We start from the raw sequence: 57,671 nt of genomic DNA on the forward strand, positions 1-57,671 counted from the left end.
AGGCCCTGCCCGCGCTGATTGCCGACCACGACGATATCAAGGAACTTGCCACGCGGCCACGCGACCGCAGGCTGCGCGAATCCGTCAATGCCTATCTCAAGGATATCAACGGGCTGCTGCACTCCTCCGATATCTATGTGATCACACCGGACGGCGATACGATCGCCGCCAGCAACTATGACGGCCCGACGAGCTTCGTCGGGCAGAACTTCAGCTATCGCCCTTACTTCCAGGAGGCGTTGCAGGGCCGGGCCTCGCGGTTCTATGCGCTCGGTACCACCTCGCTGAAACGCGGCTATTTCTTCGGCGCTCCCATCCGCGTCGGTGAGGACATCCGCGGCGTCATAGTCTTCAAGGTCGATGTCGAAAGCATCGAAGCTTCCTGGCAGGGCGGAGAGTACAAGATCTTCGTCTCCGATCCCGAAGGCATCATCTTCATGACCGGGACGCCGGAGTGGCTCTACACCGCGATCCTGCCGATGACGGCGGAGCGGCGCGCCCAGACCATCGCCTCGCGGCGTTATGCCGATGCAACCGTGCGCCCCTTGCCGCTGACGGTACACGACAGCGCCGGCCACCACCTCATGCGCATTTCCTCGGGCCCGTCCGGCCGCGAGTATCTTGTCGTCTCGCAACATATGGCCGATGCCGACTGGACCGTGAACGTTCTCGCAGACACGGCATCGGTCAGAACCCAAGCCCTCACGACGACGATTGCCGTTCTGCTGCTCATCTGCCTTGCCGGTCTTGCCGTGGCAATTCTCTGGCAGCGCCGCGCGCGGCTCAACGAGCGCATCTCGATGCAGGCGGAGGCGCAGGCCGAGCTCGAGCGCCGCGTCGACGAACGTACCGCCGACCTTGCACGCGTCAACGTGCAGATTGAGGAGGAGGTCGCTGAACGCCGCCAGACAGAGCAGCAACTGCGCCGCACCCAGGCCGATCTCATCCAGGCCGGAAAACTCGCCGGCCTCGGCCAGATGTCGGCAGCGCTATCGCACGAGTTCAACCAGCCGCTGGCGGCCGCCAAGACCTACGCCGACAGCGCCTCCCTTCTGATTGAACGCGGTCGGACCGATGAGGCAAGCGACAACATCAGACGGATTTCGGGCCTGGTCGACCGCATGGCGGCAATCAGCCGGCATCTGCGCAATTTTGCCCGCAAGCCCAACGAAAAGCTCGGGCCGGTGCCGATCGAGGACGTCGTGCGCGACACGATGGAAATCGTTGCTGTCCGGCTGAAGTCGGCGGCAGCCGACATCGACATCGATCTCGGGCCGGAGCCGCTGGTCGTCCGCGCCGGTTTCGTCCGCCTGCAGCAGGTGCTGGTCAACGTGATCTCCAACGCTGCCGACGCGGTCGAGGGGCTGGATGACCGTCACATTCGGCTTCGCGCCTGGCGCGACGGGCAGAAGGTCGTGATTGCCGTCATCGATCGTGGCCCGGGCGTGCCGGCAGCAATCGCCGAGCGCATCTACGACCCGTTCTTTTCGACCAAGGGCGTTGGCAAGGGACTGGGCCTTGGCCTGTCGATTTCCTATAACATCGTCAAGGACTTCGGCGGCAGCCTCGTCGCCACGAACCTTGCGGGAGGTGGCGCGGAGTTTCGCATCGAACTTCCCATAGCCGATGAAGAGGGCCAGGAGGCCGCCGAATGATCGAAAGCCGCGTTCTGCTCGTCGATGACGAAGAGGAGTTGCGCCATTCGAGCGCGCAGGCGCTCGAACTCGCAGGCTTCCGCGTCGAGACGTTCGCCAGCGCCGAGCACGCATTGGAGTTCATCGGTTTCAGCTTCCCAGGCGTCGTCATCAGCGACATCCGGATGCCGGGCATGGACGGTATGACCTTCCTGCAGCGCATTCGGGAGATCGACGTCGAGGTGCCGGTCATCCTCGTCACCGGCCATGGCGATGTTCAGCTGGCCGTGCGCGCCATGAGAGAAGGTGCCTATGATTTCGTGGAGAAGCCTTTCACTGCCCAGATGCTCGCCGGCACCATCCGCCGAGCGCTCGACTGGCGTGCGCTGGTGCTCGAAAACCGGCGGCTCAAGGCTGTCGCCGGCAAGCGCGACGATATCGAGCAGCGGCTGCCGGGACGCAGCCAGGTCATGGTCGACCTGCGCTACCGGGTCCGCGCGATCGGCGCTTCCGACGCCGACACGCTGATCATCGGCGACACCGGCGTAGGCAAGGAGGTCGTCGCCCGCACGCTTCATGATCTGAGCGGCCGGGCAAACAATCCCTTCATCGCCATCAACTGTGCCGCCCTGCCGGAAAACCTGATCGAGAGTGAGCTCTTCGGCCACGAGCCGGGCGCGTTTCCCGGCGCCATCCGTCCACGCTACGGCAAATTCGAACATGGCCGCGGCGGCACGATCCTGCTCGACGAAATCGGCTCGATGCCGATCGATTTGCAGGCAAAATTTCTGCGCGTGCTGCAGGAGCGCGTGATCACGCGGCTTGGCTCCAACGAAGTGGTGCCGCTCGACGTGCGTTTCATCGCCACTAACAAGGTGGATCTGGAGCAGGAGGTGGCCGCTGGCCGCTTCCGACCCGACCTTCTCTACCGTCTCAATGTCGCGACGCTGCGTGTGCCGCCACTTGCCCAGCGCCGCGCCGACATCCCGCTGCTGTTCCTGCAGCTCGTGCGCGAATCGGCGGCACGCTACGGCCGTGACGAGGTCGATGTCTCGCAGAACCTGCTGGCGGAGATGGCGGAGCGCAACTGGCCAGGCAACGTGCGCGAACTGCGCAATGCCGCCGAACGGCTGGTGCTCGGGCTCGACACGGCTTCGAACGAGGCTGCCTCGCCCGGGGCAAGCGGCAACCGTCTGGCCGACAAGGTTGCGGCGTTCGAGAAGGGCCTGATCGCCAGCGCCATCGCCACCCATGGCGGCGCGCTGAAACCGGTCTACGAATCCCTCGGCATCTCGCGCAAGACGCTCTATGAAAAGATGCAGAAATTCGGCCTGGACAAGAAACTCGTCGCGGCGGATCAGTCGACGGAAAGCGAGCTATGACCGGAGCCGCGCCGGCGGGCCGCCTTCGGCTCTGGTGGTGTCGATTGCCGATCCGGCCGCAAAGGGTACGTTAAGGGCGACGACGGGATCGGATAGCCGGCGCGAAGCCGCCGCGTCAGTCGGCAGCGGATGTGGCGACGAACTCGACCTTGATCCGATCCGGGTCTTCGATGAACAGTGCGTAGTAGTCGCTACCACCATTTGCGAACGGATACCGGTCTTCATACAGGCAGGAGATCGCGTTTTCCCGGCAGAACTGTCGCAACCGGTCGACCGTTTCCCGGTCCTTCACGCGGAAAGCCAGGTGGTTCAGACCAACCCCGGATCGGTGATAGGGGCGATGGGCATGTTTCTCCGCGACCTGGACGAATGTCAGATAGGCGTCGGTCCCATGGGCGAGAGTGAAACCGTCATTCCAGCGGTCGTTCTCTTCATAGCCGATCTGTGCAAGCAGGCTCGCCCAGAACCTGTAGGAAGTATCGAGCTTCGAAACATAGATCTCGACATGATGGAGCATGGGCCGGTCTCTCCGTAGATTGTCGGATGTCGCTGAACGGCGATGTATGGCACGACACCAGGCAAGATAGACAAGCTGGCGCGGTCGATCTACCCGAGATCGGCATGGCAGCGACCGCAACCGAAAACGGGGACGCGATCGCTCGCATCCCCGCCGACGATGATGGCAATCGGGTCAGACGTTGAATGCCGCTCCGATCAACGTTCTGGTGTAAGGTTCCTTCGACGCATCGAAGATGCCGTCGGTATCGCCTTCCTCGACGATCTTGCCGTTCTTCATGACGATCACGTAGTCCGACATCGCCTTCACCACCGACAGATCGTGGCTGATGAAGATGTAGGACAGGCCGTGCGAGCGCTGCAGGTCGCGCAGAAGCTCGATCACCTGGCCCTGAACAGAGCGGTCCAGTGCCGATGTCGGCTCATCGAGGATGACGACCTTCGGCTTCAGGATCATGGCGCGGGCAATGGCAATGCGCTGCCGCTGGCCACCCGAAAACTCGTGCGGATAGCGATTGCGCGACGCAGGGTCGAGCCCCACTTCCTTCAGGGCCTCGATAGCGCGGCGGTCGCGATCGGCACGGCTGAGCGCCGGCTCGTGCACGTGCAGGCCCTCGGTGATGATTTCACCGACGGTGCGGCGTGGCGACAGCGAACCATAGGGGTCCTGGAACACCAGCTGCAGCGCCTTGCGGAGCGGACGCATCTGGCCGCGGTCGTAGCCCGAGATATCGGTCGTGCCGAATCGGTAGTAACCGCTGCTCGGCAGGAGCCGCAGCAATGCCCGCCCGAGCGTCGACTTGCCCGAACCGGATTCGCCGACGACGCCGATCGTCTGGCCTTCGCGGAGCTTCAAGGTCACCTTGTCGACGGCGCGGAAGACGGCGTTGCCGCGGGTGAAGAAGCCGCCGCCGATCGCGTAGTCGACCGAGACGTCCCGACCTTCCAGGATGATCGGCGCATTGTCGGCCGGCGGCGCCTTGCGACCGCTCGGCTCAGCGGCAAGCAGCATCTTCGTGTAGTCTGCCTTCGGCCGCTCGAAGATGTCAGCCGTCGTTCCCTGCTCCACAACTTCGCCACGGCGCATCACCGCGACCCGTTCGGCGAAGTGCTTGACGATGCCGAGGTCGTGCGTGATCAGCACGATCGCCATGCCGAACCGCTTCTGCAGCGACTTCAGCAGATCGAGGATCTGGGCCTGGATCGTCACGTCGAGTGCCGTCGTCGGCTCGTCGGCGATCAGCAGATCCGGTTCGTTGGCGAGCGCCATCGCGATCATCACGCGCTGCCGCTGGCCACCCGAAAGCTCGTGCGGATAGCTGTCGATGCGCCGTGCCGGTTCCGGAATGCCCACCAGTTCGAGCAGTTCCAGCACGCGCTTGCGCGCCTGCTTGAACGTGCCGCCTCGGTGATGCACGATTGGTTCGGCGATCTGCCGCCCGATCGTGTAGAGCGGATCGAGCGACGTCATCGGTTCCTGGAAGATCATGGTGATCTTGGAACCGCGCACGCCGTTGAGCGCCTTGGGCGAAAGCCCGACCAGTTCCTGACCGCGGTAGCGGGCAGAGCCGGTGACGGTGCCGTTCTTGGCAAGCAGACCCATGATGCCCATCATGGTCTGGCTCTTGCCGGAGCCGGATTCACCGACCACGGCAAGCGTCTCGCCGGTGCGCACATCGAGGTCGATACCCTTGACCGCTTCGACAGTGCCGTCAGGCGTCGAAAAGTTCACCTTGAGGCCGCGAACGGCCAGGATCGTTTCGTTGGTATCAGCCATATCAGCGGTCCTTCGGGTCGAGCGCGTCGCGCAGGCCGTCACCGACGAAGTTCAGCGAGAACAGCGTCAGAACAAAGAAGATGGCCGGGAAGATCAGGAGCCAGGGCGCCGACTGGATGTTGTTGGCACCTTCCGAGATCAACGCGCCCCAGCTCGTCAGCGGCGCCTGAACGCCGAGGCCGAGGAAGGAGAGGAAGCTCTCGAGCAGGATCACCTTCGGCACCACGACGGTTACGAAGACGATGACGGGTCCGATGGTGTTCGGAATGATGTGCCGGCGGATGATCTGCCAGTCGGTCAGGCCGAGCGCCTGCGCGGCGCCGACGAACTCCCGCCGTTTGAGCGCCAGTGTCTGTCCGCGCACGATACGGGCCATATCCAGCCATTCCACCGCGCCGATCACCAGGAAGATCAGGATGAACGAGCGCCCGAAGAAGACGACGAGAACGACAACGAGGAAGACGAAGGGCAGAGAATACATGATCTCCACCAGTCGCATCATGACGTTGTCGACGCGGCCGCCGATGTAACCCGACGTCGCGCCATAGACGACGCCGATGCCGAGCGACACGAGACTGGCCAGGAGACCGACGGCGATCGAGATCTGACCACCGAGCATGACGCGCACCAGAAGGTCGCGACCGTTCGAATCGGTGCCGAACGGGAAGTACTCGCGGTTGACCTGGCCGGTCACCTTGAGGGTTCGGCCTTCTTCCTCGGTTCCGACGACCTGGGTATCGCGGAACTCGTTGGCACGGTCGAAGTAGCGCGTCGCGCGGGCATCGATCGGCTGTTCCGACGTGATCGTCGCGGTGAAGGTTTCACCGTCGATCTTGAACTCCTTGAGCGTGACGCGAGCACGCGTCGCAATCCCTTCCATGACCCCTTGCAGCGTGGACGTATCCGGGCGCGGCTCGAGGCTTGGACCGATGTTCACGTAGGACGGAAACACCTGGTCGTAGGTGTGCGGCACGAACAGCGGGCCCAGGAACGAGAAGATCGCAATCAGGGCCAGCATGATGCAGCCCGCCATGGCCGCACGGTTGCGCTTGAAGCGCATGGCGGCCAGCTGGAAGAGGCTGCGCCCCTTGGTTTCCGGCGTCACCACCAGTGTCTGGACGATATCAGTCATGGCGAACCCTCGGATCGAGCAGGCCGTAGAGAATGTCGACCAAAAGATTGAAGACGATAACGAAGATGGCGACCAGAATAACCGTGCCCATCACCAGCGTGTAGTCGCGGTTGATCGCTCCGAGGACGAAGTAGCGACCGACGCCCGGAATGGTGAAGATCGTCTCGACCACGGCCGAGCCGGTCAGCAACGCCGCCGCGCACGGTGCGAGGTAGGAGACGACGGGCAGCATCGCCCCGCGCATGGCGTGGGTGATGACGACGGTCCTTGCCGGAAGGCCGTAGGCCTTGGCGGTGCGGATATGGTCGGTGTGCAGCGCCTCGATCATCGAGCCGCGGGTGAGACGCGCGAAGACGGCCAACTGCGGCAAGGCCAGCGCGATCATCGGCAGGATCAGGAAGCGCATCGAGCCGTCACCCCAGCCGCCGGCTGGCAACCAGGCCAGAAGGATGGCAAAGATCAGAGTCAGGACGGGACCGACGACGAAGTTCGGCACGGTGACGCCAAGCGTCGAGACCGACATGATCGTGAAGTCGAGGATACTGTTTTGCCTCAGCGCCGCGATCGTCCCGGCGATGACGCCGCCGATCACGGCGAACAACAGCGCGTACAGGCCGAGTTCCATCGAATAGGGCAGACCCTTGCCGATCAGTTGCGCGACGTTGTTGTCCTTGTAGATATAGCTCGGGCCAAAGTCGCCGGTCACCGCATTGCTGAGATAGTGAACGTATTGGCGCCACAGGGGCTGGTCGAGCTGATACGTCGCCATCAGGTTCGCCATGGTTTGCGGCGGAAGGGGACGCTCGAGGTTGAAGGGGCCGCCAGGGGCAAACCGCATCAGGAAAAAGGAAATGGTGACGACGATAAACAAGGTCGGCACCGCACTCGCCAATCGGCGAAGGATGAAGGAAATCATGGACGTACTCCGGAGGCGACGCGCGGGTCTTTCACCGCGCGTCGTCTCAGTTCGTTATTCGGCGACGCTCAGGAACCGGCTCAGGTGCTGGTTCGGCGAGTTGTCCTGCCAGCCCTTGACGCGGTCGGAGACCAGCCACAGGTCGGCCTGGGTCAGGAGCGGAGCGATCGGCTGTTCCTTCATCAGCAGCGCTTCGGCTTCATGCAGCAGCTTGGAGCGTGCTGCCGGATCCTGTTCCTCGTAGGACTTCTTCATCAGACCGTCGAACTCGGCGTTTTCGAAGTGGCCGTAGTTGAAGGTCTTGTTGGAGCTGAGGCTGAGAGCCAGGAAGTTCTCGGCATCGGCGTAGTCGGCAACCCAGCCGGCACGTGCGACGTTGAACTTGCCGCCTTCCTGCAGGTAGGCGTAGTGCGACGACACGTCGAGGTTCACCAGCGACACCTTGGCGCCGAAGGTGTTCTTCCACATGTCGGCAACAGCCGTTGCCACGCGCTCGTGGTTCGGGTTGGTGTTGTAGCGCAGCTCGATTTCGAGCGGCTTGCCACCTTCGCCGTAACCGGCTTCCTTCATCAGGGCGAGCGCCTTGTCTTCGCGGTCGAGCTGCGACAGCGTGCCGAACTCGGCCTTGGACGGCTCTCCGTAGCTCTCGATGCCCGGGGGCACCATCGAGTAGGCCGGCAGCTGCGAACCTGCGTAGATTTCCTTGGCAAGGAAGTCGCGGTCGACGGCCATCGAAAGCGCCTGGCGCACGCGCACGTCGCTATAGGGCTCCTGGCGGGTGTCGAAGGCGTAGTAGTAGGTCGCAAGCGTCGGCGAAACGTGGACCTGATCACCGTGCGACTTGCGCAGACGATCGAGCTGATCGGCCGAGAAGTTGTAGGCGAGGTCCATTTCCTTGGCTTCGAAGCGGCGAACCGAGGCAGCCTGGTCGTCGATCGGGTAGAAGATCACCTTGTCGAGCTTGACGTTGGCGGCGTCCCAGTAGTTGGGGTTCTTGACGGCGGTCAGGCTGTCGTTCGGAACGTGAGCGGCAAGCGTGAACGCGCCATTCGAAACCATGACGCCCGGCTTGACGAAGTCCGCGCCGTTCTTTTCGACGCTCGCCTTGCTGACCGGAAGAGCGGTCTGGTGCGCAAGCAGTTCGAGGAAGAACGGGGTCGGGCGCTCAAGGGTGATTTCGAGCGTCTTTTCGTCGACGGCCTTCATGCCGAGCTGGTCGGTCGGCAGTTCGCCCTTGTTGACCTTTTCGGCGTTCTTGATCGGGAAGAGAATGTTGGCGTAGCCAGCCGCAACCTTCGGATCTTCGACGCGGCGGAACGAGAAGACGAAATCTTCTGCCGTCACCGGCGAACCGTCGGACCACTTCGCGTCAGCGCGCAGCTTGAAGGTGTAGACCGTGCCGTCGTCCGAAAGCTCCCACGTTTCGGCTGCACCCGGGACGATCTTGCCCGAGGCGTCATAGATCGTCAGGCCTTCGTAGAGATCCTTGAGGATGAACTCTTCGATGTTGATCGACGTATGGGCCTGGTCCAGCGTCTGCGGCTCACCGGCGTTGCCACGATGCAGGACAGCTTCGGCAAGAGCCGGGCTTGCTCCGACGAGCAACGAGCCGATCAGCGCGGCGGCGCTAAGGTTGAGTTTCAGTGAGGCCATTTCGTTTCTCTCCTTCCCCTTTTTTGGGTTTGTGATCGCAGGAGAGAAGTGCAAATCTTTCTCAAACGCAAGGCGGATTCTGCAGCCCACTGCATCTTTATCTATAGAGCCACAATTTTACGAAACCACAGATTGTATTTCGTTTGCGATCCATTTCGTCGTTTTTGCGACGGCGATGTGACGCGCAGGCGACAATCCACGCCAATCTACTGCAACGTTTTAGATACGGGTCCCACGCTCCCGGCTCGCCGGCGGGAATCGGCGACAATGCAAACTTCGTGAATTCAAGACGCAGTTTACGTAATGTGCGGAAAGAAACAGGGGCTTTGCCGCAATCTTCTTGCAGGACAGCCAAAATGTGACAAAGCCGGCGTTCCCTATAGGCGTTTTCCGGCTCGGTGCAACGAGCCAATGCCGCGCGGGAAAGTGGTATTTGGCATGATTGGCTCGTCGATCCGGGGCACACCACCAGAAAGCGAAACGGTTAGATTGAAGCTGTTGCATCCAGTCCACAGTAAAATCGATTGAAGCGTCTCCCGCCCCCTCGCAGCCCGTCTGTCGCCCGTTGCCAAACCACTTTGATGAACTATTGTGCGCCTGACTTCGGTGGGCGCGACCATTTCGCACGCGTTGTCACGCCGCACGACACATCCAGCCATCGACAGGCGTCGGTGCAACCACGTGCGGTGCCTCGCCGGACCATTTTTCGTGGCGCATCAGTGTGCGTCCAAACACTATAGGGAGATTATCGAATGGCATTGATCACATTGCGGCAACTGCTCGACCATGCGGCGGAGAACGACTACGCGCTGCCGGCGTTCAATGTGAACAATCTCGAATACATTCAGGCCGTCATGCGTGCTGCCGACGCCACTGATTCTCCCGTCATCCTCCAGGCAAGCCGCGGCGCCCGCTCCTATGCCGGCGACGCCTTCCTTCGCCATCTGATCCTCGGCGCCGCCGAAGAATATCCGCATATCCCGGTGTGTCTGCATCTCGACCATGGCGACCAGCCGTCGACCTGCATCTCGGCCATCACCAACGGCTTCACCTCGGTCATGATGGACGGTTCGCTGGAAAAGGACGGCAAGACCGTCGCCAGCTATGAATACAATGTCGCCGTCACGGCGGAAGTCGTGAAGATCGCGCACGCGGCCGGCGTTTCGGTCGAAGGCGAACTCGGCTGCCTCGGCAACCTTGAGACCGGCGCCGGCGACAAGGAAGACGGCCACGGCTTCGAGGGCAAGCTGTCGCGCGAGGAACTGCTGACCGATCCGGAGCAGGCTTTCGACTTCGTCACCAAGACCGGTGTCGACGCGCTCGCAGTTGCCATCGGCACCAGCCATGGCGCCTACAAGTTTACGCGCGAGCCGGATGGCGACATTCTCTCGATCGAAACCATCGCCAAGATCAACAAGCGCCTGCCGAACACCCACCTCGTCATGCATGGTTCGTCGTCGGTTCCGAAGGATCTGCAGGATCTGTTCAACGCCTATGGCGGCAAAATGAAGCCCACGTGGGGCGTTCCGGTATCGGAAATCCAGAAGGCGATCCCGCTCGGCGTGCGCAAGGTCAATATCGACACCGACCTGCGTCTGGCCATGACCGGCACGATCCGCAAGAACTTCGTCGAAAACCCGGAGAATTTCGATCCGCGCACCTACCTGAAGCCGGCAACGGCGCTGATGACGGAAGTCTGCCGCGAACGCTTCGAAGCTTTCCGCACCGCCGGCAAGGCCTCCAAGATCCGTACGCTGCGCCTGCCGGAGATGGCAAAGCGCTACGCCGCCGCCTGATCGAAACGAAGCACGCCGTCGTCAGAATGTCGGCGGCGTGTTGATCCATAAGAGTACAGTTTCGCCGTCATGCCGGTTGGACCAGGCGTGGCGGCGTTTGCTTTCGAAGTAGAGCGAATCGCCGACATCGAGGTCGTAGAATTGGTCGTTGTCGAGAATGAACTCGACCCGTCCCGAAAGCACATAGACGAATTCCTCGCCCTCATGCCGATAGGCGCCCTCGCTCGACGCGCCGGGCTCGAGCACGAAGCGGTGGCAATCCATCTGGTTGCGGCCATCGGCAAGCAGTTGCACGGTGACGCCAGGCGTGGTCTTCGGCCAGGCGCGCCACTCTCCAGCGCGAACGACGGCGCGGGTATCGGCCTCGGCCTCACCCGACAGGCTCGAGACCGTCGTTCCGAAATACTCAGCGATATTGTGCAGAACCGCGACCGATACGCCCTGAGACGTGCGCTCCAGTGTCGAGAGCGCGGAGGCGGCAATGCCGATTTCGCCGGCGACCAGTTCCAGGGTCTGGCCGGCGGCGTGCCGTAGACTGCGCAGCTTCCGGCCGACCTGATTGTCGATGCCGTTGTCACCTGGCGCCGGCGCGTCGTCGTCCCCGCCACCTTCGGCTTCGAGCGCCTCCCGGATGGCTGCGGGATTAAGTCCCCGTTCGACCCGGAACCAGGAGATCCGCTTCAGTCGCGCGAGATCACCCTCCGTATACTGCCGGTGGCCCGTGAGCGAACGCTCCGGCACAACCAGTCCTTGCGTCTCCCACAATCGGAGCGTCGAGGCGGAGACGCCCGCCAATCGTGCCGCCTCTGCAACTTTGTAGCGCACGCCGCCCATTTTCCGCTTCCCTATCTGTCTGCGCACGGCGGCACGAATCTGCGCCGCGCTCGCGCGCCGTCGAACTTACCCGCCCGCCATCGCCTTTTACAAGAATGCCCCATCAGCCGCGGTGTTCTCTCGATCACCAAATTTGATTTGCATTCCATTTTGAAAGATGTACCACTTCCCGAATAATCTTGCAGAAAAAATGCAATATATTGCCTCCGCCAGCAACAGGACACGCGCCATGACTAGCCTCACCGATCGTAAGAACGCTGCCATATCCCGCGGCGTGGGCATGACCACGCAGATCTACGCAGACCGTGCGGAGAACGCCGAGATCTGGGACAAGGAAGGCAACCGCTACATCGACTTCGCCTCCGGTATCGCCGTCGTCAACACCGGCCATCGCCATCCGAAGGTGATCGAGGCCGTTAAGGCGCAGCTCGATCGTTTCACCCATACCTGCCACCAGGTCGTGCCCTACGAGACCTATGTGCATCTCGCAGAGCGCCTCAACGCGTTGGCGCCCGGCGACTTTGCAAAGAAGACGATCTTCGTCACGACCGGCGCTGAGGCCGTCGAAAACGCGGTGAAGATCGCCCGCGCAGCGACCGGCCGCCAGGCGGTGATCGCATTCGGCGGCGGCTTCCACGGCCGCACCTTCATGGGCATGGCACTCACCGGCAAGGTGGTCCCATACAAGGTTGGGTTCGGCGCCATGCCCGGCGACGTCTTCCACGCCCCCTTCCCGATCGAGCTTCACGGCATCACCGTCGAGCAGTCGCTTGCGGCGCTGAAGAAGCTTTTTGCCGCCGATGTCGATCCGGGCCGCGTTGCCGCAATCATCATCGAGCCGGTGCAGGGTGAAGGCGGCTTCTATCCGGTTCCGGCCGCCTTCATGAAGGCGTTGCGCGAGATCTGCGACCAGCACGGCATCCTCCTGATTGCCGATGAGGTCCAGACGGGCTTTGCCCGCACCGGCAAGATGTTCGCGATGGATCACCATGAGGTCGCGGCCGACCTGATGACGATGGCAAAGAGCCTGGCCGGCGGCTTTCCGCTTGCGGCCGTTACCGGCCGCGCCGAAATCATGGACGCGCCGGCGCCAGGCGGCCTCGGCGGCACCTATGGCGGTAACCCGCTCGGCGTTGCGGCAGCCCATGCCGTGCTCGACGTCATCGCCGAGGAGAAGCTTTGTGAACGCGCCGAACAGCTCGGCGGCCGCCTGAAGCAACGCCTCGCCGCCATCCGCGAGCAGGCACCCGAGATCGTCGACATCCGCGGCCCCGGCTTCATGAACGCCGTCGAATTCAACGATGTGAAGACCAATCTGCCGAGCGCCGACTTTGCCAACAAGGTCCGTCTGATCGCACTCGACAAGGGACTGATCCTTTTGACGTGCGGCGTGCACGGCAATGTCATCCGCTTCCTGGCTCCGATCACCATCCAGGACGAGGTGTTCGCTGAGGCACTCGACATCCTCGAAGCATCGATCCTCCAAGCGCGCGGTTGACGCTTCGCCGGGCGACCGCTAACGCGGTTGTCCGGGCCGTTGAAATGGCTCCGGGCGTCGGGAGGAACGACGCCCGCAAGAACAAACAGGAAGCGGGCCGGTCGGCATGCGACGGGCATCGCTGGAGGATGCCCATCATGACCCTGACACCCGCTTTGACCAAACACCTGCGCGATGCCGGCCTCTTTGCCGCGCTGGACGGCGTTGCGCATGCGCAGGGGACCTGGGCAGGCGAGACCTTCGACGTCTTCAATCCGTCGACAGGCGAACTTTTGGCGACCCTGCCGGATATGGGCATCGAACAGGCAAGTGCTGCAATCGACGCCGCCGCTGCCGCGCAAAGCCTTTGGGCGGCGAAGCCGGCCAAGGACAGAAGCGCCGTGCTGCGCCGCTGGCACGACTTGATCGTCGCCCATGCGGACGATCTGGCAGCCATCCTGACTGCCGAAATGGGCAAGCCGGTCGCAGAATCGAAGGGCGAAGTGCTGCATGCCGCCGCCTATGTCGAATGGTACGCCGAAGAGGCAAAGCGCATCTACGGCGAAACATTTCCAGCGCCGGCCAATGACCGGCGCATGCTTGTCATCAAACAGCCCGTCGGTGTCGTCGGCACGATCACACCATGGAATTTCCCGGCCTCGATGGTCGCCCGCAAGATCGCCCCGGCGCTCGCCGCCGGCTGCGCCATCGTGTTGAAGCCGGCCGAACAGACGCCGCTCGTCGCCGGCGCCATGTTCGTGCTCGCCGAGAAAGCCGGTTTCCCGGCTGGCGTCGTCAACCTGCTGTACGCGTCCGAGGGCGCCGCAATCGGCCGCGAGCTTTGCAGCAATCCCAAGGTACGCAAGATCAGCTTTACCGGATCGACCGAGGTCGGCCGCTTGCTGATGCGCCAGTGCTCCGATCAAATCAAGAAGGTGAGCCTGGAGCTCGGCGGCAACGCGCCCTTCATCGTCTTCGACGACGCCGATATCGACGAGGCCGTCGATGGCGCGGTGCAGGCGAAGTTCCGCAATGCCGGCCAGACCTGCGTTTCGGCAAACCGCATATACGTACAGGCGGCCGTCCACGATGCCTTTGCCGAGAAGTTCGTCGCCCGCGTGGCCGAACTCTCGGTCGGCGACGGCTTTTCCGCCGGCGTCACCATCGGCCCCATGATCGACCGGCACGCCATCGAGAAGATCGAAGCCCATGTCGCCGACGCCACGTCGAAGGGCGCAAGGGTGCGCGCCGGTGGTCGTCGTATCGGCACATCAGGCACCTTCTTCGAGCCGACGGTGCTGACCGGCATCACGACCGACATGCGCGTCGCGCAGGAAGAGACCTTCGGCCCGATCGCCCCGATCATCCGCTTCGAGACCGCCGAGCAGGTGATCGCCGAGGCAAACGACACGATCTACGGCCTTGCCGCCTATTTCTACGCCGAGAACCTCAAGCGCGTGTGGCACGTGGCCGAGGCCCTCGAATACGGCATGGTCGGCATCAACACCGGCCGCATGTCTTCCGAGGCTGCCCCCTTCGGCGGTATCAAGCAATCCGGCATCGGTCGCGAGGGCTCCCGCCACGGGCTCGAGGATTATCTCGAGATGAAATATCTCTGCATGGGCAACATCTGACGTTTGGCGCGCGGGCCTCGCGCTCAATCGATGATGTGATAGCCCCCGTCGACATAAAGCACCTGCCCCGTGATCAGACGGGCGGCGTCATGCGCAAGGAAGGCGGTGGCCGCGCCAACGTCGTCGATGTCGATGAGCTCTCGGGCCGGCGCCTTGACCTTGGTCTTTTCAAGCAGTGCGTCAAACTCCGGGATGCCGGAGGCAGCGCGCGTTGCAAGCGCGCCGGGCGAAATGGCGTGAACGCGAATGCCCTTCGGGCCGAGTTCCGCCGCGAGATAGCGCACGGCACTTTCGAGTGCCGCCTTGGCGACGCCCATGATGTTGTAGTTCTCCACCACCACCTGCGAGCCGTGATAGGTCATGGTGAAGAGCGTGCCACCGTTCTTCATCAGCGGTTCGGCCAGATGCGCCATGCGGATGAACGACCAGCAGGATATGTCCATGGTCTTCAGGAAACCCTCGCGCGGGGCGTCGACCACGCGTCCGCCAAGGGTATCCTTCGGCGAGAAGGCGATCGAGTGCACGACGAAGTCAAGTTCGCCCCAGATCCTCTCGATCTCCTCGAAAACCGCCTCCATCTGGCCGGGAATGGCCACGTCGAGCGGCAGGAAGATAGACGCCTCCAGTTCGCGCGCCAGCGGCTCCACATGGGGTCTCGCCTTGTCGTTCAGATAGGTGACGGCCACTTCGGCTCCGAAGGCACGAAAGGCGCGCGCGCAGCCCCATGCGATCGAACGGTCGTTGGCGATACCGACGACGAGCCCCTTGCGGCCATCGAGAAGCTTGGCCTTCGCTGCGGGAATGGACATGGATCGGCTCCGTTGGGTCAGGCTGCAGGTTCTTTGAGAAGTGAGAGCGTGTGGCGTGCGATCATCAGTTCCTCGTCGGTCGGAAGAACGTAGAGCGCGATTCGGCTTGAAGCTGTTGATATCGTCATCGCGCCAGCGTCGTTCGCGACCGGATCGAGTTCGGCGCCCAGCCATGCCAGCCTCTCGGCGATCCGGGCGCGGATCGGGGCGGAATTCTCGCCGACGCCCGCGGTGAAGACGAAGGCGTCGACACCGCCGAGCGCGGCGGCTAGCATTCCGGCGTTGAGCCCGCAGCGATAGACGAAGTGATCGATCGCGAGTTTCGCATGTTGATCGTCGCTTGCCAGCAGATCGCGCATGTCGTTCGACACGCCGGAGAGACCCTTGAGCCCGGCTTCGTGGTAGAGCAGATCCGACACGGCCTTCGCACTCATGCCGCGCTGGAGGATGAGGTAGAGCACGACGCCCGGGTCTAGCTGGCCCGGCCTTGTTCCCATCGGCAGGCCATCGAGTGCAGTGAAGCCCATGGTCGTCTCGACGCTGTGGCCGTCGCTCAATGCGCACATCGAAGCGCCGCTGCCGAGATGAGCAACGATGACCCGACCGCGCGCAGCCTTCGGCGCGACTTCACGCAGACGCCCCGCAATGTATTCGTAGGAGAGGCCATGGAAACCATAGCGCCTCACGCCCTCGTCATAGAAGCTGCGCGGCATCGCGTAGCAATTCACCGCTTCGGGGTGGCCGTGGTGGAAAGCGGTGTCGAAGCAGGCGACCTGCGGCACATCCGGGTTAATCGCCATCGCCTGGCGAATGGGGGCGAGGTTGTTGGGCTGGTGCAGCGGCGCGAGGTCCTGATAGCTCGCCAGCCTCTCGAGGACCTCGGCATCGATCAGCACGGGCGCCGCGTAGTCTGGGCCACCATGCACCACACGGTGGCCAACGGCGTGCAAGCGAAAGCCCTGCAGCGTCAACAGCCAATCCCTTGCCGCCGCAATGGCCGCGGGGAGATCGCGAACGGCATCTGCATCGTAGCTCCGGTCGACGAGCACTGCGCCCTGCGCGTCTTTCGCCTGGAGGCGCGGACGCGTGCCGATGCCGCCGATCTGGCCCTTAACCTGCCGTTCGAGGCCGGCACCGGTAATCCCGAAGACCTGGAATTTGAGACTGGACGACCCGGCATTGACGACGAGAAGCGCATCCATGGTCAAACCGCCGCGACTTCTAGTGGGCGCCGTTTCGCCGCGTAGAGGGCAGCCACAGCACATGACGCGAGACGCGTGCGCACCGAATCTGCCCGTGACGTGAGCACGATCGGCACTCGTGCGCCAAGCACGATACCCGCGGCATCGGCATGGGAAAGGAATGTAAGGTTCTTCGCCAGCATGTTGCCGGCCTCGAGATCCGGCACCACCAGGATCTGGCCGCGGCCGGCGACGGGAGAGACGATGCCCTTGATGCGCGCCGCCTCCGGATCGATCGCATTGTCGAAGGCAAGCGGGCCGTCGAGCAGGCCGCCGGTGATCTGCCCACGCTCGGCCATCTTGCAGAGCGCAGCCGCTTCGATCGTCGAGGGGATCTTCGTCGTCACGGTCTCCACCGCCGAAAGGATGGCGACGCGCGGCTCGCCAAGACCGATCGTCACCCAGAGATCGATGGCATTTTGCACGATGTCGCGCTTGGCCTCGAGGTCGGGGAAGATGTTGATCGCGGCATCGGTGATGAACAACGTCTCGGCGTGGCCCGGCACGTCCATGATGAAGACGTGGCTGATCCGTCGATCGGTCCGAAGCCCTGTCGCCGAGGCGGCGACTTCCTTCATCAGCTCGTCCGTGTGCAGGCTACCCTTCATCAGGAGCTCGCCGCGGCCCTCGCGGATCAACGCCACGGCTTTTGCGGCCGCGGCATGGCTGTGCGGAGCGTCGACAATCTCGCGCCCTTCGAGGTCGAGGCCATATTGCGCGGCGACAGAGCGGATCTTCGCTTGCGGCCCGACGAGAACGGGCGCAATCAGGCCCATATGCGCCGCCTCCAGGGCGCCACGCAACGATGTTTCGTCGCAAGGATGCGCCACGATCGTGACAGCAGGTGTTTCGTCTCGCGCGGCTGCGACAAGGCGGTCGTATTTGGTCAGTTCAGGCGTCGGTGCGCTTGCTTCGGCCACGTAGAAACTCCCTTGTCGATCAGGATGCTTTGCGGTTGCTTATGGTCTTGCCTGCGGCGATCGGGACCGGCGGCCCGCTGTCGAGACGAAAGAGCGTAGCCACCCGTTGCAACCGTTCTGCTGCGACACCCTTTACCGCACCGGACGCATCGAGCACGTCACGAAGGGCGGCGAAAGCCGATCGCCGTTCCTCAACCGCCTCCGGCAACAACGTCGGAAGTGCCGCAAGGGCAGCATCTTCGTCGATCAGCAGCATGAAGTACTGCTCACGCATCACCGCCTTGAAGGCCGCAAGGGAAAGTTGCCTCGTCTCCGGATGCGCCTGCCGCAGCCGGCGCACGGCCTCGAAACCGCGCTCGTCAGCGCCACCGCGCGCCATGCCGACGAAAATCAGGGACCTGGCAAGACCTTCGCAGGTGCCGCCCTCAGCCATTCGGGATCGAAGGTCGGCGATCCGCGCCTCGACGAGTTCTTGATGCAGAAGGCTTTTTGCTGCCTTGCGCGGTTTCCCCGAGTGGGCGTCCACGCCAAGCGCGGCCTGTAGCGTCGCAGACCCGTAAATGGCATTAAAGCTCTGCTCCGAGAGATATTCGGCCGTCCGCCGCCATGCCTCAAGCCCGTCGACGATCTGTCGCGACACGCTCTCCTGCCATGCGACGAAGGGATTTCCCTCACCTGCCGGTTCACGGCTTTCACGGACCTGCTCTGCCAGAGCCATCACCCCACCCATGAACGGATTGTCGGGTCCGAACATCGCATATTGCAGGCGCAGCGGGTGCAGGTTTCGCATCGCCGCGGCCATGGGCGGCGTCACCGCCGCCCTGACTGCCGGCTGCAGATAGGTGCGGTAGAGTGCAAGGTTGACATCGGAGAGTTTCGCCGCCGTGGCGAAACGGCGCTCATCCTCAGCGTCGTTGCCGCCCAACGCGCGGATATCATCCAGCGTGCGCGGTTCGCAGCGCATCAGCCATTCGCCGGACGTATACTCCTTGCCTTCGGTGACGTCGCTTGTCGGCGTCAGTACGGCTTCGTACAATCCAGGCGGCAGAACATCGATCAGGTCGATGTTGGATGCGAATTCGTCATGCTGCTTGCGCGCGACACCGGCCGACACGAAGATGCCGAGATGCCCGATCGTCTCGTGGACCGTGTAGACAATGGTCTGGCCATAGGCGCGGATCTCGTCGACGCTGTCATAGAGATCCAGAATCCAGTCGAGCGCCTGTTGCGGCGGCGTGATGTTGTCGCCCTTCGAGCAGAAGACAACGATCGGCGATCGGACATTGCGCAGGTCGATCGCAGTTCCGTCCGACGTGCGGATTTCGCCAGCCGCTAGCCTGTTGCCGACGAAGAGTTCATCGACGATGAACTGCATTTCCTCGGCGTTCAGCGTGACGTGGCCGCCCCACCAGCGCTCGAAGCCGAGATAGCGAGCCGCCTCGCTGTCGATCTTCGAATAGAGATTGTATTGCTTGGTCCAGAGCGTGTTCGCCGGGTTCTGGTTCTCGAAATTCTGCACCAGCCACGCACCGTCGAAAATGCCGGCGCCGAGATCGCCTGTTAGCGCCGTCAGCCAGCTTCCGCCGAGAAGTCCGCCGGAATAGCGCATCGGGTTCTGCCCCCTCACGCCCGCCCAATAGGAAAGCGGTGCCCCGGCGATAATGATCGGGCCGAAGAGCTCCGGTCTGAGCGCAGCGACGATCATCACCGCCCAACCGGCCTGGCAATTGCCGATCACGCAGGGTTTGCCGTCCGCCGACGGGTGGCGCGCAATGACCGTTTCGAGAAAGATCGCCTCTGCAAGAGCGATGTCCTCGATCGTCTGACCGGGCACCGGATCCGGCAGGAAGCCGATGAAATAGCAGGGGTGGCCCGCCTTCATCGCCACGCCGATTTCGCTGTCGGCCTTGAAGCCGCCAATACCCGGACCGTGACCCGCACGCGGATCGACGACGACAAAGGGCCGCTTCGACGGGTCAATCACGATGCCGTCGGGCGCAACGATCTTGACCAGGGCATAGTTCACGGGCTTAGCCAGCGTGCGTCCGTCGCAGATGAGCTCGACGTCGAACTCCAGCACGTTTGGAGCGGTTTGCGTGCGGTGCTCCTCGTACTGGGCGCCGCGCTCGCGCATGACGTCGAGAAACAGCACCGAGCGCTGGTACGCATCCAGCGAATAGGCGTAGGCGTCAGCAAATGTCGGGATGGAGGTTGACTTGGGCATGCTGTCCACTCCTCGGTGCAGTTGAGGGTCTGGCCTGTTACCGAACGCTATAGGGCGGTGCGCGTGGTCAAGTATTGATCTACATCAGAAACGACATGCGTACCGCAACCCGGATTGGGGTGTCGCCACGAATGATCGGCGGCGCGATTTGCTGGGTCCGCGGCCGGCCGACGGCGCCCGCTTCTCATCTGTAGTTTCGTGTTCTTCGCACTGCAGCATCTTACAGAAACACGTCCTCCACAAGACAACCCTTGAAATTTCGGACGCAGCTTGCCAATTGGGGCGAAACCCAAAGGAGGTCCCACCGCGATGAGCGAAACTGAAATGTCCGTAGAGAAACATGTCTTCGAAGCCGATGTGGCCAGGCTGCTCCATTTGATGGTGCATTCGGTCTATTCCGACAAGAACGTCTTCCTCCGCGAACTGATTTCCAACGCCGCGGACGCCTGCGAGAAATTGCGCTACGAGGCGATCGTCTCGCCCGAGCTTTTGGCCGGCGACACCACACCCGGCATCAGGCTGACGCTCGACGAGGAGAACAACCGCCTCGTCGTCGAGGACAATGGCATCGGCATGAGCCGCGACGAACTCGTCGAAGCGCTGGGCACCATTGCCCGCTCAGGCACGCGCGCGTTTATGGAGCGCGTCGAGGCGGCGCAGGGCAAGGAGGGCGCACAGCTCATCGGCCAATTCGGCGTCGGCTTCTATTCCGCTTTCATGGTTGCCGATAACGTCGATGTCGTCTCCAGGCGCGCCGGCTCCGACCACGCATGGGTCTGGTCGTCCGACGGCAAGGGCAGCTACACGGTCGCAGCCGCAGATCTCGCAGACGCGCCGGCACGCGGCACGCGCATCACCCTGCACCTGATGGAAGACGCCAAGACCTATACCTCGCGCTGGACGGTCGAGCGCATCGTCAAGGACCAGTCCGGGCATGTACCGGTGCCAATCTCGATCGTCGAAAAGCCCGGCGCCGAGCCGGTTTCGGTCGGTGACGGCACGGCACTCTGGACCAAGCAGAAGAGCGAGATCTCCAAGGAAGACTACGCCGACTTCTACCGTGGCGTTTCCGGCCAGTACGACGACCCGGCCCTGACCGTTCATTTTCGCGCCGAGGGCCGGCATGAATATACGGCGCTCGCCTTCGTGCCTGGCTCCAAGCCATTCGACCTGTTCGATCAGGATCGCAAGGGACGCATGAAGCTTTACGTCAAGCGCGTCTTCATCACCGACGAGGCGGAATTGCTGCCGCGCTACCTGCGCTTCGTGCGCGGCCTGGTCGACACATCGGATCTGCCGCTCAACGTGTCGCGCGAAATGATCCAGGAAAGCCCTCTGCTTTCAAGCATTCGCAAGGGGGTGACGAACCGTGTCCTGACGGCAATCGAGAAGCTCGCCGAGAGCGACCGCGAGGCTTTCGACAAGGTCTGGGAAAACTTCGGCAGCGTGCTGAAGGAAGGCATCTACGAAGATTTCGAGCGCCGCACCCAGCTGATCGGCCTGTCACGCTTCCGCACGACCACGTCCGAAGACGGCCAGCGCAGCCTTGCCGACTACGTCAAGGACATGAAGGACGGGCAGTCGGCGATCTATTATCTGACCGGCGACAACCTTGCCCAGCTCAAGGCCTCGCCACAGCTCGAAGGTTTCCGCGCACGCGGGATCGAGGTGCTGTTGCTGACCGATCCGGTCGACAGCTTCTGGGTGACGTCGGCGCCGGATTTCGACGGCAAGCCGATGAAGTCGATCACTCAAGGGTCGGCTGATCTCGGCGGTGTCGCCAAGCCGGAAGGCAGCACAGACAGCGCGCCTGAAGCGAGCCAGGCGGTCACGGATTTCGTCGCCTTCGCCAAGGAAACGCTCGGAGAAGCCGTGTCGGAAGTCCGCACCTCGGACCGTCTGACGGAAAGCGCCGTCTGCCTGGTCGCGCCGGAACATGGTCCCGATCGCCAGCTCGAAAAGATGCTGCAGGGCGCCGGACGCCTCGACGGCGCGGCCAAGCCGATCCTCGAAATCAATCCCGGCCACGCGCTGATTGCAGCGATTGCGGCCTGCCCGGCCGATGACAGCGCCTTCAGGACCGACGCCGTCCAGCTTCTGCTCGACCAGGCCCGCGTCCTCGATGGCGACAAGCCGCAGGATCCGCGCGCCTTCGCTGAGCGCCTGTCGCGCGTCTTCAACCGTGCGCTCAAGGTTTAACGCGCCGGCCTAAACGCCTGAAATCGTGGAGTTGACGGGGTGAGTGGGAGAAATCCCCCTCACCCTTTCGCTTTTTCGGGCATGTCTGTCATGCCGATTTCGGCCAAAACCTCGGCGGTGTGCTCACCGAGACGCGGGACACCGCGATCGAGCACCAGCGAGGCGTCGGAAAAGCGGATCGGCGTGCGCACGCCCGGGGACGTGCCTCCGGCCGCTCCGGAGTGCGGGGTGGCGATCTGCATCTGGCGATGCGCGACCTGCGGATCGGCAAAGACGTCGCCAACGGTGTTGATCGGACCGCCGGGAACACCCGCCTCTTCCAGCATCGCCAAAAGCGTATCCCGCACGAACCTGGCGGTTTCAGCGGCAAGCGCCGGCGTCAGCGTATCGCGATTGCGGACACGCGATGCGTTGGTCAGATAGCGCTCATCCGTCGCCAGATCGCCGCGGCCAAGCAGGTTGCAGAATTTGACGAACTGCCGATCGTTGCCGACGGCAACGATCAGGTGGCCGTCGGCCGTGGGAAATACCTGGTAGGGGGCGATGTTCGGATGCGCGTTGCCGAGCCGGCGCGGCGCCTTGCCGGAAACCAGAAAGTTGAGCGCCTGGTTAGCGAGCACCCCGGTCATGCAGTCGAGCAATGCCATATCGATCTGCTGGCCCTTGCCGGTGCGCTCGCGCTGCGCCAGTGCCGCCTGGACGGCGATCACACCGTAAAGCCCCGTGAAGATATCGGCAAAGGCAACGCCGATCTTCTGCGGTTCGCGATCCGGCTCGCCGGTCAGGTCCATGATCCCGCTCATGCCCTGGACGATATAGTCGTAGCCCGCGCGGTGCGCATAGGGCCCGTCCTGGCCAAAGCCCGTCACGGAGCAATAGATCAGTCGCGGATTGACCTTCTTCAGGCTCTCATAGTCGAGGCCGTATTTCTCGAGGCCGCCGACCTTGAAGTTCTCGAGCAGCACGTCGGATTGCGCCACCAGCCGGCGCACGGCCTCCTGGCCCTCTTCGGTCGTGAAGTCGAGCACGACCGAGCGCTTGCCGCGATTGCAGGCGTGAAAATAGGCGGCATCGAGCGCGCTGCCGTCTTCGCCCTCAACGAACGGAGGGCCCCAGGTGCGGGTGTCGTCGCCCGCCGGGCTTTCCACCTTGATGACGTCGGCGCCGAGATCGGCCAGAGTCTGGCCGATCCAGGGGCCCGCCAGAATGCGGGCCAGTTCAAGAACGCGAATACCCGTCAGTGGCGCTTCCATGGCCGGCGGCTCAGAAGAACGCCTGGAGGCCGGTCTGGGCGCGTCCGAGGATCAGCGCATGAACGTCATGCGTGCCCTCGTAGGTGTTGACCGTCTCGAGGTTCACCATGTGGCGCATGACCTGGTATTCCTCGGAGATGCCGTTGCCACCGTGCATGTCGCGCGCCATCCGGGCGATATCGAGCGCCTTGCCGCAGTTGTTGCGCTTGACCAGCGAGATCATTTCCGGGGCCATCCGGCCCTCGTCCATCAGTCGCCCGACGCGCAGCGAGCCCTGCAGGCCGAGCGAAATCTCGGTCTGCATGTCGGCGAGCTTCTTCTGGAAAAGCTGCGTCTGGGCGAGCGGGCGGTTGAACTGCTTGCGGTCGAGGCCGTACTGGCGCGCCGCATGCCAGCAGAATTCGGCAGCACCGAGTGCGCCCCAGGAAATGCCGTAGCGGGCGCGGTTGAGGCAGCCGAACGGGCCCTTCAGGCCTTCGACGTTCGGCAGCAGCGCGTCTTCGCCGACCTCGACGTTGTCCATGACGATCTCGCCGGTGATCGAGGCGCGCAGCGACAGCTTGCCGGCGATCTTCGGGGCCGAAAGTCCCTTCATGCCCTTGTCGAGCACGAAGCCGCGAATGGCATTGCCATGGGCTTCGGACTTTGCCCAGACGACGAAGACGTCAGCGAGCGGCGCGTTGGAGATCCACATCTTCGAGCCGACGAGGCGGTAACCGCTGTCGGTCTTGATCGCCCGGGTCTTCATGCCGGCCGGGTCAGAGCCGGCATCCGGCTCGGTCAGTCCGAAGCAGCCGATCCACTCGCCGCTGATCAGCTTGGGCAGGTACTTCTGTTTCTGCTCTTCCGAGCCGTAGGCATAGATCGGGTAGATCACCAGCGACGATTGCACGCTCATCATCGAGCGGTAGCCCGAATCGACGCGTTCGACTTCGCGAGCGACGAGGCCATAGGCGACATAGGAGGCGCCGACGCCGCCATAGGTCTCCGAGACGGTGACGCCCAGCAGCCCGAGATCACCCATCTCGCGGAAGATTTCGGGATCGGTTGATTCTTCGCGATAGGCGGCAATGACGCGCGGCTGCAACCGGTCCTGCGCATAGGCGCGCGCCGTGTCGCGGATCATACGCTCGTCCTCGGTCAACTGATCTTCGAGGAGGAACGCGTCATCCCATTGAAATTGCGTCTTGCCGGCCATGTATCTCTCCCATCGTATTTTTCCACGTGCGGTTATCGCAAGCAGAACCAAGGCTTTCAAACGAAATTGAGGCACCGCCTCATGCGTCTGCGGAATGGCCCTCTTTGCCGGGCGACAACAGGCAGCCCCCTGACAGCGATCGAAATGATCGCTCGTTGGACCTTCCCCGGCCCATCTGTCGGGTCTCTGGCCACGTCTTGCAAATCACTGGCAATATGACGACAAGGTTGCAGGATGATCGGTGGAACGGCCCCGCGGCCAGCCCATCGATTGCCATCCATCGACAGGGGTCCCAATAATCCATCCATGGCCAACGACCGTCTGGAACGCTTCGCGCATAACCTCGACTGGAACCTCCTGCGCACCTTCGTCGTCGTCGTGGAGGAAGGCAGCATCACGGCCGCCGCCAACAGGCTGCTGCTGCAGCAACCGGCCGTCAGCATGGCCCTGAAGCGGCTCGAGCAGACCGTCGGACAAAAACTCATCGATCGCAGGCCGGGCCGCTTCGATTTGACAGATGCCGGCGCCCGATTGCACGCGCAGTGCCGGGACATCTTCGCCGCTGTGATCCGGCTTCCAAACGTGCTTGAGACGGCGGGAGACGAAGTCACCGGCCATCTCGATATTCATGCCGTCAGCCACGCCCACAACCCGGCCTGGGATCGAAAGCTCGAGAGCTACTTTGCCAGACATCCGAAGGTGACGATATCGGTGACCGTCGCCACGACCGTCGATGTATTGAGCGCCGTGGAACGCAACATCGCAACGATGGGGCTTTGCGACGGCAACATCCCCGACTGGTTGAACAAGGCATTTCACGTCCGCGAACGTTATGCGCTCTACTGCGGCCGCGATCATCCCCTGTTCGGCGTCGAGGGCGTCGACTTCAACGACCTGCGTGGCAACCCCTATATCGCCTTCATCGCCGACGTGCTCGGCGGCCAGCACATGAACTCCGTGACGGCCGTGCGCGCCTTAGGCTCGTTCGGTCAGCAGGTTCGGGCCGTATCCTGCAATGTCGAGGAGGTGATGCGGTTGATCGCGTCCAATATCGGCATCGGCATGCTGCCGGATCACCTCGCATCGCCCGCAGTCGACGAAGGGCGCCTTTGGCAGCTGCCGCCCTATCACAACCTGCCGACGACGGACGTGTTTCGCATCTCCAACCCGAACTCGATCCTCAATGCCGCCGAAGCCGCCTTCCTCGCGCACGTGGCCGACACGGAACCGCTCGACCACTGCCTCGCCCATCACCAGAATTGATAACGACATTTCCAGTTATAAATTTGAACGCTGGACATGCGCTGCCTATGGTCCCGCCACATTATGAGCGAGGGCGGAACATGCGTGAATTTGACGTGGCAATCATTGGCGGCGGTATAGCCGGCCTCTCGCTTGCCTATTTCCTTGCCCCGCACCGTTCCGTGGCCGTGATCGAACGGGAGGATGGCCTTGGCTATCACAGCACCGGTCGCTCCGCCGCCGAATTCGTGCTGCGCTACAATGCGCCTGAAGTGTGTGAGCTCGCGGCTATCTCGAAGGTCTTCTTCGACCGGCCGCCCGAGGGCTTCTCCGATGTGGCGCTGCTCAAGCAACGCGGCGGCGTGATGATCGCCAACGCGGAAAAGACGGCACGGCTGGAGGCGGTGTTTGCCGAGGAGAGCGCCGTCAATCCAGACCTGAAGAGACTGACGGTCGACGAAGCGATTGCGCTCGTGCCGATCCTGCGGCGCGATTACGTGGCAGGTGCGTTCTACGATCCCAACTTCTGGGACATCGAGGTCGACAATCTCATGCAGGGCTATCTTCGTGGCGCGCGCCGCCACGGTGCGGCGATCATCGAGCGCAGCGACGTGCTTGCCCCGCATCGAAAGGATGACCGCTGGGTGCTTGCCACAAGTGCCGGCGATATTAGCACGAAAATGATCGTCAATGCCGCCGGTGGCTGGGCCGATCCCGTCGCCGAACTGTTCGGAGTAGCCCCGATCGGCATCGTTCCGCATCGTCGCACGGCAATCACCGTCGACTTGCCTGACGGCATCGATGCGCTGACCCTGCCGGAAATCAACGAGATCGACGAGGATTTCTATATGAAGCCCGAGGGCGGACGGCTGCTTTCCTCGCCGGCCGACGCAACGCCGTGCGAACCGGCGGATGTCCAGCCCGAGGAAATCGACGTCGCCTGGGCCGCCCACTATGTCGAAGAGGCAACGACTGTACCGGTGCGCCGTGTCTTCAAGAGTTGGGCCGGCATGCGCAGCTTTGCGCCCGACAGGCTGCCGGTCATCGGTTTTGCCCGCGAGCGGCCGGACTTCTTCTGGCTCGCCGGCCAGGGCGGCTACGGCATCCTGACCTCGCCAGCACTCGGCGCACTGGCTGCCAGCCTCATCGTCGGGACAGCGACACCGCATGGCTTCGAAGCGGCCGGCCTCGATCCATCGAAGTTCAGCCCGGTGCGTTTGGAAGCCTAGTTGGCTCGCGGCCCGTGCCGCGGCCAGACGGACAGAATTGGGTGCGCCTGCGATCAAGGAAGCGCGCGACCCGACGACAATCTACGAGATCCGGCCGATTGCGCCCGATGTTCCCACCGCCCAACTGAAATCGCGGCGAAAGCAGCGGCGCCAATGCATAACGGGCTCGCCACATTCCCCGACAGGCCGGCAGGACCGGCCTGAAGGACCGCACCCGCGATGCGACTTCGTCAATCGATCATCGCGACCGCCTCAACCTCAAACAACATGCCGTCGACCGCGAGCTTCGGCACCGGGATCAATGTCTGCGCCGGCAACGTGCCGCCAAACATGTCCATGACCGCCGACGTCAGAACCCCAAGCTTTGACATGTCATGATCGACAACGAAGACCGTGAGTTTGGCGACCTGATCCCGCCGTGCACCGACGGCGTCCAGGGCGGCACCCAGATTGGCATAGGCCTGCTTCACCTGGACAGCGAAATCGGGCGACAGGGCTCCAATGCTGTCCTGCCCACCCTGCCCGGAGATATAGGCCAGCCTGGCGCCGCGCGGCACAATCACGGCCGTGCTGTAGCCGTTCGTCGTCGGATCGTAGAGGTTTTGCGGGTTGACGATGGTCAGCTTGAGATCGTTCTCGTTTGCCGTCGCATGAGCGGCCATTCCCGTTGTCATGATCAATATCCCTCCGATAAGCACATGTTTGATTGCGCGTAACATCATCTTCCCTCGGCTCCGGGAACAGCGAGCGGCCTACGCTCCCGGCCAGTAGTCTTGAACCTCGAACATCGTCGCCATGGTGACTCGTACACCGTACTATTTGATGACATCGTACGACGTACGAGTCAACTGTTCGGAGTCGACATCCCTCGCATTGTCGGGGTAAATCGACGTTCTGGTCGGCAAGGAAGACGGATGGCGGAGAAACCCAGCGGCACTGAGAACAAAAGGCCCCGACGGGCGCGTGCCCCACTGCAGTCTGCACAGGAGCGGAACGGCGAACCGCCGCTGTCTCTACCGCGTATCGTAGCGACTGCGGTCGATCTGCTGGATGCCGAAGGGGTCGACGGGTTGACCATGCGGCGGCTGGCCGATCGCCTGGGCGCAGGCGCGATGAGCCTTTATTGGCACGTCGAGAACAAAGAGAAGGTCTTTGATCTGGCGCTCGACTCGGCGCTTCAATATCCCGCGTCACCGCAAGTGGCTGACACGCTGGACTGGCGAGAGGACGTCGTTCGCCTGCTCGAAGACTGGCGCGTCTGCATGTTGCGCCATCCCTGGTCAGCATCGTTGTTGCCGCGCCGGGCCCTCGGCCCGAATATCCTTGGCCGTCTGGAATTGCTGAGTTCAACGTTATCGAGAGCCGGCGTCGCCGATGCAGACTTGAACGCTGCGATCTGGTCGCTCTGGAATTACGTGATCGGCGCGACCATCACGCGGGCGAATTTCGACCGTACGGACGACGACAGGACCGCTGCGCAGCAGCGCGTGACGGGTCTCAGCGAACGCTACCCGACGATCGAACGCTCCCGGCTGCTGCTCGACAGCGACTGGGACGGCACCTTTCGCAAAGGCCTCGACTTTCTGATCGACGGCATTGCCACAAAAAAGGAATGACCGATCAAGCGTCGTGCACGCCGGTCGTTGCGCAAGGCATATGCTCGCTTTGGGTCAGAGCGACCAGGCCATCCCCGACTTTCACGCGCTGCCCCCCCTCGTAGATGGCATTCTACGCGGGGCCGCCGTTCACATTTGATTAACCCAGCCGGTCCGGCTGTGAACTGTAACAGAACTTACAACAAACTGACATTTCGCTTTCATGAAGCGCCGATATGGCAGGTGTCATACCGATGACCGGTCTCCGCGAAAGAGGACCTGCTAGAAATGTTTCAGTTGAAGAACGTAACCCGCCAGTTCGGCAAGAAGACAGCCGTGAGCTCGGTTACATTCGACATCCCCCAGGGCCAGATGGTCGGGGTGATCGGCCGCTCTGGCGCCGGCAAGTCGACGTTGCTGCGCATGATCAACCGCCTTGTCGATCTGTCCTCCGGCTCGATCGAGTTCGCCGGCACGGAAGTGTCGTCGCTGAGAGGTGCTGCCCTTCGCCATTGGCAGCGCGACTGCGCCATGATCTTCCAGCAGTTCAACCTGGTGCCGCGCCTCGACGTGCTCACCAATGTGCTGCTCGGCCGTCTCAACCACCGCTCGACCGTGCTGAGCATCCTCAACATGTTTACCCGCGAAGAGCGCATCATGGCGATCGGCGCGCTGGAGCGCCTCGGCATCGAGCAGACGGCGCTGCAGGCGGCCGGCACGCTTTCCGGTGGCCAGCAGCAGCGCGTGGCAATCGCCCGCGCCCTGATGCAGCAACCGAAGGTACTGCTCGCTGACGAGCCTATCGCCTCGCTCGACCCGCTCAACGCCAAGATCGTCATGGATGCACTGCGCGACATCAACGAGCGCGACGGCATCACCGTGATCACCAACCTCCACACGCTCGATACCGCCCGCAACTACTGCGAACGCATCATCGGCATGGCCCATGGCCGCGTCGTCTTCGACGGCCAGCCGAAAGACCTGACCGCAGCAGCCGTCGCCGAAATCTATGGCGCCGACACGGGCATCGAGGAATCGATGACATCGACAAGCATCAACATTCCCGCGGCGATCCCGCAGGAACAAACGGCATCTGCCGGCCTCAAGCCGCTGGCGCTGGCCGGCATCTGACGCCCGCCAGGATCGAAGGCCCACGTCAAGGGCACCTCTTTGAAACCGAAAATCATCCGGCACAGCCGGAGAACGGGAGAACCTTATGCTGAAGAAAGCTCTTCTGGGCACTGTCGCCCTGCTCGCCCTCCTCGGTCACGCTCAGGCCGAAGACCTCAAGGAATTCCGCGTCGGCATCATCGGCGGTGAAAACGAAGCCGACCGTCTGCGCAACTTCCAGTGCATCGTCGACAAGCTGCCGGCCGCCATCGGCGTCGAAAAGGTCTCGCTGTTCCCGGCCGCCGACTATGACGGCGTCATCCAGGGCCTGCTCGGCGGCACGCTCGACTACGCCGAACTCGGCGCTTCCGGCTTCGCCAAGATCTACCTCGCCAAGGCCGACGCCGTCGAGCCGATCCTGACAACTGTCCAGACAGACGGATCGACCGGCTACCACTCGATCATGGTCGCCCGCAAGGATTCCGGCATCACCAAGATCGAAGACCTGAAGGGCAAGAAGCTCGGCTTCGCCGATCCGGACTCGACCTCGGGCTACCTCGTCCCGCTCGTCACCCTGCCGGAAGCGATCGGCGCCCCGGTCAAGGAATTCTTCGGTGAGACCGGCTTCGGCGGCGGCCACGAAAACCTCGTGCTCGAAGTCGTCAAGGGCACCTTCGATGCCGGCACGACCTTTGGCTCGGGCGTCGGCGAATTCAAGGACGGCTACACCTCGGGCAACCTGAAGAAGATGGTCGACAAGGGCATCCTCGACATGAACGACCTGGTCGAACTCTGGAAGTCGCCGCTGATCCCGAACGGCCCGATCGTTGTGCGCTCCACCATGAACGACGACATGAAGGCGAAGTTCAAGCAGTTCATGCTCGACCTGCCGAAGACCGATGCCGCCTGCTTCTCCGCCATCCAGGGCGGCGACTTCACCGGCTTCACCGAAGTCAACGCCGACTTCTACAAGCCGATCATCGACGCCCGCAAGGCGACGATCGGCGGTTGATCGCTCGACCAATCAAGGACGCTGGCCGCAAAACGGCCAGCGTTCGTCATTTTGCTAGGGCGCTCGTCGCGCCTGTCGACAGAGGCCGGCATTGCCGGAACATTCATGGCAACTTCCATGCTTCCAAAGCATCTGAGTGACAACGGCGCGCTTGTGGAGCGTCACTGGCAGGAGCTGAATTCCCGCCGACGGCTCTACTCGTTCCTCGGCTTGGCCGTTCTCGCGCTCGCCCTTTCCGGCTCGCTCTGGTTTGCCAACGATTCCAATGCCGGCAAGTTTTTCGACCGCCTGCCGCATTTCTTCGACTTCGTCGGGGATCTCGCACCGCGCGACGGGCTGGAAATCTTCCGCGCCATGTTCGACCTGCCCTCCCCCTATGACGACGGCAGCTTCAAGTACAATTACCCCGAAGGTCGGCTCTATCTGACCGAGAGCTTCTACATTCCCGAATATGTGCACAAGATGCTGGAGACCGTGAACATCGCGATCTTCTCCACCGTCATCGGCACATTCTTCGGCTTCATCTTCTGCTTCCTCGCCGCCCGCAACCTGATGCCCAACCCATGGGTTCGCGGCTTGATCCGCAGGCTGATGGAAATCCTGCGCGCCTTTCCCGAAGTGGTCATCGCCGGCTTCTTCCTGGCAATCCTCTCGCTCGGCCCGATCCCGGCCATTGCCGCCGTGTCGATCCACACCATCGGCGCACTTGGCAAGCTGTTCTTCGAAGTGGTCGAGAATGCCGACATGAAGCCGGACGAGGGGTTGCGCGCTGCCGGCGGCAACTGGATCGAACGGGTCTGGTTCGGCATGGTGCCGCAGGTTCTGCCCAACTTCGCCAGCTATTTCCTGCTGCGCCTCGAGATCAATGTGCGCGCTTCCACCATTATCGGCGCAGTCGGCGGCGGCGGCATCGGCGAATTGCTGCGCCTGTCGATCGGCCAGGGCCACCAGGCAAAGACGCTGGCGATCGTCATCCTGCTTTTTGCGACGATCTTCGCCGTCGACCAGTTCTCCGCATGGCTGCGCCGTCGCCTCGTCGGCGACCAGGCCTTCCAGCTTGCCCAATAGGTGCGCAAACATGACCTCCGCAACCAGACTAAGCCCTCTTGAAATGGATGCGATCGCCTCGCGCCATCCAAACCTGTTGCAGGGCTCCTCCAACAAGCGCCTGCGCACCATCCTCATCAGCGCCGGGCTCGTCGTCTACCTCGTCTTCAGCTGGTGGTTCTTCTCGATCGGGCATGTTCTTGGTAACGCCAATTGGGGTATCGCCGGAACATACCTTGCCGACTGGGTCTCCTATGAGGTTCGCCCCGAGCTCAAGATCGCCCGCGACAGGACGATGACGATCGACTACCAGCGCAACTCGCCGCTCGGGCCGAACCCCAATCCGTCCTGGGTCGAGCTCGACAAGGAAACGGTGACACGTACCGTCGAGATCCCGGCGGCCACCGGACAGGCGGTCAAACCGAAGGCAAGCTCGTCGTTCAGCTTCATGACTCCAGGATCGGCGCTCGGCGGTGCCGATGCCGGCACTGCGCAAGGCCGGACCGAAACGCAGACGCAAGAGGTCATCACGCGCGCGGTCGTCACCTTGAACCGCTCGACGAAGATCGAAGTCGCAGATGGCCTGGTCACGGCGACCCATGGCGGCGAGACATTGACCATGGCGGTCGATGGCCAGGACACGGTCACGCCGCAAGGCACCCTTCCTGCCTGGGCAACGCAAAAGCGACCGGGTGAAAAGATCACGCTCGCCTTCGGCGCCGCCGGCTGGGCAGAGGTCGAAGGAGACGACGTTTCGGTGCGTAACCGCTTCTTCGGCTGGGCCAATTTCCTGTTCGACACCAACTCGCCCTACTTCGGCAAGAGCTATGCCGAGGTGCTTTCGCTGGTCACCAGCGGCGAGCGCATCGAGCCGGCGCGGTCGAACCTGTCACTCGCCTGGAACAATATTCTCTACAACGCCGAATGGCAGCATCTCGACGTCTGGACCAAGCTGCTGCAGACAGTGGTCATGGCCTTCGTCGGCACGTTGTTCGCTTCGCTGGTCGCCTTCCCGCTCTGCTTCCTGGCGGCGCGCAACATCACCCCGAATTTTCTGACCAACCAGGTCGTCAAGCGCTTCTTCGACTTCCTGCGATCCGTCGATATGTTCATCTGGGCCCTGTTCTTCACCCGCGCATTCGGCCCGGGACCGCTCGCCGGCATGTCCGCGATCTTCTTCACCGACACCGGTACGCTCGGCAAGCTCTACGCCGAGGCGCTGGAGAACATCGACGACAAGCAGCGCGAAGGCGTGAAATCCGTCGGCGCCGCGCCGCTTGCCGTCCAGCGCTTCGGGGTGCTGCCGCAGGTCCTGCCAGTCTTTGCCAGCCAGGCGCTCTATTTCTGGGAATCGAACACGCGTTCCGCGACGATCATCGGCGCTGTCGGCGCCGGGGGCATTGGCCTGAAACTCTGGGAGGCGATGCGTACCAACTCCGACTGGGAAAATGTCGCCTATATGGTGCTTCTGATCTTGCTGGTTGTGTTTATTTTCGACAGCATCTCGAACGCCTTGCGCTCGCGGCTGATCGGACAGAAAGCGCATTGACGAGATAAGCGTTTTGCAGCCCCGCCATCATGATGTTGTCATGGAAATCGGCTAGCTGCGCATCGCGTCCCGCGAACAATCGACCCGCCGTCCCGGCGGGCCGGTCGATACAGAAAGTGAAGACCGTGCGTTATGCAATCTACTTCGCGCCGCCGGCGAACGACCGGCTGTCGCAGACGGCGGCCCGTTGGCTCGGCCGCGACGCCTTTACCGGCGAGACCTATGAACTTCCGGCACATTCCGGACTTGATGCCGATACCCGACAAACACTGACCGCCGATCCGCGACGCTACGGCTTTCACGGTACCCTGAAGGCGCCATTCCCGCTTGCCGACGGCCGCAGCGAAGCCGAGCTTGTCGCCGCCTTCGAAGACTTCGCAGCAAATCTCGATCCCTTCGAGATCCCGGAACTGACGTTGCATCAGCTCGGCCCGTTCTTCGCGCTTGTCTCCGCAAGCCACTGCCAGCCACTGCAGAATCTGGCAGCACAGGCGGTGCGATCCTTCGAACCGTTCCGGGCACCGCTTTCGGATGCTGATCTCGCACGACGCAATCCCGACAAACTGCCGGAGCGTCAGAGACGATACCTGAAGGAATTTGGCTATCCCTATGTTTTCGAAGAATTCCAGTTCCATCTGACTCTGACCGGACAGGTCCCGGCTGAAACAACAACCACCATGCGGGCCGTGCTCGAAAGCACCTTTGCCGACCATATCGGCAAGCCGCTTCACGTTGCGTCAGTTGCGCTCTTCGTCGAGCCGCAGCGTGGCGCACCGTTCCTGGTCCATTCCCTGCTGCCTCTGGGCAGCGCGACACAACGAAAGATCGCATGAGATGAGCAAAGAACAGGTTCTGACCAACGCCCGCATCGTCCTCGAAGACAGTATTCTCGATGGCACGGTGCTGATCCGCGACGGCAAGATCGCCGATATCTCCAAGGGCACCGTAGCCACAGGCGAAGACTTCGAAGGCGACTATCTGCTACCGGGCCTCGTCGAGTTGCACACCGACCATCTCGAGGCACACTATTCGCCGCGACCTGGCGTTCGCTGGCTGAAGATCGCCGCGATCCAGGCGCATGACGCGCAGGTCGTGACGTCGGGCATCACCACGGTTTTCGACTGCCTGCGCCTCGGCTCCGACGAAGACGGTGGTTTCCAGAAGGGCGAGATGCGCAGCATGGCTGATGCGTTGGCCCAGGCTCAGCAGGAAGGTCGCCTGCGTGCAGACCACCTTATCCACCTGCGCTGTGAGGTGTCGACCTCCGACGTGCTCGACCACTACGAGGACTTCCAGAACGACCCGCAGGTCAAGCTCGTCTCGCTGATGGACCACGCGCCCGGCCAGCGCCAGTTCCAGACGATGGACCAGTACACGCTCTACTACAAATCCAAGCGCGGCCTGTCGGATGCCGAGTTCGATAAATTCGTCGCGCGCCAGCAGGCGCTGTCGGCGAAGTTTGCCGGGCCACACCGTGATGCGCTTGCCAAGGCCTGCGCCGAGCGCGGCATCACCATTGCAAGCCATGACGATGCAACGATCGCCCATGTCGACGAATCGATCGGCTACGGCATCAAGCTTGCCGAGTTCCCGACCAGTTTCGAAGCGGCGGAAGCCTCCCATCGCGCCGGCCTCAGCGTGCTGATGGGCGCGCCGAACATCGTGCGCGGCAAGTCGCATTCGGGCAACATCGCCGCGCGCGACCTTGCCGATCGGGGCGTGCTCGACGTGCTTTCGTCGGACTACGTGCCCTTCAGCCTGATCCACGCGCCATTCGTGCTGGCCGACGAGCTGGAAGCCATCGATCTGCCGAAGGCGATCGCCATGGTCAGCGCCACGCCCGCCCGCACAGTCGGGCTTGACGATCGCGGCCGCATCGCCGTCGGCTTGCGCGCAGACGTCTCGCGGGTCCACCGGGTGGAAGGCATTCCGGTGGTGCGTTCGGTCTGGCGTGAAGGTCGGCGTGTCGCATGAGCGCGCTCGAACGCAGGCGCGGCGCCCTTGTCGTTGTCGTCGGCCCGAGCGGGGCCGGCAAGGACAGCGTCATGGGCTATGCCGCCCGGCATTTTTCCGATTGCGCCGACATCCACTTCATTCGCCGGGTGATCACCCGGCCGTCGGATGCGGGCAGCGAGGTGCATGAGAGCGTTTCCGTCGCCGAGTTCGTCGAGATGGAACAGGCGGGCGCCTTCGCCGTCTCCTGGGACGCGCATGGGCTGAAATACGGCATTCCCGAGGAGGTTCGCCGCAACGTCGATAGTGGCGCCACCGCCATCGTCAACGGCAGTCGCGGCGCGCTTCCGGCCTTTCGCGCCGCCTTCGGCGCCATCGCCGTCGCGGTGATCACGGCCGAGCCTTCCGTTCTCGCCAGGCGTCTCGCCGAGCGGGGTCGCGAAAGCGAAGAGGATGTCTTGCGGCGGCTTTCGCGACAGGTGCCGGACGTGACATCGGGCGCCGACGTCACGGTTATCGACAACAGCGGCCGCCTGGAAATTGCCGGTCGTCACTTCGTCGATCTCGTGGAGCAATCGCGCATGACGGTTCGCTCTCCGGCCTGACGGCCTCGCTTCTCAAATGGCATTTACCAGAGACCCCGGAGCGCCCGCTCCGGGGTTTTTGCGTCCGCGGCAACACAATAGGCCACGACACGCCGCGCCGCCCCTTCCCTTTTCCGGCTTTGCGCCAATTTTCCTCTTGTGGCGGCCATTATTATGTATATACATTAAATCAACGAGAGGGGGATCGGCTGATGAGTCAATTTTCGACCACCGCAACGGCGTCCGGCATCTGGCGCAACCTGCGCCTGGTGACCCTGCGCGCCGGTGAGGACAATCTCGGCCTGGTCGAAAAGGCGGCAGTCGCCGTCGTCGATGGCCGCATCGCCTTTGCCGGCGCCGAAAGCGACCTTCCCTCCGATCTCGCCCGCACGCTGGAAGGCACCGATTGCGGGGGACGGGTGATGACGCCAGCCTTCATCGACTGCCACACGCACATCGTCCATGGTGGCAACCGCGCCCGCGAATTCCAGATGCGGCTTGAAGGCGCATCCTACGAGGAAATCGCCCGCGCCGGCGGCGGCATCGTCTCCTCGGTCAAGGCAACCAATGCCCTTACGGTCGATGCGCTGGTCGAAAGCGCGCTGCCTCGGCTTGACACCCTGCTTGCCGAAGGCGTTTCGACCGTCGAAATCAAATCCGGCTACGGCCTCAATATCGAGGCCGAACTCAACATGCTGCGTTCCGCGCGCAAGCTCGGCGAAAAGCGTGCCGTCCGCATCGTCACCAGCTATCTGGCAGCCCACGCCACCCCCGCCGACTACAAGGGCCGCAACGACGACTACATTTCAGAGGTTGTGCTCCCGGGTCTTGATGCCGCTCACGCCGAGGGGCTGGTCGATGCCGTCGACGGATTCTGCGAGGGCATCGCCTTTTCGACCGCCGAGATCGCCCGCGTCTTCGATCGCGCCAAGGCACTCGGGCTTCCATTGAAGCTTCACGCTGAACAGCTTTCCAATCTCGGTGGCGCCAAGCTCGCCGCCGCCTATGGCGCGTTGTCCGCCGACCATCTCGAATATCTGGATGCCGAGGGCGCGGACGCCTTGGCAAGATCGGGCACCGTTGCAGTGCTACTGCCGGGCGCCTTCTACGCGCTTCGCGAAAAGCAGTTGCCGCCGGTCGAGGCGCTGCGCGCCGCCGGCGCACATGTTGCGATCGCGACCGACTGCAATCCCGGCACCTCGCCGCTGACGTCGCTGCTCCTCACCATGAACATGTCGGCGACCTTCTTCCGGCTGACGGTTGCCGAATGCCTTGGCGGCGTCACCCGCGAGGCAGCACGCGCGCTCGGGCTGCTCGCAGAGACCGGCACGATCGAAATCGGCAAGTCCGCCGATCTGGCACTCTGGAACATCGAAGACCCGGCCGAACTCGTCTACCGCATCGGCTTCAACCCACTTCATTCCCGCATCTTCAGGGGCGAAAGGACCGGTCCATGACCATCACGCTGCATCCGGGCTCTGTTCCGCTTCAGGATCTGGAGACCATCTACTGGACCGGTGAGCCGGCCCGCCTCGATCCCTCCTTCGATGCCGGCATCGAGAAGGCGGCAAAGCGTATCGCCGAGATCGTCGCCGGCAACGCGCCTGTCTACGGCATCAACACCGGCTTCGGCAAACTGGCCTCGATCAAGATCGACAGCGCCGATGTCGCCACTCTGCAGCGCAACCTGATCCTGTCGCATTGCTGCGGCGTCGGACTGCCGCTCGCCGAAAACATCGTCCGTCTGATCCTGTCGCTGAAGCTCGTCTCTCTCGGCCGCGGCGCCTCCGGCGTGCGGCTCGAACTCGTTCGCCTGATTGAGGCGATGCTCGACAAGGGCGTCATCCCGGTCATCCCGGAAAAGGGCTCGGTGGGCGCATCCGGCGACCTCGCGCCGCTCGCACACATGGCGGCCGTCATGATGGGACACGGCGAGGCATTCTTCGCAGGCGCACGGATGTCCGGCGCCGAGGCACTCGCCAAGGCCGGGCTGACCCCGGTCGTGCTGGCGGCCAAGGAAGGCCTGGCGTTGATCAACGGCACGCAGACCTCCACCGCACTGGCGCTCGCCGGCCTCTTCCGTGCCCACCGTGCCGCCCAGGCGGCACTCATTACCGGCGCGATGTCGACCGATGCGGCCATGGGCTCCTCCGCCCCCTTCCATCCAGACATCCACACGCTGCGCGGCCATCAGGGCCAGATCGATACGGCGGCCGCTCTTCGCGCGCTTCTTTCCGGCTCGGCCATTCGCGAGAGCCACATCGAGGGCGACGAACGGGTGCAGGATCCCTATTGCATCCGCTGCCAGCCGCAGGTCGACGGCGCCTGCCTCGACCTGTTGCGCTCGGTTGCGCGTGTCCTCGAAATCGAGGCCAATGCGGTCACCGACAACCCGCTGGTGCTTTCCGACAACTCCGTCGTCTCCGGCGGCAACTTCCATGCGGAGCCGGTCGCCTTTGCCGCCGACCAGATCGCCCTTGCGGTCTGCGAGATCGGCGCGATCTCGCAGCGGCGCATCGCCCTTCTTGTCGACCCGGCTCTGTCCTATGGCCTGCCCGCCTTCCTCGCCAAGAAGCCCGGCCTCAACTCCGGCCTGATGATCGCGGAAGTGACGTCGGCCGCGCTGATGTCGGAAAACAAGCAGCTGTCGCACCCGGCCTCAGTCGACTCGACGCCGACCTCGGCCAATCAGGAAGATCACGTATCGATGGCCTGCCACGGCGCCCGCCGCCTGCTGCAGATGACCGACAATCTGTTCTCGATCATCGGCATCGAGGCGCTGACCGCCGTGCAGGGCGTCGAATTCCGCGCGCCGCTGGCCACAAGCCCCGAGTTGCAGAAGGCGGCGGCATCCCTGCGCGCCGTCTCCGCCACGATCGAGGAAGACCGCTACCTAGCGGACGACCTGCAGGCCGCCGGCGAACTGGTGGCCTCCGGCACGCTGAACGCCGCAATTTCCGCCGGCATTCTGCCCAAACTCGGAGCCTGAGATGAGCGTCTTCGAAGTCCGCCGGGGCACCTCGCCGGTCATCCTCGGCTTTCCGCACACCGGCACGGACGTGCCGGCAGCGATCTGGGATCGGCTCAACGACATCGGCCGCCTGCTGGCCGATACCGACTGGCACATCCACAAGCTCTACGAAGGCCTGTTGCCTGACGTTACCGTCGTGCGCGCCACCTTCCACCGCTATGTCATCGACGCCAATCGCGACCCGGAGAACGTCAGCCTCTATCCCGGGCAGAACACCACCGGCCTGATCCCTGAAACCGATTTCGACGGTTTGCCGATCTGGAAGGATGGCGAGGCGCCGACGGAGGCCGACACTGCCGAGCGGTTGCGCCAGTTCCACGCGCCCTATCACGCCGCATTTCTGGCCGAGATCAACAGGGTGAAGGCGATCCACGGCATCGCCATCGTCTATGATTGCCATTCGATCCGCTCGCATATCCCGTTCCTGTTCGAAGGCAAGCTGCCGGACCTGAACATCGGCACGGATATGGGCCGCACCTGCGCGCCCGAAATCGAAAAGGCCGCCGTCGATATTGCCGCTTCGGCAGAGGGTTACACCAGCATTCTCAACGGCCGCTTCAAGGGCGGCTGGACGACACGCCATTACGGGCGGCCGGAAACCGGTGTGCACGCCATCCAGATGGAACTGGCACAATCGACCCACCTTGCTGCCGAAGAGCCACCTTTTAGCCTTGACGCCAGCAAGGCAGAACGCCTGCGTGTACCGCTTCGGGCCATTCTTCAACGCATCGAGACCACCGCATTCGACCTTAAAACGCTGACAGGGAGCGAGGCATGAACATGAACAATCCGCGCCACAACATTCGCGACGTGCGCGCCCCGCAGGGCACCACGCTCAATGCCAAGAGCTGGATGACCGAAGCGCCGCTGCGCATGCTGATGAACAACCTCGATCCGAACGTCGCGGAAAACCCGCACGAACTGGTGGTCTATGGCGGCATCGGCCGCGCCGCCCGCACCTGGGCGGATTTCGACAAGATCGTCGAGACGCTGAAGGACCTCAACGAAGACGAAACGCTGCTGGTGCAGTCCGGCAAGCCGGTTGGCGTCTTTCGCACCCACAAGGATGCGCCGCGCGTTCTCATCGCCAACTCCAACCTGGTGCCGCACTGGGCAACGTGGGATCACTTTAACGAGCTGGATAAGAAGGGTCTCGCCATGTACGGCCAGATGACCGCCGGCTCGTGGATCTATATCGGCACGCAGGGCATCGTCCAGGGTACCTACGAGACGTTCGTCGAGGCCGGCCGCCAGCATTATGGCGGCAACCTGAAGGGAAAGTGGGTGCTGACCGGCGGCCTCGGCGGCATGGGCGGTGCGCAGCCGCTGGCGGCCGTCATGGCAGGCGCCTCGTGCCTTGCCGTCGAATGCAACCCGGACTCGATCGATTTCCGCCTGCGCACTCGCTACCTCGACGAAAAGGCCGAGACGCTGGACGAGGCGATGGAGATCATCGCCCGCTGGACGAAGAACGGCGAAGCCAAGTCCGTCGGCCTGCTCGGCAACACTGCCGAAATCCTGCCGGAAATGGTCCGCCGCGGCATCCGTCCGGACATGGTCACCGACCAGACCTCGGCGCATGATCCTGTCAACGGCTACCTGCCGAAGGGCTGGACCATGGCCGAGTGGAAGGCCAGACGCGAAAGCGACCCGAAGGCCGTCGAGAAGGCCGCGCGCGCCTCGATGCGCGAGCATGTCGAAGCGATGATCGCCTTCCAGGACATGGGCATCCCGACCTTCGACTATGGCAACAACATCCGTCAGGTCGCCAAGGAAGAAGGCCTCGAAAACGCCTTCGCCTTCCCTGGCTTCGTGCCGGCCTATATTCGACCACTCTTCTGCCGCGGCATCGGTCCGTTCCGCTGGGCGGCGCTTTCGGGTGATCCGGAAGACATCTACAAGACGGATGCCAAGGTCAAGGAACTGACCCCGGGCAACACCCACTTGCACAACTGGCTCGACATGGCACGCGAGCGCATCTCGTTCCAGGGCGTGCCGGCGCGCATCTGCTGGGTCGGTCTCGGCGATCGCCATCGCCTCGGCCTCGCCTTCAACGAGATGGTCCGCAACGGCGAACTCAAGGCACCCGTCGTCATCGGCCGCGACCATCTGGATTCCGGCTCGGTGGCATCACCGAACCGCGAGACCGAAGCAATGAAGGACGGTTCGGACGCCGTCTCGGACTGGCCGCTCTTGAACGCGCTGCTCAACACCGCCTCAGGCGCCACCTGGGTGTCGCTGCACCATGGCGGCGGCGTCGGCATGGGTTTCTCTCAGCATTCGGGCGTCGTCATCTGCGCCGATGGCTCTGATGATGCCGCAAAGCGCCTGGAGCGCGTGCTCTGGAACGACCCGGCCACCGGCGTCATGCGCCATGCGGATGCGGGCTATGACATCGCCGTGGACTGCGCCAAGGACAAGGGCCTGCGGCTGCCGGGAATCCTCGGCAACTGAGATTTTCATTGGGGCGCCGAAAGGCGCCCCAATCGCTTTTGAACGGACATGCGCGAAGGTGGATGTCGACGGTCTTCCTTGCCTTGAAAACCAGCAACTGTTAGTGGCAATACGACACAGGAAGAGAAAATGTCGCATTGCCGTTGACGCATTGCGGAGTTCTCTTTTCTTCGGACGCTAACGCTGATTTTTCATGAGAAAATTTATGTCTGAGGGTGAAAGCAAGAGAAGAACTATTAGGCACTTCGCCCTTACCGCAGGGCTACTCGCGAGCGTCCTTGTCGCTTCGCCATCGCAAGCGCAAAACACAAGTTTCCTCGGCCCTGTTCGCAACGGTGAGCGGCAGTTCACGGCCTTGCCCGAATATCTCGGCGTGGGAATGAGCCAGGGCGAAACCAAGAAGCGGGATGTGGTCCTGTCAACAGTTCAGATGCTCGCCCTTGCCGCTGGAATTGAAGTCAGGACGCAACCGGGCCTCGGCCAGAACACGATTGGGGTCATTTTCCGAGACGGCGCGATCCGTAGTGGTCAGATCGACCACGGAAAAATTGATAGTTTCAATTTCGACCCCTACTACACGAGGCTGCTGAACGATACCGCCGCAACCGGCGCCGGAAATTGTGCTTCTGCGGTGAACTACACCGCAGATGGACGGTTCGACAGGGCCGTCGTCGTCGCCAACAGCGATGTGCCCGATCTGGAGCTGGCGACCTGTGTGGCGCAGGCCCAGGCGCACGCATTCGGGATCACCACCTTCAGCTCCAGCAAAGCCGATTTCTCGCGCTTCATCTCGCGGATCATGATCCTCGTCGATCAGAAGAAGAAATGCCTTGCAGACAATCTGATGACAGTGACGTGCAAGTACGTCGACGAGCCCTTTGAGTGAACTGGTCAGCGGCCGACGATACGGCCGCCCTTTCTATCTCCGTCAAGCACCAGCAGCAGCACCAGGCCGGCAAATCCCCCGACACCGCCGAGCAGCGCCGTTCCGGAATAGTCGCTGATCCGCGTGCCAAGAGCAAAAAGCCCAGCGCAAAGCCCGCCGCTTAAGAACAGGTTGACTGCGAGCAGCGAGCTTCCGAGGCCCGGCCGATCCGCGATCAGTTCCTGAAGATAGCTGATCGGGATGGTGATCAACGCTGCCGCGCCGAAAGCACTGATCAAAGTCAAGGCGTAGATCTGCCAGGTGGCCGTCGAAAAGCCGAGCAGCACCATGTAGCCGATGTAGATGGCCGTCCCCAGCGCCAGCGCCTTGAACGGAACCAGGCTCGACTGGATGCGCGCCCAGACGAAGATGAAGACGACTTCGAGGAAGGCGACGATACCGACGATGATGCCGATATCCGTGACGCTGCCGCCGATCTCGTCGGTCATGATCAAGGGTAGCACCGCGGCGTTGACGTGCAGCGTCGACGTGATGGTCGCAACGGCAATGACCCTGAGGAAAATGCACGGCGCCAGGATCTCGCGAAACGACGTCCAGTAGGAAAGCCGGCCGCCGAGCGATGCGTCGGCCCCACCTTCGTTGGGCAATCGAAAATAGACGATCAGCAGATTTGCAAGACAACCAAGGCAGGCGAGCAGATAGGCCGGCAGCATGCTTTCGCCGCCCGCCAGCGCGAAGCCCACAAGCCCTGGCACCAGAACCCAGGACACCGATATCGCCGCGCGCGCGCCCGTCGTCAGCGAGGCCGCGTCATGCCCGCTCATGCGGCGGGCGATGCTGCGCACATTGGCAAAGAGCAGCGTGTAGAGCGCACCGTAGATCGGCATGAACACCAGGACGCTGATGACGAAGCTCGTCTGGTACGGCAGCACGTAGACGATGCCGTAACCGATGACGCCGAACAGGATCGCTGTCGACATCAGTAGCCGGTAATTACCGACCCGATCCGCCAGAATGCCGATCGAGACACTGACAATGACGTTGACGGTCGAAGCGAGGAGGATCAGCAGCGAGTAGACGGCGTCGCTGAGGCCCAGCTCGTTGATGCCGACGACCGACTGATAGGGCGAGGTCGCTGCCCCTGCGAAGCCGAACAGGAAGATTGCCACCATGCTGACCCGCATGGCCGGGTTGCGCATGGCGCTGAGAAGCGTTGATGTCATGATGATGCACGTCCGCGAAGGAGGCGATGTCAAGAGGGGAGTTTGGCGTCGGCGGCACCCGCCGACGATTTATTGCGTGAGATGGCTTACACCGATTCGGCCAGCGCGCCGAGAATTTCACCTCCGGCGTGTATTCGAATTCCTGATCGAAGGGAAAGACCGGGCGCTGGCGGTGGAGGCTGGCAAGACCGGCAATGTCCTGGTTGACGACGCCGTCGGTCAAAGCCATCAGGTTGGGATTGGCGATCGGCGCAAGTTCCGGTGAAAGATAACCGGATTTGACCACCAGCAGCCGGACCGACTGCGGGTCGAGGCCGAGCCGGCGAAAATCCTCGATGTTGTGATAGGGCCGACGCCGCGCCGAAAGCACGACATCGATCGCGCCCGCGCGCACCACCGCCTGGCGCTCCTTTTGCTGACCGGGATCATCAAGCCGCACGACGTCGACCAGCATCTCCGCAACCGGGCTTGCCGGATCGAGGCTTCCGCCGATCTTCAGCATCAATGTTTCGCCGACGCCGGCTGCAAAGCAGGCATCGACCGCCGGACGATCGGCGATACCGGCGATGAGCGCGCCGCGCCAGCCGCGCGCCAACAGCGCCTTCAGCACGTCGGCGCGATCACCAACGCCGCCGCCGGTCGGGTTGTCGCCGGAATCGGCGAGAATGATCGGCGATGTCGTCGCCTTCTCGGCGATATCGAGCATCGCGTCGAGCCCGCCCGTCACCGGACCAAACCGGAAATTGCGGCGCTCCGCCCAATATCCTGCCGCGATGTCGGCGGCCGCATGCGTCGCTGCAGCCCGGTCGGTTGCGGTAATCACGGCGCAGGCCGTGGCGCGCGGCTCGTCGGCCCAGACATAGCCGACCATCAGGTTGGCATCGAGAACGCCCGGCCGTCCATCGACATCGGGTAGCTGCAGGTAGAGACTCCTTGCCGGCTCATCCTCGGTCGACGTGCACTCTCCCGGCAAAAGGACCGGGATCTTCGCCCAGGCGACGCCTGGCCGGGTGCCGCCAAGCAGCGATGAAACGAGCATGGTCCAGGCGCGGATCATCGTTTCGCGCGTGTCGATGTGCGGCGCCGTGCGATAGCCGGCGAAGATGTCGATCTGGTCAATGATGCGCTGGCTGACATTGCCATGCAGGTCGTAGCTGGTAGCGATCGGGCAATCCGGTCCAACGACACCTCTTGCAGCCGCGATCCAGTCGCCCTCGGCATCCTGCATGCCGTCGACTTTGATTGCGCCGTGCATCGCAAGATAAAGCCCGTCGATCGGCAGCGCCTGCTCCAGGCGCTCGATAAACTCGGCCTTGAATGCATCATAGGTCGGCCGCGAGACCGGGCCGCCGGGCACGGCCCGAGCGTGCAGCAGCGGCAAATGCTCGATGCCTTCGGCGTCAAGGAAATCGAAATATTCAGCCTGAAGCAGATCGGGGCCGCGCAGGACACGGAAATCCTCAGCTGCCATCAGCACCGGCGAATAGGTGCTGCACTCCGTGTGGATACCGCCGACGGCAATGCGCATGAAAGCTCCTGTCACAGCTCGGGGCTCAAGGGGGCGATCGCCGCGAAGCGCTGCCAGTCCTTGGCGGATTTCGGGGTCCATGCGGCCTCGGCTATGGCACACAGCCTGGGGAAGACGAGATGGTTGAAATAGCCGCGCGACAGGAAATGCTCCGACCAGATGCAGGCCTGGACGCCCTTCATGCGCGGCTTCAACTCCTCGGGAAACGCTCCCTCGGCCTCATAGCCATAGGTATGCGCCGGCGTTGCCGTGCCGGCCCAGCTTGCGCCCGGTTCCTGCCAGGCATCGGCCTGCGCCATGTCGAGATAATAGGCCTGGCCGGGGGTCATCATCACGTCATAGCCTTCGCGCGCCAGCTCGATACCGACCTCGGGCCGCTCCCAGGCCATCAGCAGCGTGCCTTCGGTCGAAACTCCGCCGCCATGGGCAACCTCGTTCCAGCCCGCAAGCTTGCGCCCGCGCGCCGTCAACATCCGCTTGACCTTGCCCAGGAAGAAAGACTGCAGCGCAAACGTGCCGGAGAGCCCCTCTTTCTCCATCAGCTTCTTCGCCAGCGGCGAGGCAAGCCACGAGCCGTTGGCAACCTCGTCGCCACCGATATGGATGTACTGGCTCGGGAATAGTTCGACGATTTCGTCGAGGACTTTTTCGAGGAATTCGTAGGTGAAATCGATTGCGGGATTGAGCGCGTTGTTCGGGTAGCCCTGAACAGAGTGGTAGCTCTCCGGTGCCTCCTGCCCATCGGCCAGATCAGGCAGGGCAACGAGGGTCGCGGTGCTGTGGCCGGGAATATCGATCTCGGGCACGATCTCCACATGTAGCGCTGCGCCTTGAGCGACCAAGGCCCTCACCTCGTCCTGACTGTAGAAGCCGCCGACCGGCGCCGCACCGTTGCCGAGTTGCGGCAGCAGCGGCTCATCCGGCCCGCGCAGGACGCCGAGCGTCGTCAAGGTCGGATAGGCCTTGATCTCGAGCCGCCAGGCCTCGTCATCCGTCAGATGCCAATGGAAGATGTTGAGCTTGAACCAGGCGAGGATGTCGATAAGGCGCGAGACGTCGGATGTCGGGTAGAATTGCCTGGAGACGTCGAGATGGCAGCCCCGCCAGCCGTAGCGCGGCGCGTCGCCGATCTTGCCCTGCGCCGGAAAGCGGAATTTGTCCGGATGGGTACGGGCGCCATTCAGCAGTTGCGCGAGCGTCGTCAGCGCATATTGCCGGCCAGCCGGTCCGCCATAGGAAAGGCCGATCTCACCCGTCGAAAAGGCGAGTTCGTAGGCTTCAGGCGCCAGTGCCGCATTCTTTGCAAAGACGATCGCTCGCCCCTGGGAGGTAGCAACCAGGCTGAAGGGTGCGTGGCCATCAGAAAACAGCCGGTGAAACAGCGCCAGCACGCCGCCGATCGCCGCGATATCGTCGGGCGCCGTACCGGCCGCCGGGTAGAGGACGACGGGAAAACCGTCGTCGGCCGCGACATCGACCTGCGCCGGCCATGGCTGGATCGAAAACGGCACGTCGAGCTTGCCTTCGGGCAGGCGCCGGGGCGGCGGCTCGCTGACCGCATTTTCGAGAAGCAGGTCGGAGACGGCAACCGGGACATGCGCGCCGCTTGCCAGCGTCAGATAGGCCGATTTCGCACCGTCCGTGCAATGCTTCGCATTGCGGTGCAGGCCGCTCACCGTAAACGCCCAGCTTTCGCCGGGGGCAAGCGTCAACCCCACCGGCGGCGCGAATTCGTGGAAGTTGGCGTTGCGACGCAGGAACATTGCGTTGTCGCAGGCTTCCGGCACGATGACGCGGGTTAGCGAGGTATAGGCAAGCCTGAACCCCGAGAGCGGCGCATCCGAAAAATTGAACAGCGTGAAAGTGAACCGGCCGAACGCGCCGCCGTCGGGCTGCCAGGACGCTTCGAGACGATAGTGAACCGGCGCCATGATCTTCCTCCGAGAAGTCTTAAGGTCAGTAGTGGCTTGATTGCGAGAAAGTGCGCGCCAGTTCCGCCTGGCCGGCCGTCAATCCGCAATCGACCGGAAGGCAGACGCCGGAGATGGCTGCAGCCATCGAGCCCGCGAGAAAATGGACGGCATTGGCGACGTCGTCGGGATTGACGATGCGCTGAAGCGGATACCAGCGGCGCGCCTCTTCGAAGACTTGCGGGTTGACCGCGGCACGCGCCTCCCATGCCTGCGTCCTTACCGTGCCCGGAGCGACGGCATTGGAGCGGATGCCGAATTTGCCGTATTCCACCGCGATCAGTCGCGTCAGATGCAGCAGGCCGGCCTTGGCGACGCTGTAGGCGGGATGCCCGAAGACATTCATGCCGTTGACCGAGGCGATGTTGACCACCGAGCCCCGGCTTTCCTTCAGCATGTCTTCGACGGCGCGAAAGCACAGGAACGCCGCTTCGAGGTTCAGCGCATTGTCAGCGCGCCAGATTTCCGGCGTCGTCTCATGCAGGCTTACGGCGCGCGCAGCGCCAGCGTTGTTGACCAGCGTGCGCACGACCCCACGCGCAGCAGCGGCTGCTGCAAGCTCGGCGACACTTTTCGCATCCGTGACATCGCAAGCAATCGGTACGAAGCGTGTGCTGTCTCCAATCTCGAGTGCCGCCTTGTCCGCGGCCTCGCTGTCGATATCGGCAAGCAGCACGACATCGTGGTCGTCACCGAGGCGCCGGGCGATGGCGCGGCCGATATCGCCGGCTGCACCGGTGACGATGGCGACAGAGTGCGTCATGCGAAAACCTTTCGCGGCACATCAGTCTCCCATCAGCTGGCGGTCGTCACCGTCGCGGTGGGTCACCAGCTGCTGTTTGATGCGCCGAAGTGTAACTGTCGCCTGCGGCTGGACCCGGTAGGCGACGAGGCTTGCGAGGATGTCGAGCAGCGCCAGATAGGCGACGCGGGTGGAGGTGGGACGGTAGATGTTGTTGCCCTCGGGCAGATCGACCGGAACAGTGATCGTTGCGGCGGCCGCGACAGGGCTGTTGCTCTGGGTAAGCGCGATCGTCGGAACCTTGAGCTCGCGCGCCAGCGTAAAGGCTCGCACGAGTTCAGCGTTGCGGCCGGAGAACGACGAACCGATCAGCACATCGCTCGGACGCGCGGCAGCCGCCATCATCAACTGCATGCTGTGGTCGGAACTGGCGGTCACGCGCAGGCCATAACGGAAGAGCCGGTTCTGCAGCTCGCTGGCGATCATCGAGGAGTTGCCGCCCGACCCGAAGGCATAGATCATGTCGGCGGAGGCGATACGCTCGACGGCCTGCTCGATCGCCGCGTGATCGAGCGAGCGATGCAGCAGGAACAATGCGTTCTGCGCCTTGGTGATGATGTCCTGGGCGACATCGCCCGTTTCGCGGCTCTTCGGTTCCGGCTTCAGGTAGCGCATGCCAATATAGGCGGTGCGCGCCAGTTGCACCTTGAAATCGGAGAAACTTTCGCAGCCGAGCCGGCGACAGAAACGCGTGACCGTCGGCGGAGAGACATCGGCCTTGCCAGCCAGCTCGATGATCGACGCATTCACCGCGAACTCGAAGTCGTTCAGCAGAATATCGGCGATCCGGTTCTCCGATTGCGAGAGCCGGCCCTTTTCTTCCTGAAGTGTCGCGAAAATATCCATCGGCAGCTGATGTCCTTAAGGTCTCTCAGCTTTCCTTCGGCTTGTAGGCGATGCAGTCGATCTCGACCTTGCAATCGACCATCATCGACGACTGGACGCAGGCCCTAGCCGGTGGATGCGCACCGAAATATTCCTGATAGATCTTGTTGAAAGTCCAGAAATCGCGCGGGTCGTCGAGCCAGACGCCACAACGCACCACGTGCTCCGGACCGTATCCGGCCTCTTCCAGAATGGCCAGAAGATTGGCGATCGTCTTGTGCGTCTGCGGGATGATTCCGCCTTCGATGATCTCGCCCTTTTCCATGGCGACCTGCCCGGAAACATGCAGCCAGCCGTCTGCCTCGACGGCGCGCGCAAAAGGTAATGGCTTACCGCCAGCACCGACTTGCTCGGTGCCATAACGCTTGATGGTCATGTGTGCCTTCGTGCAAATTATTTTCTTTGATCGTTGACAAGTGACCATATTAAGCCGAATTTGACCAGCGAAAAACACCATTCATGAAAAGAATTTCAATCCAGGGCGAAAACATGCGGGATCCCTTCCTCAATCCGTTTCCCTCTTCCGACGCTGCGCGTCATGCCATCTGGGAGATGCTGGTGCCGCGCGACATCGACGCCTTCCTGGCAGCCGACTGGTCGATGGTTGCGGGCGATTTCGTCGAAGACGGATTCATCGGCATCGACGGGCGCCGCGAGACCAATCCCGACAACTGGCGCCTGACCTTCCCGTCGCTCGCAGCCTATCGCGACGAATGGCTGCGACAGGCGAACGACTTCGCGGGCCTTTCCTTTGCCGAGGACACGCGCACGGCGATCTTCACCACCACGACGCTCGAGGACATCGAAATCAACGGCGATTTCGCCCTGGTCCGCAAGAAGTTCGATGGCGGCTTGAAGAAGTCCGACGGCAGTTTCGACGTCATGCAATGGCAGACCCTCTACTACTGCCGCCTGCACGAAGGACGCTGGAAGATTTCCGGCTTCACCGGTTACCTGCCGTACCCGATGGGCGCGGCTTAAACAGGCGACGACTTGAAAGGCAACGGCATTGCGGATTTTCACAGCGGCGCTTGCGACGGAAACCAACACGTTCTCTCCTATCTGCATAGACCGCCGGGCCTTCGAGGCATCGCTCTATGCGCCGCCGGGCGAGCATCCGGAAACCCCGACCCTCTGTACGGCGCCGATCACGGTCGGTCGCCGCATAGCTGCGGAAAAGGGCTGGACGCTGATCGAGGGCACCGCCACCTGGGCGGATCCGGCCGGGCTCGTCAACCGACAGACCTATGAAGGTCTGCGTGACGAAATCCTCGGCCAGTTGCGCGCAGCACTGCCTGTCGATGCCGTCGTCATGGGCCTTCACGGCGCCATGGTCGCCGATGGCTACGAGGATCCCGAAGGCGACCTTCTGACCCGGATCCGCGAGATTGTCGGCCCCGATGTTCTGGTCTGCGCCGAACTCGATCCGCACAGCCACCTGACGGGCAAGCGTGCTTCGGCGTCCAACTTCTTCGTCTACTTCAAGGAATTCCCGCACACGGATTTCGTCGACCGCGCCGAGGACCTCTGGCGCATCGCCATCGACGCGCTGGAAGGCCGCGTCAATCCTGTCATGTCCATCTTCGACTGCCGCATGATCGACGTCTACCCGACGTCGCGCGAGCCGATGCGCTCGTTCGTCGACAAGCTGATGCGGATCGAGGCGGACGATTCCGATATCCTGTCGCTGTCTGTGGTGCACGGTTTCATGGCCGGCGACGTCCCCGAAATGGGAACGAAGGTGCTGGCCGTGACGAACGGCAAGCCTGAGAAGGGGGCAGCGCTGGCGCGGGAACTGGGGCTCGAGCTCTTTTCGCACCGCGGCACCTTCATCATGCCGCAGATCGACGAGAAGCAGGCCGTCACCCAGGCGCTCGCGGCTACCAAGGGCCCGGTCGTGATTGCCGATGTCTGGGACAATCCAGGAGGAGGTACGGCGGGCGACGCGACAGTCCTGCTCGAAGAACTGCTGGCGCGCGGCGCAACCAACGCCGCCGTCGGCACGATCTGGGACCCGATGGCTGTCCAGATCTGCATGGCCGCCGGCGAAGGCGCGGAAATTCCGTTGCGCTTCGGCGCCAAATCGGCACCCGGTACCGGCAACCCGGTCGACGGTGTCGTCAAGGTTATCAAGCTGGTGCGCGATGCGGAGATGCGGTTCGGCGAGAGTTTCGCGCCTTTCGGCGATTCAGCACTCATTTCCTACCGCGGCATCGACATTATTCTCAATTCGACGCGGGCGCAAAGCTTCGATCCCAGCCTCTTCTCGGTGATGGGCGTCGACCCGCGGACGAAACATATCCTGGTCATCAAGTCGACCAACCACTTCTACGCCTCGTTCTCGAAGATCGCGGCCGAGATCCTCTATTGTTCGGCCGGCACGCCCTACCCGAACAATCCCGCGAGAACCGCCTATCGGCGCGCATCGGCCAATATCTGGCCCAGGGTTGCCGACCCGCATGGCCTTAAGAAGGGCGCGGCCTGAGCCGCCGCGCACTTACCCGGCCGAGCCCCCGAGGTCGGCAGCTGCCGGTCAGGCGGCACCAAAACAACCGACGCCATTGCTTATGAAAAAGGCCGCCGTCCAAGCCATGGACGGCGGCCGATTGCGTAGGCGGTCTGCTCAGGCCGCAGCCGGGTTTAACAGCCCCATGTCGATATCCGTGAGTTCCACGCGACGCTCGAGCGCTATCCCCGCCTCGTCGAAGAGATGGCAATCGGCGGCACGAATGCCCGTCTGCACCGTCTCTTCCGGGCGGATCGCCACCGTGCCCGGCAGCATCGCGCAGTAGTTCTCGCCTTCGCCGCTGATGGCGGCATAGGCGACGGTGTGTGCGCCAAGACGTTCGATCACGGTCGGCGTCACGGTCAGAGTAAGGTCACCGGCGCCAAGCAGGATGTGTTCCGGCCGAACACCCAGCGTCAATGTCCGCCCGACGAGGCCGCCATGCGGCCGAACAGGAACGACGACCGTCTGGCCCTTGTAGTCGACCACCACGCCTTCGTCGCTTGCGCCTTTGCAGGTCACCGGCAGGAAGTTCATCTTCGGATTGCCGATAAAGCCGGCGACAAAGATGTTGGCTGGCTTGTGGTAGAGCTCGAGCGGCGCGCCGGTCTGGGCGATTTCACCGGCATTGAGCACGACGATCCGGTCCGCCATCGTCATCGCTTCGACCTGGTCGTGCGTGACGTAGATCATCGTCGCCTTCAATTGCCGATGCAGCTTCGCCAGTTCGATGCGCATGTCGGCGCGCAGCGCCGCATCGAGGTTTGAGAGCGGCTCGTCGAACAGGAAGATCTTCGGCTCACGCACGATCGCCCGGCCGATGGCCACGCGCTGGCGCTGGCCGCCCGAGAGCATGCCCGGCTTCTGCTGCAGGCGCTGGTCGAGGTGGAGAATGCGAGCCGCTTGCTCCACCTTGGCCTTCAGTTTCTCTTCCGCCATCTTTTCGACGCGAAGCGGAAAGGCGATGTTCTCGAAGACGGTCATGTGCGGATAGAGCGCATAGGACTGGAAGACCATGGCGATCCCGCGCTTGACCGGCGGCAGGTCGTTGACCCGCTTGCCATCGATCAGGATGTCCCCCGAGCTGGTCCCGTCGAGACCGGCTATCATCCTGAGCAATGTCGACTTGCCACAACCGGACGGCCCGACGAAAACCACGAACTCACCGTTCCTGACTTCGAGTTCGATGCCCTTCAGCACCTCGAATGTCCCGTAGAATTTCTGAACCCTGTTGAGATTGAGCTGTCCCAAGAAACTGTCTCCGGCCGCCGGCTGCAAGCGGCCCGTTCATAGCGGATTGGTCAGGGCCGCGAACTGGAGGTCCGCGGCCCGATGATCTTACTTGTACTCTTCGAGTTCGCCAGCTGCCTTCTTCAAGGCGTCGGCCGGCTCGGCCTGGCCGGTCACGACCGACTGGACCATGGCGATGATGACGTTCTGGAAGCCCTTGTAGTCGGTGAAGAGCGGCTCGGGACCACCAAAGGCGATGCCGTCGATGAACGGCTTCCAGTAGGGATCCTTCTTAACGAACTCATCGACCATCGGCGACGGACGAAGCGGCGTCAGGCCGGCAGCGCCCTGCAGCTCATACTCACCTTGCGGACCGGGCGAGGTGATGAACTTGGCAAATTCGATCGCCTTTTCCTCGACGCCGGAACCCTTGAAGACCGCCAGGCTGTCGGTGATCAGCAGCGTGCCCTCACCCTTGGCCGACGGGCCGAGCGGCAGCGGCGCGACGCCCCAGTTGACCTTGGTATCCTTCAGGCGCACGGCCGCACCTGAGCCCGACTGCAGCATGCCGACCTTGCCATCGAGGAAGATGGCGCGCATCTCGTTCTGTTCGTAGGCGGTCGCACCTTCGACGGAGTACGGCGTGATATCCTTGTAGGCCTGGAGTGCGGCCAGAACTTCCGGGCTGTCGATGACGATCTTGTCGCCGTCGATCACCTTGCCGTTGTTGGTGTAAACCCAATGCATGAACTGGTGCATCGTGTTGTCGAAGGTCTTGGCCGGGAGACCATAGCCGGCAAGGCCGGTCTTTTCCTTGATCGCCTTGGCAAACTCGATCTCTTCGGCCCAGGTCTTCGGCGGCTTCTCGGGATCAAGGCCAGCCTGCTTGAACAGGTCCTTGTTCCAGTAGAGCGCCTTGGTCGAGAAGGCGACGGGAACGCCCCACTGGTTGCCGTCGAAGGTCACCGTGTCGACGATGTTGGGGTAGTAGGTCTTCTTCTCCTCGTCCGTCATCGGCACGGGCACGATCAGGTCGTTCTGGGCGAACTCCTTCAGTGTGCGCGAGCCGACATAGGCCATGGCGACCGGCGTGCCGGCGGCCGCGAGCGTCGTCGCCTTGTCCTGGCACTGAGCCCAGCCGACAACTTCCGGCGTGACCTTCCAGCCCGGGTTCTTTTCTTCCCACTGCTTGATGTACTTGGCATGCACCGCGTCCATGGTGTCGCCGCAGTAGATCCAGCTGATCTCCTGGTCGGCGGCCTGGGCGGCGATGCCGCCGAGCGTGGTCGAGCCGAGCAGGGCGAGTGCGAATACCCCTGTCTTGAATTGAATTGACACCTTTTTATGCTCCCGTTCTCTGGTGGTTGGTTGGTCTTATTGTTTCACCGCGCCCGCGGTCAGCCCGCTGACGAGATACCGTTGTAGGAGAAAGATCACGACGACCGCCGGGGCGATGCCGACAAAGCTCGCCGCCATGAGCTCGTTCCAGATGACCTCCTGGCGGCCGAAATAGGCAAACAGCCCAACCGGCAGCGGCATGTATTCGGTCTTGGAGTTGAAGGTCAGTGCGTAGATGAACTGCTGGGCATAGGCGCCGATGAAGGTTGTGATCGCCACCACCGTGATGCCCGGCATGGCGATCGGCAGGATCACGCGGCGGAGCGTATAGAAATGGCTCGCACCGTCGACGAAGGCCGCCTCGTCCAGCTCGCGCGGGATGCGCATCATGTAGGTGCGCAGCAGCCAGATCGCCGACGGGATCAGGAAGGCAACGCCCGGCATGATCATGGCGAGATAGGTGTTGAGCACGCCGAAGCTGCGCATCAACCGGAAGAGCGGGATCAGCAGGACGGCGCCGGAAAACATGTTGACCGCGAGGAAGGCCCCGAGCAGCAGCCCGCTGCCGCGAAAGTTGAAACGGGCAAAGGCGTAGGCTGCGGGAATGACCAGGATCAGAACGATAGCCGTGACGATCGTCGAGATGAAGAAGGAATTGAAGATGTATCGGGCAAAGCCCGGCACGCTTTCCCACATGGTGTAGTAGGCCGCAAACGAACCGTTCTCGGGCCAGAACTTGTAGGGCGACGAGAAAAGCAGGCTGAGCGGCTTCAGCGATACGATGAAGCCTTCGACGAACGGCGCCAGAATGAAGGCCAGGAACACGAAGATGCCGGCATAGATGGCAACGAGTTCGTACCAGCGATAGCGGTTGATCATGGCAGGCTGGCTCATTTCTGTTCCCCCGCGGACAGACGGCTGGTGACCCGGAAATAGGCAAAGCAGAAGATCGACAGGAAGATGCAGATCAGCACGGCACGGGCCGCACCCTCCCCGTACTTCTTCGAGCCGATGGCGGTGCGATAGGTGTCGATGATCATCGTGGTGGTTTCGCCGTTCGGGCCACCCTGGGTGAGGATCCAGATGATATCGAATGAGTTGAAGGTCGCGATCAGCGACAGCATCGACATGGTGATCAGCGACGGCACCAGCAGCGGCAGCGTGATCCGGCGGAAACGGTAGAACCGCCCTGCCCCGTCCGTCCAGGCAGCCTCATAGAGGTCCTGCGGGATCGCCTGCATCGCCGCCAGCATATAGAGCGTGACCAGCGGCACGCCGATCCACACGTCCGTGACGATCGTTGCCCAGAAGGCGGTGGAGCCGCGAGCGAGGAAGGCGATCGGTCCATCGATCAGCCCCCAGTTCTGCAGCACGCCGGAAATCATGCCGAACTGGCCGTTATACATCCAGCCCCACATGAAGATGCCGATGGCCATCGGCACGATCCATGGCGGCATGGTGAGCAACCGGAAGAGTGCGCGGCCGGGCACGGCCGCATTCAGCATCGTCGCGCCGAAGACGCCGATGATCATCTTGATCGAGACCGAGAAGAAGGTCCACACGAAGGTGCGGAAGATGACCTCGGCGAAGGTCTCATTGAAGATCTTGTCGTAATTGACCCAGCCGACCCAGTTCGTCGTCTTCTTCAGCGAGGCGTCCGTGAACGACAGGATGAAGGTGTCGACGAGCGGATAGGCGACGATAACCGTGACATAGAGCACGGCGGGCAAGAGCAGGATCCAGGCGAAGATGATCGTGCTGCGTTGAACACTCATCCCGCTTCCCCTCATGCCGCGCGTGAATGCAGGGCTTCGTCGAAGCGATCCCAGATGGGCCTGAGATCGATCACGCTTCGCTTGCGGCGGGCCTCGTCCATCGACAAGGCGAGGATGCCGGCTTCGAGCGCATCGATCGTCGAAACCGGCAGCGGCCGGCCGTCGCGGACGTGGCCGATGATATCAGTCGCCATCTGCTCGTCGGCACCATAATGCTGCGACAGTTCGGTGGCGGCGTATTTGTTCTCGATCACCTTCTTGCCGGTCAGCATCTCGTGCACGTCGAAATAGCCGCGGATGAAGTCGCCTTCGGCCATGCCGCGCGATCCCATGATGCAGAACCGGCGGAACTGGTCCGGCACATTGAGATTGGTGTGGAAGTTCATGCCGACGCCATTGGCATATTCGACGATCGCGACCTGGTAATCGATGATGTCGCCGTCGCTGTCGAACACCTTGTCGGAGCCCATCCAGCCGCTTGGCTTGCGATGGAACAGCTCGAGGTCGTTGATGCCTTCGCGCGCCGGGTCGTTGGCCGGAATGAAGCTCTTGCGGCCGCCGAAGCTCGCCACCCGTTCCGGTCTTGCACCGATGACGCCGTTGTAAAGATCTAGGTCGTGGCAGCATTTTTCCAGCATGAAACTACCGGAATAGCGCTCGTAGCGGCGCCAGTCGCGCATGAAGAAGGCGCCGTGATAAGGCTCGATATGTTCGGAGGCCTCGATCGAGACCACCTGGCCGAGCTTGCCCTCAGCAAGGGCCGCGCGCAGATCGCGATACATCGGCGCATAGCGCAGCACGAGGCCGACCATCAGCCGCTCATGCCCGAATTTCGCCATCAGTCCCGCAAGCTCGAGGCTCTCCTGAACGGTCGTCACGATCGGCTTTTCGCTGAAGACCTTGAGGCCGGCCTCCAGCCCGATGCGGATGTGATCGAGATGCAAATGGTTCGGCGAACCGATCATCAGGAGGTCGAGCTTTTCATTGGCGATCAGCTCTTGCGGCGTCGCATAGGCCGTGCCGGCGGAAATTCCCTTCTCGATCAGGCCCGGCAGCCCGGCAGGCGCCGGATCGACGTATCCCGCGATCTCGAAGTTCTCGTCCATGGCTTTGAAAACGTAGCCCAGATATCCGAGACGGAATCCGAGTCCGATTATCCCGACTTTCATGCTCGCACTGTTCCCTTGCCTTATGGCGTAATTTATTTTCGCAGACTGGTGCAGTTTTTTCAGGTCGTCAACCTATATCCGCGCATTTTGTAAAATTGTGAAATTCATTTTCATAACGGAGGCAAATGCCGCAATTGCAGGCTTTCCACCGGCAACCAAAGATGGCGCCCTCCTCACAACTCTCCGACAAGGGGAAATCGGTCCAGACCACTGCACGTTGCGTGAGTGGTTTCTAATTGGTTCTGGATCGTCCGACGAGGCGGTTGCGCCAGCGCAATAGCTGCAAAAGGGGCCGGGCGAAGAAGGGGGCCGGTATCTTCCGATGGTCGCCCACGGTCCCCTGCCGCGCGCAAGGCGCATCGGGCTCAATCAGGAATGCGACGACCACCGAACTGCCGGAGGCGCGAAGCGCAAGTGGCCCATCAGAGGGAAACAGGCCCTGATCGGCCTCCGCAAATCCGACATCCGCGACCTCTATCGCACCGGAGAAAACGTAGAAGTAGAGGTGCCGCCCGGGCCCCTGCGGGAAGGTGGCACTCACACCCGCCTCGAGCCTGATGTCGAAGATATCGATTGCGTTGCGCACGAAGAACGGCGCAGCACCGCCCTCCTCCCCGACAAGATGCCGCCACCTATTGTCGGGTGCGGCTGCAATGGGACCGTGCTGGATATGTGCCGGTAGGTCGGCTGTGTGCGGACGAACCAGGATTTGCAGCATCCTGAGCGGCGGATCGTTCGGCAGTGTCTCCTCCGAGTGCCAGAAGCTGCGTCCCGCATTCATCACCATCAGGTGCGCCCCGTCCGTCACCAGTCGCCCGCCTGCCCTATCATCGTGACGCATGACCCCGTGCGGTACCCAGGAGAGGATTTCATCGTTGCGATGCTCGTGCATGGCGATCAGCCTGCCGGGTGCAAGCATGGACTCGACCACCATTGCCAGCGGACCATAGCCGTGGTC

Annotated in this window: 47 protein-coding genes and 1 pseudogene (2 of these 48 only partly in view); 23 read left to right on the forward strand and 25 right to left on the reverse strand. The window is 62.7% G+C overall.

Annotated features, from left to right (window positions below; translation table 11 throughout):
- Positions 1-1,655, forward strand: partial view of a sensor histidine kinase gene (locus RTP54_RS15280; protein WP_112809517.1) — the 3' portion only. It extends 172 nt beyond the left edge of the window; the window shows 1,655 of its 1,827 coding nt (coding positions 173-1,827); its start codon lies off the left edge, out of view; the stop codon is at positions 1,653-1,655.
- The gene (locus RTP54_RS15285) at positions 1,652-3,016 is read left to right on the forward strand and encodes a sigma-54 dependent transcriptional regulator (protein WP_312363887.1); all 1,365 of its coding nucleotides are present in this window, start codon (positions 1,652-1,654) and stop codon (positions 3,014-3,016) included. The genes RTP54_RS15280 and RTP54_RS15285 overlap by 4 nt, the downstream gene beginning before the upstream one ends.
- 115 nt (positions 3,017-3,131) lie before the next feature.
- Here RTP54_RS15285 and RTP54_RS15290 read toward each other — a convergent pair whose 3' ends face one another.
- The 5 genes from RTP54_RS15290 to RTP54_RS15310 form a co-directional block, all read right to left on the reverse strand.
- Entirely contained in the window at positions 3,132-3,533 is a 402-nt protein-coding gene (locus RTP54_RS15290) for a VOC family protein (protein WP_112833268.1), read from the reverse strand.
- 174 nt (positions 3,534-3,707) lie between these two features.
- Positions 3,708-5,309, reverse strand: coding sequence for an ABC transporter ATP-binding protein (locus RTP54_RS15295; RefSeq protein WP_312363888.1), 1,602 nt, complete (start codon positions 5,307-5,309; stop codon positions 3,708-3,710).
- Position 5,310: 1 nt separating this feature from the next.
- Positions 5,311-6,441: an ABC transporter permease subunit gene (locus RTP54_RS15300; protein WP_312363889.1), complete on the reverse strand. Its 1,131-nt coding sequence runs from the start codon at positions 6,439-6,441 to the stop codon at positions 5,311-5,313.
- Positions 6,434-7,357 (reverse strand): oligopeptide ABC transporter permease OppB, encoded by a 924-nt coding sequence (gene oppB / locus RTP54_RS15305; protein WP_312363890.1) that lies wholly within the window; start codon positions 7,355-7,357, stop codon positions 6,434-6,436. The genes RTP54_RS15300 and oppB overlap by 8 nt, the downstream gene beginning before the upstream one ends.
- A 54-nt stretch (positions 7,358-7,411) precedes the next feature.
- Entirely contained in the window at positions 7,412-9,010 is a 1,599-nt protein-coding gene (locus RTP54_RS15310; RefSeq protein WP_112809523.1) for a peptide ABC transporter substrate-binding protein, read from the reverse strand.
- Between the two features lie 752 nt (positions 9,011-9,762).
- Here RTP54_RS15310 and fba point away from each other — a divergent pair.
- Positions 9,763-10,806: a class II fructose-bisphosphate aldolase gene (gene fba, locus RTP54_RS15315; RefSeq protein WP_312363891.1), complete on the forward strand. Its 1,044-nt coding sequence runs from the start codon at positions 9,763-9,765 to the stop codon at positions 10,804-10,806.
- A gap of 21 nt (positions 10,807-10,827) precedes the next feature.
- Here fba and RTP54_RS15320 read toward each other — a convergent pair whose 3' ends face one another.
- Positions 10,828-11,640, reverse strand: a complete 813-nt coding sequence (locus RTP54_RS15320; RefSeq protein WP_312363892.1) for a cupin domain-containing protein — start codon at positions 11,638-11,640, stop codon at positions 10,828-10,830.
- Positions 11,641-11,869: 229 nt separating this feature from the next.
- Here RTP54_RS15320 and RTP54_RS15325 point away from each other — a divergent pair, with 229 nt between their 5' ends.
- Both RTP54_RS15325 and RTP54_RS15330 read left to right on the forward strand, forming a co-directional pair.
- Positions 11,870-13,138 (forward strand): 4-aminobutyrate--2-oxoglutarate transaminase, encoded by a 1,269-nt coding sequence (locus RTP54_RS15325; RefSeq protein WP_112815299.1) that lies wholly within the window; start codon positions 11,870-11,872, stop codon positions 13,136-13,138.
- Positions 13,139-13,275: 137 nt separating this feature from the next.
- Positions 13,276-14,751 (forward strand): NAD-dependent succinate-semialdehyde dehydrogenase, encoded by a 1,476-nt coding sequence (locus tag RTP54_RS15330; protein WP_312363893.1) that lies wholly within the window; start codon positions 13,276-13,278, stop codon positions 14,749-14,751.
- A 23-nt stretch (positions 14,752-14,774) separates the two neighbouring features.
- On the opposite strand, the gene fabI is transcribed toward RTP54_RS15330, so the two are convergent.
- The 4 genes from fabI to RTP54_RS15350 are packed head-to-tail and all read right to left on the reverse strand — an operon-like array spanning position 14,775 to position 19,945.
- On the reverse strand, positions 14,775-15,560 hold the full coding sequence (gene fabI, locus RTP54_RS15335; protein WP_112809528.1) for an enoyl-ACP reductase FabI: 786 nt from the start codon (positions 15,558-15,560) through the stop codon (positions 14,775-14,777).
- 17 nt (positions 15,561-15,577) lie between these two features.
- A complete protein-coding gene (locus tag RTP54_RS15340) occupies positions 15,578-16,762 on the reverse strand; it encodes an acetate/propionate family kinase (RefSeq protein ID WP_312363895.1) in 1,185 nt (394 codons plus the stop codon).
- A gap of 2 nt (positions 16,763-16,764) precedes the next feature.
- A complete protein-coding gene (locus tag RTP54_RS15345) occupies positions 16,765-17,721 on the reverse strand; it encodes a phosphate acetyltransferase (RefSeq protein ID WP_112809530.1) in 957 nt (318 codons plus the stop codon).
- Between the two features lie 19 nt (positions 17,722-17,740).
- Positions 17,741-19,945, reverse strand: a complete 2,205-nt coding sequence (locus RTP54_RS15350) for a DUF3141 domain-containing protein (protein ID WP_312363897.1) — start codon at positions 19,943-19,945, stop codon at positions 17,741-17,743.
- Between the two features lie 309 nt (positions 19,946-20,254).
- On the opposite strand from RTP54_RS15350, the gene htpG reads away from it, so the two are divergent.
- Positions 20,255-22,144: a molecular chaperone HtpG gene (gene htpG, locus RTP54_RS15355; RefSeq protein WP_112809532.1), complete on the forward strand. Its 1,890-nt coding sequence runs from the start codon at positions 20,255-20,257 to the stop codon at positions 22,142-22,144.
- 59 nt (positions 22,145-22,203) lie between these two features.
- Here htpG and RTP54_RS15360 read toward each other — a convergent pair whose 3' ends face one another.
- Complete coding sequence (locus RTP54_RS15360) at positions 22,204-23,397, reverse strand: CaiB/BaiF CoA transferase family protein (RefSeq protein WP_112809533.1); 1,194 nt, start codon at positions 23,395-23,397, stop codon at positions 22,204-22,206.
- Positions 23,398-23,407: 10 nt separating this feature from the next.
- Positions 23,408-24,595 carry an acyl-CoA dehydrogenase gene (locus tag RTP54_RS15365; protein ID WP_112833264.1) on the reverse strand — a complete coding sequence of 396 codons (1,188 nt, stop codon included), beginning with the start codon at positions 24,593-24,595 and terminating at the stop codon, positions 23,408-23,410.
- 306 nt (positions 24,596-24,901) lie between these two features.
- Between RTP54_RS15365 and RTP54_RS15370 the strand changes: the two genes are divergently transcribed.
- Together RTP54_RS15370 and RTP54_RS15375 are read left to right on the forward strand one after the other, a co-directional pair.
- On the forward strand, positions 24,902-25,858 hold the full coding sequence (locus tag RTP54_RS15370) for a LysR family transcriptional regulator (RefSeq protein ID WP_112809535.1): 957 nt from the start codon (positions 24,902-24,904) through the stop codon (positions 25,856-25,858).
- 80 nt (positions 25,859-25,938) lie between these two features.
- On the forward strand, positions 25,939-27,066 hold the full coding sequence (locus tag RTP54_RS15375) for an FAD-binding oxidoreductase (RefSeq protein WP_312363902.1): 1,128 nt from the start codon (positions 25,939-25,941) through the stop codon (positions 27,064-27,066).
- Between the two features lie 230 nt (positions 27,067-27,296).
- On the opposite strand, the gene RTP54_RS15380 is transcribed toward RTP54_RS15375, so the two are convergent.
- The gene (locus RTP54_RS15380) at positions 27,297-27,785 is read right to left on the reverse strand and encodes a RidA family protein (protein ID WP_312364423.1); all 489 of its coding nucleotides are present in this window, start codon (positions 27,783-27,785) and stop codon (positions 27,297-27,299) included.
- 195 nt (positions 27,786-27,980) lie between these two features.
- On the opposite strand from RTP54_RS15380, the gene RTP54_RS15385 reads away from it, so the two are divergent.
- The 13 genes from RTP54_RS15385 (at position 27,981) to RTP54_RS15445 (ending at position 42,287) form a co-directional block, all read left to right on the forward strand.
- A complete protein-coding gene (locus tag RTP54_RS15385) occupies positions 27,981-28,682 on the forward strand; it encodes a TetR/AcrR family transcriptional regulator C-terminal domain-containing protein (RefSeq protein ID WP_312363904.1) in 702 nt (233 codons plus the stop codon).
- Positions 28,683-28,949: 267 nt separating this feature from the next.
- Positions 28,950-29,792 carry a phosphonate ABC transporter ATP-binding protein gene (phnC, locus tag RTP54_RS15390; protein WP_112815222.1) on the forward strand — a complete coding sequence of 281 codons (843 nt, stop codon included), beginning with the start codon at positions 28,950-28,952 and terminating at the stop codon, positions 29,790-29,792.
- A gap of 85 nt (positions 29,793-29,877) precedes the next feature.
- Positions 29,878-30,783: a phosphonate ABC transporter substrate-binding protein gene (phnD, locus tag RTP54_RS15395; protein ID WP_112809539.1), complete on the forward strand. Its 906-nt coding sequence runs from the start codon at positions 29,878-29,880 to the stop codon at positions 30,781-30,783.
- 105 nt (positions 30,784-30,888) lie between these two features.
- A complete protein-coding gene (gene phnE / locus RTP54_RS15400; RefSeq protein WP_112809540.1) occupies positions 30,889-31,851 on the forward strand; it encodes a phosphonate ABC transporter, permease protein PhnE in 963 nt (320 codons plus the stop codon).
- 10 nt (positions 31,852-31,861) lie between these two features.
- Positions 31,862-33,379 carry a phosphonate ABC transporter, permease protein PhnE gene (gene phnE / locus RTP54_RS15405; protein WP_312363907.1) on the forward strand — a complete coding sequence of 506 codons (1,518 nt, stop codon included), beginning with the start codon at positions 31,862-31,864 and terminating at the stop codon, positions 33,377-33,379.
- Positions 33,380-33,504: 125 nt separating this feature from the next.
- Positions 33,505-34,212, forward strand: a complete 708-nt coding sequence (locus RTP54_RS15410) for a DUF1045 domain-containing protein (RefSeq protein WP_312363909.1) — start codon at positions 33,505-33,507, stop codon at positions 34,210-34,212.
- A 1-nt stretch (position 34,213) separates the two neighbouring features.
- Positions 34,214-35,353: an alpha-D-ribose 1-methylphosphonate 5-triphosphate diphosphatase gene (locus RTP54_RS15415; protein WP_112809542.1), complete on the forward strand. Its 1,140-nt coding sequence runs from the start codon at positions 34,214-34,216 to the stop codon at positions 35,351-35,353.
- Complete coding sequence (gene phnN / locus RTP54_RS15420) at positions 35,350-35,937, forward strand: phosphonate metabolism protein/1,5-bisphosphokinase (PRPP-forming) PhnN (protein ID WP_312363913.1); 588 nt, start codon at positions 35,350-35,352, stop codon at positions 35,935-35,937. The genes RTP54_RS15415 and phnN overlap by 4 nt, the downstream gene beginning before the upstream one ends.
- A 191-nt stretch (positions 35,938-36,128) precedes the next feature.
- Positions 36,129-37,373, forward strand: coding sequence for an imidazolonepropionase (gene hutI / locus RTP54_RS15425; protein ID WP_312363915.1), 1,245 nt, complete (start codon positions 36,129-36,131; stop codon positions 37,371-37,373).
- Positions 37,370-38,905: a histidine ammonia-lyase gene (gene hutH, locus RTP54_RS15430; protein WP_112809545.1), complete on the forward strand. Its 1,536-nt coding sequence runs from the start codon at positions 37,370-37,372 to the stop codon at positions 38,903-38,905. The genes hutI and hutH overlap by 4 nt, the downstream gene beginning before the upstream one ends.
- Position 38,906: 1 nt before the next feature.
- A complete protein-coding gene (gene hutG, locus RTP54_RS15435; protein ID WP_312363918.1) occupies positions 38,907-39,725 on the forward strand; it encodes an N-formylglutamate deformylase in 819 nt (272 codons plus the stop codon).
- Positions 39,726-39,727: 2 nt separating this feature from the next.
- Positions 39,728-41,401, forward strand: coding sequence for a urocanate hydratase (hutU, locus tag RTP54_RS15440; protein WP_162703539.1), 1,674 nt, complete (start codon positions 39,728-39,730; stop codon positions 41,399-41,401).
- Positions 41,402-41,606: 205 nt separating this feature from the next.
- Positions 41,607-42,287: a hypothetical protein gene (locus RTP54_RS15445; protein WP_112809548.1), complete on the forward strand. Its 681-nt coding sequence runs from the start codon at positions 41,607-41,609 to the stop codon at positions 42,285-42,287.
- A gap of 5 nt (positions 42,288-42,292) precedes the next feature.
- Here RTP54_RS15445 and RTP54_RS15450 read toward each other — a convergent pair whose 3' ends face one another.
- The 6 genes and pseudogenes from RTP54_RS15450 to RTP54_RS15475 all read right to left on the reverse strand — a co-directional run bounded on the left by RTP54_RS15450 (position 42,293) and on the right by RTP54_RS15475 (position 49,071).
- On the reverse strand, positions 42,293-43,510 hold the full coding sequence (locus RTP54_RS15450; protein ID WP_312363921.1) for an MFS transporter: 1,218 nt from the start codon (positions 43,508-43,510) through the stop codon (positions 42,293-42,295).
- A 100-nt stretch (positions 43,511-43,610) separates the two neighbouring features.
- Positions 43,611-45,038: pseudogene (locus RTP54_RS15455) on the reverse strand (M81 family metallopeptidase); the annotation flags it as partial.
- Between the two features lie 11 nt (positions 45,039-45,049).
- Positions 45,050-46,969, reverse strand: a complete 1,920-nt coding sequence (locus RTP54_RS15460; RefSeq protein WP_312363924.1) for a beta-N-acetylhexosaminidase — start codon at positions 46,967-46,969, stop codon at positions 45,050-45,052.
- Between the two features lie 25 nt (positions 46,970-46,994).
- Complete coding sequence (locus tag RTP54_RS15465; protein ID WP_312363926.1) at positions 46,995-47,771, reverse strand: SDR family oxidoreductase; 777 nt, start codon at positions 47,769-47,771, stop codon at positions 46,995-46,997.
- Positions 47,772-47,792: 21 nt separating this feature from the next.
- Positions 47,793-48,656, reverse strand: a complete 864-nt coding sequence (locus tag RTP54_RS15470) for a MurR/RpiR family transcriptional regulator (protein ID WP_112809552.1) — start codon at positions 48,654-48,656, stop codon at positions 47,793-47,795.
- A gap of 25 nt (positions 48,657-48,681) precedes the next feature.
- On the reverse strand, positions 48,682-49,071 hold the full coding sequence (locus RTP54_RS15475; RefSeq protein WP_112833258.1) for a RidA family protein: 390 nt from the start codon (positions 49,069-49,071) through the stop codon (positions 48,682-48,684).
- Between the two features lie 113 nt (positions 49,072-49,184).
- Between RTP54_RS15475 and RTP54_RS15480 the strand changes: the two genes are divergently transcribed.
- Positions 49,185-49,676, forward strand: a complete 492-nt coding sequence (locus RTP54_RS15480) for a hypothetical protein (RefSeq protein ID WP_312364426.1) — start codon at positions 49,185-49,187, stop codon at positions 49,674-49,676.
- A 28-nt stretch (positions 49,677-49,704) separates the two neighbouring features.
- Complete coding sequence (locus RTP54_RS15485; RefSeq protein WP_312363929.1) at positions 49,705-51,180, forward strand: M81 family metallopeptidase; 1,476 nt, start codon at positions 49,705-49,707, stop codon at positions 51,178-51,180.
- Positions 51,181-51,318: 138 nt separating this feature from the next.
- On the opposite strand, the gene RTP54_RS15490 is transcribed toward RTP54_RS15485, so the two are convergent.
- The 6 genes from RTP54_RS15490 to RTP54_RS15515 all read right to left on the reverse strand — a co-directional run.
- Entirely contained in the window at positions 51,319-52,452 is a 1,134-nt protein-coding gene (locus RTP54_RS15490; protein ID WP_112815235.1) for an ABC transporter ATP-binding protein, read from the reverse strand.
- 87 nt (positions 52,453-52,539) lie between these two features.
- Positions 52,540-53,769, reverse strand: coding sequence for an ABC transporter substrate-binding protein (locus RTP54_RS15495; RefSeq protein WP_112809557.1), 1,230 nt, complete (start codon positions 53,767-53,769; stop codon positions 52,540-52,542).
- A gap of 36 nt (positions 53,770-53,805) precedes the next feature.
- Positions 53,806-54,663: a carbohydrate ABC transporter permease gene (locus tag RTP54_RS15500; protein WP_112809558.1), complete on the reverse strand. Its 858-nt coding sequence runs from the start codon at positions 54,661-54,663 to the stop codon at positions 53,806-53,808.
- The gene (locus tag RTP54_RS15505) at positions 54,660-55,544 is read right to left on the reverse strand and encodes a carbohydrate ABC transporter permease (RefSeq protein ID WP_112809559.1); all 885 of its coding nucleotides are present in this window, start codon (positions 55,542-55,544) and stop codon (positions 54,660-54,662) included. The genes RTP54_RS15500 and RTP54_RS15505 overlap by 4 nt, the downstream gene beginning before the upstream one ends.
- An 11-nt stretch (positions 55,545-55,555) precedes the next feature.
- Positions 55,556-56,713 (reverse strand): Gfo/Idh/MocA family protein, encoded by a 1,158-nt coding sequence (locus RTP54_RS15510; RefSeq protein ID WP_112809560.1) that lies wholly within the window; start codon positions 56,711-56,713, stop codon positions 55,556-55,558.
- Between the two features lie 232 nt (positions 56,714-56,945).
- Positions 56,946-57,671, reverse strand: the 3' portion of a protein-coding gene (locus tag RTP54_RS15515; RefSeq protein ID WP_312363935.1) for a pirin family protein. The gene runs 96 nt beyond the window's last position; the window shows 726 of its 822 coding nt (coding positions 97-822); its start codon lies off the right edge, out of view — the gene reads right to left on this strand; it ends in the stop codon at positions 56,946-56,948.

The organism is Ensifer sp., assembly GCF_031989085.1.
Taxonomy (GTDB): Bacteria; Pseudomonadota; Alphaproteobacteria; order Rhizobiales; family Rhizobiaceae; genus Ensifer.

Excerpts from the sequence above, each read along its gene's own strand:
- RTP54_RS15465 (WP_312363926.1), bottom strand. The coding sequence starts at position 47,771 with ATGACGCACTCTGTCGCCATCGTCACCGGTGCAGCCGGCGATATCGGC.
- RTP54_RS15290 (WP_112833268.1), bottom strand. The coding sequence starts at position 3,533 with ATGCTCCATCATGTCGAGATCTATGTTTCGAAGCTCGATACTTCCTAC.
- RTP54_RS15510 (WP_112809560.1), bottom strand. The coding sequence starts at position 56,713 with ATGAAAGTCGGGATAATCGGACTCGGATTCCGTCTCGGATATCTGGGC.
- RTP54_RS15340 (WP_312363895.1), bottom strand. The coding sequence starts at position 16,762 with ATGGATGCGCTTCTCGTCGTCAATGCCGGGTCGTCCAGTCTCAAATTC.
- oppB (WP_312363890.1), bottom strand. The coding sequence starts at position 7,357 with ATGATTTCCTTCATCCTTCGCCGATTGGCGAGTGCGGTGCCGACCTTG.
- RTP54_RS15310 (WP_112809523.1), bottom strand. The coding sequence starts at position 9,010 with ATGGCCTCACTGAAACTCAACCTTAGCGCCGCCGCGCTGATCGGCTCG.
- RTP54_RS15325 (WP_112815299.1), top strand. The coding sequence starts at position 11,870 with ATGACTAGCCTCACCGATCGTAAGAACGCTGCCATATCCCGCGGCGTG.
- RTP54_RS15370 (WP_112809535.1), top strand. The coding sequence starts at position 24,902 with ATGGCCAACGACCGTCTGGAACGCTTCGCGCATAACCTCGACTGGAAC.
- RTP54_RS15300 (WP_312363889.1), bottom strand. The coding sequence starts at position 6,441 with ATGACTGATATCGTCCAGACACTGGTGGTGACGCCGGAAACCAAGGGG.
- RTP54_RS15285 (WP_312363887.1), top strand. The coding sequence starts at position 1,652 with ATGATCGAAAGCCGCGTTCTGCTCGTCGATGACGAAGAGGAGTTGCGC.
- RTP54_RS15360 (WP_112809533.1), bottom strand. The coding sequence starts at position 23,397 with ATGGAAGCGCCACTGACGGGTATTCGCGTTCTTGAACTGGCCCGCATT.
- RTP54_RS15460 (WP_312363924.1), bottom strand. The coding sequence starts at position 46,969 with ATGGCGCCGGTTCACTATCGTCTCGAAGCGTCCTGGCAGCCCGACGGC.
- phnE (WP_112809540.1), top strand. The coding sequence starts at position 30,889 with ATGGCAACTTCCATGCTTCCAAAGCATCTGAGTGACAACGGCGCGCTT.
- fabI (WP_112809528.1), bottom strand. The coding sequence starts at position 15,560 with ATGTCCATTCCCGCAGCGAAGGCCAAGCTTCTCGATGGCCGCAAGGGG.
- RTP54_RS15365 (WP_112833264.1), bottom strand. The coding sequence starts at position 24,595 with ATGGCCGGCAAGACGCAATTTCAATGGGATGACGCGTTCCTCCTCGAA.
- RTP54_RS15445 (WP_112809548.1), top strand. The coding sequence starts at position 41,607 with ATGTCTGAGGGTGAAAGCAAGAGAAGAACTATTAGGCACTTCGCCCTT.
- RTP54_RS15385 (WP_312363904.1), top strand. The coding sequence starts at position 27,981 with ATGGCGGAGAAACCCAGCGGCACTGAGAACAAAAGGCCCCGACGGGCG.
- hutG (WP_312363918.1), top strand. The coding sequence starts at position 38,907 with ATGAGCGTCTTCGAAGTCCGCCGGGGCACCTCGCCGGTCATCCTCGGC.
- RTP54_RS15470 (WP_112809552.1), bottom strand. The coding sequence starts at position 48,656 with ATGGATATTTTCGCGACACTTCAGGAAGAAAAGGGCCGGCTCTCGCAA.
- RTP54_RS15380 (WP_312364423.1), bottom strand. The coding sequence starts at position 27,785 with ATGTTACGCGCAATCAAACATGTGCTTATCGGAGGGATATTGATCATG.
- fba (WP_312363891.1), top strand. The coding sequence starts at position 9,763 with ATGGCATTGATCACATTGCGGCAACTGCTCGACCATGCGGCGGAGAAC.
- RTP54_RS15320 (WP_312363892.1), bottom strand. The coding sequence starts at position 11,640 with ATGGGCGGCGTGCGCTACAAAGTTGCAGAGGCGGCACGATTGGCGGGC.
- phnC (WP_112815222.1), top strand. The coding sequence starts at position 28,950 with ATGTTTCAGTTGAAGAACGTAACCCGCCAGTTCGGCAAGAAGACAGCC.
- phnD (WP_112809539.1), top strand. The coding sequence starts at position 29,878 with ATGCTGAAGAAAGCTCTTCTGGGCACTGTCGCCCTGCTCGCCCTCCTC.
- RTP54_RS15505 (WP_112809559.1), bottom strand. The coding sequence starts at position 55,544 with ATGAGTGTTCAACGCAGCACGATCATCTTCGCCTGGATCCTGCTCTTG.
- RTP54_RS15330 (WP_312363893.1), top strand. The coding sequence starts at position 13,276 with ATGACCCTGACACCCGCTTTGACCAAACACCTGCGCGATGCCGGCCTC.
- RTP54_RS15450 (WP_312363921.1), bottom strand. The coding sequence starts at position 43,510 with ATGACATCAACGCTTCTCAGCGCCATGCGCAACCCGGCCATGCGGGTC.
- RTP54_RS15500 (WP_112809558.1), bottom strand. The coding sequence starts at position 54,663 with ATGAGCCAGCCTGCCATGATCAACCGCTATCGCTGGTACGAACTCGTT.
- RTP54_RS15475 (WP_112833258.1), bottom strand. The coding sequence starts at position 49,071 with ATGACCATCAAGCGTTATGGCACCGAGCAAGTCGGTGCTGGCGGTAAG.
- phnE (WP_312363907.1), top strand. The coding sequence starts at position 31,862 with ATGACCTCCGCAACCAGACTAAGCCCTCTTGAAATGGATGCGATCGCC.
- RTP54_RS15375 (WP_312363902.1), top strand. The coding sequence starts at position 25,939 with ATGCGTGAATTTGACGTGGCAATCATTGGCGGCGGTATAGCCGGCCTC.
- hutH (WP_112809545.1), top strand. The coding sequence starts at position 37,370 with ATGACCATCACGCTGCATCCGGGCTCTGTTCCGCTTCAGGATCTGGAG.
- htpG (WP_112809532.1), top strand. The coding sequence starts at position 20,255 with ATGAGCGAAACTGAAATGTCCGTAGAGAAACATGTCTTCGAAGCCGAT.
- RTP54_RS15350 (WP_312363897.1), bottom strand. The coding sequence starts at position 19,945 with ATGCCCAAGTCAACCTCCATCCCGACATTTGCTGACGCCTACGCCTAT.
- hutI (WP_312363915.1), top strand. The coding sequence starts at position 36,129 with ATGAGTCAATTTTCGACCACCGCAACGGCGTCCGGCATCTGGCGCAAC.
- RTP54_RS15415 (WP_112809542.1), top strand. The coding sequence starts at position 34,214 with ATGAGCAAAGAACAGGTTCTGACCAACGCCCGCATCGTCCTCGAAGAC.
- RTP54_RS15480 (WP_312364426.1), top strand. The coding sequence starts at position 49,185 with ATGCGGGATCCCTTCCTCAATCCGTTTCCCTCTTCCGACGCTGCGCGT.
- phnN (WP_312363913.1), top strand. The coding sequence starts at position 35,350 with ATGAGCGCGCTCGAACGCAGGCGCGGCGCCCTTGTCGTTGTCGTCGGC.
- hutU (WP_162703539.1), top strand. The coding sequence starts at position 39,728 with ATGAACAATCCGCGCCACAACATTCGCGACGTGCGCGCCCCGCAGGGC.
- RTP54_RS15295 (WP_312363888.1), bottom strand. The coding sequence starts at position 5,309 with ATGGCTGATACCAACGAAACGATCCTGGCCGTTCGCGGCCTCAAGGTG.